This is a genomic window from Phycisphaerae bacterium (genome assembly GCA_017999985.1).
Classification (GTDB): domain Bacteria; phylum Planctomycetota; class Phycisphaerae; order UBA1845; family Fen-1342; genus JAGNKU01.
In genome coordinates, this window is sequence record JAGNKU010000010.1 from 57,291 (window position 1) to 114,961 (window position 57,671).

General features: G+C 68.0%; 41 protein-coding genes and 1 rRNA gene (1 of these 42 only partly in view). 25 read left to right on the forward strand and 17 right to left on the reverse strand.

Annotated features, from left to right (window positions below; genetic code table 11):
- The 3 genes from KA383_14120 to KA383_14130 form a co-directional block, all read right to left on the reverse strand.
- Positions 1-1,276: the 5' portion of a TIGR03960 family B12-binding radical SAM protein gene (locus KA383_14120; protein MBP7747254.1), read on the reverse strand. It extends 512 nt beyond the left edge of the window; only the first 1,276 of its 1,788 coding nucleotides appear in the window; the start codon lies at positions 1,274-1,276; its stop codon lies off the left edge, out of view.
- Between the two features lie 50 nt (positions 1,277-1,326).
- Positions 1,327-2,175 carry an rRNA pseudouridine synthase gene (locus tag KA383_14125; GenBank protein ID MBP7747255.1) on the reverse strand — a complete coding sequence of 283 codons (849 nt, stop codon included), beginning with the start codon at positions 2,173-2,175 and terminating at the stop codon, positions 1,327-1,329.
- A gap of 62 nt (positions 2,176-2,237) precedes the next feature.
- The gene (locus tag KA383_14130) at positions 2,238-4,085 is read right to left on the reverse strand and encodes a flagellar basal body P-ring protein FlgI (GenBank protein ID MBP7747256.1); all 1,848 of its coding nucleotides are present in this window, start codon (positions 4,083-4,085) and stop codon (positions 2,238-2,240) included.
- 222 nt (positions 4,086-4,307) lie between these two features.
- Here KA383_14130 and ispD point away from each other — a divergent pair, with 222 nt between their 5' ends.
- From ispD to KA383_14145, 3 genes are all read left to right on the forward strand, one after another.
- Positions 4,308-5,042: a 2-C-methyl-D-erythritol 4-phosphate cytidylyltransferase gene (gene ispD, locus KA383_14135; protein MBP7747257.1), complete on the forward strand. Its 735-nt coding sequence runs from the start codon at positions 4,308-4,310 to the stop codon at positions 5,040-5,042.
- Positions 5,043-5,212: 170 nt separating this feature from the next.
- A complete protein-coding gene (locus tag KA383_14140) occupies positions 5,213-6,100 on the forward strand; it encodes a hypothetical protein (protein ID MBP7747258.1) in 888 nt (295 codons plus the stop codon).
- Entirely contained in the window at positions 6,081-7,187 is a 1,107-nt protein-coding gene (locus KA383_14145; GenBank protein ID MBP7747259.1) for a PAS domain-containing protein, read from the forward strand. The genes KA383_14140 and KA383_14145 overlap by 20 nt, the downstream gene beginning before the upstream one ends.
- Before the next feature lie 35 nt (positions 7,188-7,222).
- Here the strand turns inward: KA383_14145 and KA383_14150 are convergent, their stop codons facing one another.
- From KA383_14150 to KA383_14160, 3 genes are read right to left on the reverse strand one after another with little or no spacing between them, the layout of a single operon-like run.
- Positions 7,223-7,477: a hypothetical protein gene (locus KA383_14150; GenBank protein ID MBP7747260.1), complete on the reverse strand. Its 255-nt coding sequence runs from the start codon at positions 7,475-7,477 to the stop codon at positions 7,223-7,225.
- Positions 7,474-8,022 carry a hypothetical protein gene (locus KA383_14155; protein ID MBP7747261.1) on the reverse strand — a complete coding sequence of 183 codons (549 nt, stop codon included), beginning with the start codon at positions 8,020-8,022 and terminating at the stop codon, positions 7,474-7,476. Before KA383_14155 ends, KA383_14150 begins: the two co-directional genes overlap by 4 nt.
- Positions 8,023-8,074: 52 nt before the next feature.
- Entirely contained in the window at positions 8,075-8,308 is a 234-nt protein-coding gene (locus KA383_14160) for a zinc ribbon domain-containing protein (GenBank protein MBP7747262.1), read from the reverse strand.
- A 110-nt stretch (positions 8,309-8,418) separates the two neighbouring features.
- Here KA383_14160 and KA383_14165 point away from each other — a divergent pair, with 110 nt between their 5' ends.
- Positions 8,419-10,335 (forward strand): GTPase domain-containing protein, encoded by a 1,917-nt coding sequence (locus KA383_14165; protein MBP7747263.1) that lies wholly within the window; start codon positions 8,419-8,421, stop codon positions 10,333-10,335.
- Positions 10,332-12,062, forward strand: a complete 1,731-nt coding sequence (locus KA383_14170; GenBank protein MBP7747264.1) for a GTPase domain-containing protein — start codon at positions 10,332-10,334, stop codon at positions 12,060-12,062. The genes KA383_14165 and KA383_14170 overlap by 4 nt, the downstream gene beginning before the upstream one ends.
- An 8-nt stretch (positions 12,063-12,070) precedes the next feature.
- Here the strand turns inward: KA383_14170 and KA383_14175 are convergent, their stop codons facing one another.
- Positions 12,071-12,784: an acetyltransferase gene (locus tag KA383_14175; GenBank protein MBP7747265.1), complete on the reverse strand. Its 714-nt coding sequence runs from the start codon at positions 12,782-12,784 to the stop codon at positions 12,071-12,073.
- A gap of 394 nt (positions 12,785-13,178) precedes the next feature.
- Between KA383_14175 and KA383_14180 the strand changes: the two genes are divergently transcribed.
- The 15 genes from KA383_14180 (at position 13,179) to KA383_14250 (ending at position 33,095) form a co-directional block, all read left to right on the forward strand.
- Positions 13,179-14,741 carry a polysaccharide biosynthesis/export family protein gene (locus tag KA383_14180; protein ID MBP7747266.1) on the forward strand — a complete coding sequence of 521 codons (1,563 nt, stop codon included), beginning with the start codon at positions 13,179-13,181 and terminating at the stop codon, positions 14,739-14,741.
- Positions 14,742-14,759: 18 nt separating this feature from the next.
- Positions 14,760-15,704 carry an exosortase/archaeosortase family protein gene (locus tag KA383_14185; protein MBP7747267.1) on the forward strand — a complete coding sequence of 315 codons (945 nt, stop codon included), beginning with the start codon at positions 14,760-14,762 and terminating at the stop codon, positions 15,702-15,704.
- A gap of 117 nt (positions 15,705-15,821) precedes the next feature.
- Positions 15,822-16,595: a hypothetical protein gene (locus KA383_14190; protein MBP7747268.1), complete on the forward strand. Its 774-nt coding sequence runs from the start codon at positions 15,822-15,824 to the stop codon at positions 16,593-16,595.
- A gap of 15 nt (positions 16,596-16,610) precedes the next feature.
- Complete coding sequence (locus KA383_14195) at positions 16,611-21,638, forward strand: hypothetical protein (protein MBP7747269.1); 5,028 nt, start codon at positions 16,611-16,613, stop codon at positions 21,636-21,638.
- Between the two features lie 43 nt (positions 21,639-21,681).
- Positions 21,682-23,976, forward strand: a complete 2,295-nt coding sequence (locus KA383_14200; protein MBP7747270.1) for a polysaccharide biosynthesis tyrosine autokinase — start codon at positions 21,682-21,684, stop codon at positions 23,974-23,976.
- Between the two features lie 94 nt (positions 23,977-24,070).
- Positions 24,071-24,847 carry a tRNA pseudouridine(38-40) synthase TruA gene (gene truA / locus KA383_14205; GenBank protein MBP7747271.1) on the forward strand — a complete coding sequence of 259 codons (777 nt, stop codon included), beginning with the start codon at positions 24,071-24,073 and terminating at the stop codon, positions 24,845-24,847.
- Positions 24,840-25,565 (forward strand): SDR family oxidoreductase, encoded by a 726-nt coding sequence (locus KA383_14210; protein ID MBP7747272.1) that lies wholly within the window; start codon positions 24,840-24,842, stop codon positions 25,563-25,565. Before truA ends, KA383_14210 begins: the two co-directional genes overlap by 8 nt.
- 119 nt (positions 25,566-25,684) lie before the next feature.
- A complete protein-coding gene (locus KA383_14215; GenBank protein MBP7747273.1) occupies positions 25,685-27,436 on the forward strand; it encodes a tetratricopeptide repeat protein in 1,752 nt (583 codons plus the stop codon).
- 126 nt (positions 27,437-27,562) lie between these two features.
- A complete protein-coding gene (locus KA383_14220; GenBank protein MBP7747274.1) occupies positions 27,563-28,192 on the forward strand; it encodes a hypothetical protein in 630 nt (209 codons plus the stop codon).
- Positions 28,193-28,207: 15 nt separating this feature from the next.
- Positions 28,208-29,467, forward strand: coding sequence for a serine hydroxymethyltransferase (locus KA383_14225; protein ID MBP7747275.1), 1,260 nt, complete (start codon positions 28,208-28,210; stop codon positions 29,465-29,467).
- Positions 29,464-30,087, forward strand: coding sequence for a hypothetical protein (locus tag KA383_14230; GenBank protein ID MBP7747276.1), 624 nt, complete (start codon positions 29,464-29,466; stop codon positions 30,085-30,087). Before KA383_14225 ends, KA383_14230 begins: the two co-directional genes overlap by 4 nt.
- Positions 30,088-30,614: 527 nt before the next feature.
- The gene (locus KA383_14235; GenBank protein ID MBP7747277.1) at positions 30,615-31,667 is read left to right on the forward strand and encodes a radical SAM protein; all 1,053 of its coding nucleotides are present in this window, start codon (positions 30,615-30,617) and stop codon (positions 31,665-31,667) included.
- A 9-nt stretch (positions 31,668-31,676) separates the two neighbouring features.
- Positions 31,677-32,258, forward strand: coding sequence for a guanylate kinase (gmk, locus tag KA383_14240; GenBank protein ID MBP7747278.1), 582 nt, complete (start codon positions 31,677-31,679; stop codon positions 32,256-32,258).
- The gene (locus KA383_14245; protein MBP7747279.1) at positions 32,255-32,485 is read left to right on the forward strand and encodes a DNA-directed RNA polymerase subunit omega; all 231 of its coding nucleotides are present in this window, start codon (positions 32,255-32,257) and stop codon (positions 32,483-32,485) included. The genes gmk and KA383_14245 overlap by 4 nt, the downstream gene beginning before the upstream one ends.
- Positions 32,486-32,564: 79 nt before the next feature.
- Positions 32,565-33,095, forward strand: coding sequence for a hypothetical protein (locus KA383_14250; protein MBP7747280.1), 531 nt, complete (start codon positions 32,565-32,567; stop codon positions 33,093-33,095).
- 109 nt (positions 33,096-33,204) lie between these two features.
- Here KA383_14250 and KA383_14255 read toward each other — a convergent pair whose 3' ends face one another.
- Together KA383_14255 and KA383_14260 are read right to left on the reverse strand one after the other, a co-directional pair.
- Positions 33,205-35,289 (reverse strand): methyl-accepting chemotaxis protein, encoded by a 2,085-nt coding sequence (locus tag KA383_14255; GenBank protein ID MBP7747281.1) that lies wholly within the window; start codon positions 35,287-35,289, stop codon positions 33,205-33,207.
- A gap of 582 nt (positions 35,290-35,871) precedes the next feature.
- Positions 35,872-38,091, reverse strand: coding sequence for a methyl-accepting chemotaxis protein (locus tag KA383_14260; protein ID MBP7747282.1), 2,220 nt, complete (start codon positions 38,089-38,091; stop codon positions 35,872-35,874).
- Between the two features lie 335 nt (positions 38,092-38,426).
- Between KA383_14260 and KA383_14265 the strand changes: the two genes are divergently transcribed.
- Positions 38,427-41,999: a DNA polymerase III subunit alpha gene (locus tag KA383_14265; protein MBP7747283.1), complete on the forward strand. Its 3,573-nt coding sequence runs from the start codon at positions 38,427-38,429 to the stop codon at positions 41,997-41,999.
- A gap of 479 nt (positions 42,000-42,478) precedes the next feature.
- Here the strand turns inward: KA383_14265 and KA383_14270 are convergent.
- Positions 42,479-44,057: ribosomal RNA gene (locus tag KA383_14270) — 16S ribosomal RNA — on the reverse strand.
- A 573-nt stretch (positions 44,058-44,630) separates the two neighbouring features.
- Here KA383_14270 and KA383_14275 point away from each other — a divergent pair.
- Positions 44,631-46,742 (forward strand): beta-propeller domain-containing protein, encoded by a 2,112-nt coding sequence (locus KA383_14275; GenBank protein MBP7747284.1) that lies wholly within the window; start codon positions 44,631-44,633, stop codon positions 46,740-46,742.
- Positions 46,743-46,979: 237 nt separating this feature from the next.
- Here the strand turns inward: KA383_14275 and KA383_14280 are convergent, their stop codons facing one another.
- A complete protein-coding gene (locus KA383_14280) occupies positions 46,980-47,288 on the reverse strand; it encodes a hypothetical protein (protein MBP7747285.1) in 309 nt (102 codons plus the stop codon).
- A 129-nt stretch (positions 47,289-47,417) separates the two neighbouring features.
- Here KA383_14280 and KA383_14285 point away from each other — a divergent pair, with 129 nt between their 5' ends.
- Together KA383_14285 and rpiB are read left to right on the forward strand one after the other, a co-directional pair.
- Positions 47,418-48,557 (forward strand): threonylcarbamoyl-AMP synthase, encoded by a 1,140-nt coding sequence (locus tag KA383_14285; GenBank protein MBP7747286.1) that lies wholly within the window; start codon positions 47,418-47,420, stop codon positions 48,555-48,557.
- Positions 48,538-49,002 carry a ribose 5-phosphate isomerase B gene (rpiB, locus tag KA383_14290; GenBank protein MBP7747287.1) on the forward strand — a complete coding sequence of 155 codons (465 nt, stop codon included), beginning with the start codon at positions 48,538-48,540 and terminating at the stop codon, positions 49,000-49,002. Before KA383_14285 ends, rpiB begins: the two co-directional genes overlap by 20 nt.
- Before the next feature lie 30 nt (positions 49,003-49,032).
- Here rpiB and KA383_14295 read toward each other — a convergent pair whose 3' ends face one another.
- The 3 genes from KA383_14295 to KA383_14305 form a co-directional block, all read right to left on the reverse strand.
- The gene (locus KA383_14295) at positions 49,033-49,473 is read right to left on the reverse strand and encodes a DUF2203 domain-containing protein (GenBank protein ID MBP7747288.1); all 441 of its coding nucleotides are present in this window, start codon (positions 49,471-49,473) and stop codon (positions 49,033-49,035) included.
- A gap of 122 nt (positions 49,474-49,595) precedes the next feature.
- A complete protein-coding gene (locus tag KA383_14300; protein ID MBP7747289.1) occupies positions 49,596-50,210 on the reverse strand; it encodes a hypothetical protein in 615 nt (204 codons plus the stop codon).
- Between the two features lie 91 nt (positions 50,211-50,301).
- Positions 50,302-51,474, reverse strand: a complete 1,173-nt coding sequence (locus KA383_14305; GenBank protein ID MBP7747290.1) for a PEP-CTERM sorting domain-containing protein — start codon at positions 51,472-51,474, stop codon at positions 50,302-50,304.
- Between the two features lie 314 nt (positions 51,475-51,788).
- On the opposite strand from KA383_14305, the gene KA383_14310 reads away from it, so the two are divergent.
- Positions 51,789-53,525: an NCS2 family permease gene (locus tag KA383_14310; GenBank protein ID MBP7747291.1), complete on the forward strand. Its 1,737-nt coding sequence runs from the start codon at positions 51,789-51,791 to the stop codon at positions 53,523-53,525.
- 34 nt (positions 53,526-53,559) lie between these two features.
- Here the strand turns inward: KA383_14310 and KA383_14315 are convergent, their stop codons facing one another.
- The 3 genes from KA383_14315 to KA383_14325 form a co-directional block, all read right to left on the reverse strand.
- Positions 53,560-54,786, reverse strand: coding sequence for an ABC transporter permease (locus KA383_14315; GenBank protein MBP7747292.1), 1,227 nt, complete (start codon positions 54,784-54,786; stop codon positions 53,560-53,562).
- 35 nt (positions 54,787-54,821) lie between these two features.
- The gene (locus tag KA383_14320; protein MBP7747293.1) at positions 54,822-55,874 is read right to left on the reverse strand and encodes a hypothetical protein; all 1,053 of its coding nucleotides are present in this window, start codon (positions 55,872-55,874) and stop codon (positions 54,822-54,824) included.
- A 104-nt stretch (positions 55,875-55,978) separates the two neighbouring features.
- Positions 55,979-57,562, reverse strand: a complete 1,584-nt coding sequence (locus KA383_14325; GenBank protein ID MBP7747294.1) for a glycine--tRNA ligase — start codon at positions 57,560-57,562, stop codon at positions 55,979-55,981.
- Positions 57,563-57,671 lie beyond the last annotated feature (109 nt).

Consider the following 57,671-nt stretch of genomic DNA (forward strand, 5'->3'; position numbering starts at 1 on the left):
CGGGCCGCTCGTTGGGAAAGCCGGCCATGAAGTACAGCTTGATGCGGCTCCACCCGGCGGCGTACGCGGCGCGCGCGCCGGCAAGCAGGTCGGCGTCGGTGACGCGCTTGCGGATGGCCCGCCGCAGGTCGTCCGAGGCCGCTTCGACCGCCATCGTCAAGCCGCCCTTGCGGACCGAGCGGGCCATGGACGGGATATCCTGGAGCATCTTGTCGACGCGCAGCGAGGGGAAGCTGATGTTGGTCATGCGGGGCGCGAACCGGGCGTTGAGCTGCTCGGCGAGGGCGTGGAGCTGGGGATAGTCCGCCGTGGAAAGTGAGAGCAGGCCGATCTCCTCGTGACCGGTGGCCCAGTAGGCGGTCTCCGCGAGTTCCAGAATGCGGGCCACGCTGCGCAGGCGGAGCGGACGTTTCGTATACCCCGCGTGACAGAAGCGGCAGAGATTCGGACAGCCGCGCATGATCTCAAGGGCGATGCGGTCATGCACGGTGTTGATCCACGGGACCAGCGGCCGCTCGGGAAACGGCGCCGTCTCGAAGTCCGGCGCATGGCAGCGCTCGATGACGTCAGGCAGCCCCGGCAGCGTGGGCCGCAGCTCGGCCAGCGTGCCGTCGGCGTGGTACGAGGGCTCGTAGAGGTTGGGGGCGTAAACCCATGCAAAGCGGCGCGCCAGCGCGGGAATCATCGCCCGGCGCGGCAGGCCGCCGGCCTTGTATTCGCGAACCGCGGCGAGCAGTTCCGCGAACGCCTGCTCGCCGTCGCCGATCACCACCAAGTCGAGAAACTCGGCCAGCGGCTCCGGGTTGTCCGCCTGCGGGCCGCCGGCGATGACGAGCGGATCATCGTCGCCGCGCTCGGCTGCGCGCAGCGGGATGCCGGCGAGGTCAAGCAGATTCAGCACGCCGGGGAAGCCCAGCTCGTACTGGAGTGAGACCGCGAAGATGTCGGCGGAGCGGGCCGGCTGGCGCGTGTCCCAGGTGAAGAGCGGCAGGTGTTGGCGGCGCATCAGCTCTTCGGCGTCCCACCACGGGCAATAAACGCGTTCGGCACAGACGCCGGGTGTGTGATTGGCGATCCAGTAAAGAATCTGGCAACCCAGGTGGGACATTCCGATGGTGTAGATATCGGGGAAGGCGATGACGACGCGAACTGCGGCCGCCTCCCAGGCGCCGGGCTGAACGAGCTGGTTGACTTCGCCGCCGATGTATTGCGCCGGCTGCCGGACATGCGGCAGAAGCTCGTTGCTGACGCGGTCGGCGAGTGTGGGTTGCTGCATGTGCCGGGTACCTGGGTTGGAAGCGCCGCCGCGCGCGTCTCGCGGGACGGCTACGTGATGAGGCGCCGTGACGGGCCGGCCGGCGGCTCGGGTCGGCGCGGCGTGCCGCGCTGGCCGCGCGCGGCGGACGGGGCCGTCGTCGATTTTGGCTTGCGGCGGCGGGGCGGTCGCTCGGCGGCGGCGGCCGCTTTGGCCGCGGCGGCGCGCAGGGCGGCCAGCTCACCGGCGGTGAGGCGGCGCGCGCTGCCCACCGGCAGCCCGTGCAGCAGCAGCGGCCCGATCTGCGTGCGTTTCAGCTTCCGGACCGGGTGGCCGAGGCGCACGAGCATGCGTCGGATCTGCCGATTGCGGCGCTCGCGCAGCGTGATGCGCAGCATGGAGCGGTCTTGTCCGGCGTGCAGAATCTCGACCTCGTCGGCGAGCGCCTTGCCCTCCGACAGAAAAACGCCGGTCTTCAGGCGGGCCGGCAGATCGGCGGGCGCGCGGCCGCGGATCTCGGCCTCGTACGTCTTGGGCACGCCGTAACGCGGGTGCGTGAGGAGCTGGGCGAGCTCGCCGTCGTTGGTCATGAGGAGCAGGCCGCTGGTTTCCGCATCCAGGCGACCGACGGGAAAGAGCCGCGCGGGGAGGTCCGGCAGCAGGTCGACGGCGCGGGTCCGACCGGCGGGGTCGGTGTTCGTGCACACGACGCCCTTGGGCTTGTGCACCATGAAGTAGTCGGGGCGGCGCGGTCGCACGCGCGTGCCGTTCACGACCACGCGGTCGTGCTCCGGATCGACGAAGGCCGGCAGACTGTCCACTACCTGGTCATTGATCAGCACGCGGCCGTCGAGGATCAGTTCTTCGGCGTGCCGGCGCGAGGCGACGCCGGCGTCGGAAAGGAATTTCTGCAGGCGCACACGGCCGCCGGCGCCGGACTCTGGCGCGGGGGCGCGCGTGTGGCGTTGGCGCGGCGTCCGGGTCACGGCTCGCTCTCCGCGCGCTCGCTTGCGGCGGGCTCATTCGCCGGACGCACGTTCTGCACGGTCTCGCCAATTGGGCGTTCGCCCTCGGGCCGCTCGGGGGTGACCTCGGGGGCCGGGGCCCCGCCGAACTGCTCCATAATGACCGGCGCGGAGATGGCCTGGTCCGCGTTGAGCGCCGCGAGGATCCGCACGACGCCCGAGTAGTGCAGGCCGAGACCCCGCAGCCGGTTCGCGTCGTCGCGCACCGGCAGATCGGCGAGCGACGTGATGAGATCGACCACGCGCGGGGGCAGCACGATCTGTTCGGACATCCGGCCCCGCCGCTTCGCGAAGACCCGCAGATCATCCGCCCCATCCACGGTGTGGATCGTGACGGATTCGTCCGCAGGCACGTAGAACACGGGCGGCGTGACCGGGGCCCGGCTGCCGAAGACCGCGATGCGGGGCAGCCGCGTGCGTCGGACGTAGATCAGCGGCGCACCCGTGGAATCCACGACGTCCAGGATGAAGTTGATCTGGTCCTGGTCGAGGATGTGGCGGAACGTGACGGACTGAATGCTGGGATGGCCGCGCTGCAGCAGGGCCTCGTACGCGGCGATCCGGATGCCTTCGTCCGCGTCGTTGAGCAGGGGCGCGAGATGCGCGCCCACTTGCGGCGAGTTGCAGTCCCCAAGCGCGCGGATGGCCGGCAAACGCAGCTCCGCCCCCCCGGGCGCCGCGAGCGCGGCGAGTACCGGCAGCGCGCCGAGATCGCCGAGCCGCAGGCCGGTGCGCGCGGCGGCGAAGCGCAACGCCGCGTTCTGGTGCGTGTACAGCGGCTGCAGATCGGCGACGATCGTGCGTCCCAGACCCTCCCAGGCGGCCGTGACGCGCTCGAGGTCCGCGCCGGCGAGGGCGGCGGCGTTTAGATCGGCGAGTCGCTTCGCCGTCAGCGCCGGCTGATTGTCGAGGTAGAGGTGGGCCACCAGTTCACGAAAGCGGCTGGGGTCGCGCGCCAGCGCGGGTGGCGTGTGCAGCTCGAGGTAGCCGGCGCTGATGGCCTGCGCCGCCGCGGGCCGGTGCCCGAAAGCCTCGTTCACGCGCCGCTGAATCGTCTGCGCAAGCTGGTAATTCGGGCGCAGCAGCATCAGGCGGATCGGACGTTCCTCGCGCGAACGGCCGCCGCCGAGCACGTAGCCATGCCGCGGGTCCGGCGTCGGGTCGACCGCGTCGGGCAGGGGATTGACGAACACCGGCCCGGCGCCGTCGGCGAGGATCATGCCGGCCACGAGACCCTGGCCGCTTGCCGCGCGATCGAAGAAGCGCATCGCCGTCGGCAGCAGCATCCCGCCCTCCAGGGACTCGGTCGAAGTGCCCGGCAAGGCCCGCACTTCGAGATCGAAACGCGCCCCCTGGCGCGCCCCGATCGGCACGCGTCCGGTGACCTCCACCACCGCCGTGTCGAGCGAGTCGATCATCTCGCTGGCGGAGGGGCGCTGCTTGCGGGCTCCCTGGCCCGACGGCCCCAGCTCCTTCGACAGCAGATCGACGAGATAGTCGCGGATCACGGACGGGCAATCGCGGCTGCCGCGCCCGTTCAGGCCGACCACGAGCCCGAAACCCCGCAGCGGTTGTGCGTCGACGCTGGCCACCACGGTTTCGGCCCCGATCATGCCGGTTCGCAGCGCGTCTTCACCGACGGCCGTTTTGGGGGCCGGGGCCGGCTCGGGCGGCAACGCGCGCGAACCAAACCCCTCGCAGCCCGCCAGCAGCACCAGCGCCCACAGCCACCACGCGGCCCCCGGCCCACGCCGTCGCATCGGGTGCTCGACCAACTCGCGCTCACGCATTGCGAATTCCTTCATCGGGACTGCTGGCCGTCCCACGCCGGCCGCATGGCCGGACCTCGGCTCCGGCCGCACGGCGTCGCGCGGGACCGCCTGCACAGAGGTCCATCGCCACGCCCCGGCGGTAGTATAGCGTCCACGCGGCCCAGGCACATCGCCGGGCGGCTTGACCTTGCGGGCCGCAGTCCCCATCGTACGGCCGTGGCGGCGACGGCCTCAGGCGCGCACAGGGAGCGAGACATGGCAAAGGTGGCAGTGATCATACCGGCGGCGGGGGCGGGGCAGCGGTTCGGCGGGCAGGTGAAGAAGCCGTTTGCCCTGCTCGACAACCGGCCAATATTCATCCGGGCGCTCGAGCTGTTCATCAACCGCGACGACGTGTGTCAAAACATCCTCACCGTCGCGCCCGAGGACTACGACGTCGTGAGGGAGAAGTACGCCGCCAACATCATGATCATGGGGATCAAGCTCGTGAAAGGCGGCGCCGAGCGCTACGAGTCGGTGCGGGCAGCGCTCGCGGCGGTGGATCCGGCCGCCGAGCTGATCTGCGTCCATGACGCCGTCCGGCCCTGCGTCCTGGAGGCGTGGATCGATCAGGTCTTCGCGGAAGCTGGCAAGAGCGGGGCGGCCATCCTCGCAGCCCCGCTGACCGGGACCATCAAGCGGGTGGCCGAATCCGGCGTCGTTGACGCGACGGTGCCGCGCACGGGTCTGTACGAGGCCCAGACGCCGCAGGTGTTCCGCCGGGATCTGCTGGAAAAGGCGTATGCCGATCTGCCGCCCGATTTCCATCCCACGGACGACGCGGAGGCCGTGGAGCGGCTCGGGCACGGCGTCACGATTGTCCCGACGGACCGCCGGAACCTGAAAATCACGCAGCCGGGTGATCTGTCGCTGGCGGCGGTGCTCGTCAAGGAAATGGGGCGCAAGGCCAAGGGGCCGGCCCTGGGGGCGTTTGGCGAAGCCCAGTGGTAATGGTCGGACAAAAACGCTAAACTTATATTGGCCTAACGTTTGGTTGGGGCGGCTGGCCGCCGGTGCTTTTGTTGCGCCGCCGGCGTGAGTCGCGGTAATGGAGTCTGGCAGGCGACATGACGCCACATTGCCGGCCGCAAATGCGAAACACCGGACGGGTGTGGGGGGCGATGTCCCTGCTGAGTGGCGTAGTGCTGATCGCGGTCGGTTGTGACTGGCCGGAGCTGAAGCTCTGGGACCCCAAGCCGGCGCCGGCCGCGGCGCCGGCCCCTCCGCCGCTGGTGTTGGACGGGCCGGCCCCGGGGGCGAACGCGCCCGTGGACCTGGTTCCCGCGGCGCGCGGTGTGGGGGCGACGAGCGCGGAACGCGTGCGGCTGGATGTGGTGCTGACGGTGCTGCGCGTGCAGGTGCCGTCCGGCCAGCGCGCGCAGGCCGAGCCGATCTGGAACCACCTGCGTGAGGACGTGCTCGACGCGCAGTCGGCGCTACGATTGCGGCAGAACGGGATCCGCGCGGGTGTTGGTCACACGCACTGGTGGGACGCGGTGAAGGCCACGCTGGACGCGGTAGAAGGCGTGCATTCCCTGGCGCTCGACCCGATGCGCGTGCCGCCCGACTATCCGGTGGCGTTGGAGCTGGACACGCAGCCGCGCGAGCAGACGCTGTTCTTCGTCGCGGAGGACGGGGTGTTGACCGGTGAGACCTGGCCGCAGAGCCGCAACGTGCTGCGCGTGAGCTACGGCCTGGATCGCGCGCACCCGGAACGCGTGCGGCTGCTGATCGTGCCGGAGGTGCGGCAGCGCCTGGATGGCTGGCGCTGGGTGCGGAGCGAGTCCGGCCTGCTGCCGGCCCCGGAGTACAACGGCCGGGCGTTTGGGGCGGCGGCGATCGCGGCCGACCTGGCGCCGGGCGAATTCCTGCTGGTGGCGCCCGGGGAGCAGGCGGAGCTGTACGGACTGCTCGGGGGCGTGTTTCTGTCGGGGGTCGAGGACGGGGAGCACTACGACTCGTACGTGTTTCTGCGCGCGGATATGAACCATGTCGCCTACCGCAACTAGCCCGGCAGCGCCCGTGGGACGGCTCGACCCGGCCTACCTGGAGAGCATGTTCCTCAGCGCCGGTTTCGCGATCATCGCCTGCCGCGCCGATGGCGAGGTCGTAGCCGGCAATGCGGCGGCGATGAAGCTGTTCCGTTGCGGCGGGCGGCCGCTGGGGGGACCGGTGAGCGCGCTGTTTCCAGAGGCGGATCGCGCCGCGGTCGAACAGATGCTGGAGACCGTGCAGAACACGCTGGAAGCCATCGAGCTGCGGACGCATCTGGGCGGCTCGGAGGCGGACCCGCTCGAATACGCGGTGTGGTTTACACCGGTGCTGGAGGCGGACGGCACGCTGCGCGGCGTGTCGCTGTGGTTCCGGGACATCACGGAGCGCGTGCGCCTGCGCCGGACATTGAAGGAGCGCGAGCGCCTGGCGTCGCTCGGCTCGCTGTCACGGGGGGTGGCTCATCATTACAACAACCTGCTGTGCTGCATCGCGACCAGCGTCGAATACGCCATCAACATGAACACGACGTCGGCGATGCGGCGCGCGTTGCAGCGCACCGCGGACGCCGTGTCGCGGGCGGCGCACATCACGCGGCAACTGCTGGCGTTTGCGCAGGCGGATCATCGCGAGGGTGATCTCGCCGATCTCACCGAGGCGGTGCTGTTCTACTGCGACGAGAACGAGGAGCGGCTCGGGCGGTTGCACATCAAGCTGGTGGTCGACTGGCAGGTGATTCCGACCGTGACGGTGCGGCGCGACCAGGTGCTGCTCATCCTGAACAACATCGTCGAGAACGCGGTCGAGGCAATGCCGAGCGGGGGCACGCTGACAGTGACGCTGGCCCGGCGCGATGACAACAGCGTCTCGCTGAGCCTGGCGGACACGGGGCCGGGGATCGATCCGCGGCATATGGAGCGAGTCTTCGAGCCGTTCTTCACGACCAAGGGCGAGCTCGGGGCGGGCACGGGGCGCAACGCCGGGATGGGACTCGCGGTTGTGCACGGCTTGGTCGGGGAAATGCACGGGACAATCAGCGCATCCAACATCCCCGGCGGCGGCGCGCGGTTCGACATCGTGCTGCCGATTCGCCGGGAAGGGTAGCGCCGCCGGTTGACTCGTCGGGATCGCGGGGGCGTCTACAGAAAATGCCGCACCAGCGTGTGCAGGAGGTAGAAGCCCAGCGCGATCAGGCTCATGCCGACGACGATGTTGATGAACGTGAAGACGGTGGCGCGCGGCAGCTCGCCGGCGTGGCGGGCGCGCGTGGCGCGGTAGACCAGGGCGACGCACGCCACGAGCGGCAGCATCATCCACAGCCGCGCCCCGGACGGCAGATTGATCGGGTTGACGAAGAGCCAACCCAGCAAGTTGGTCAGATCCGCCAGCGTCATGGCCCGGGCTCCGCTTCGGGGGTCGGGGTCATTTCACGCTGAAACGTCGGCAGCCCGCCAGTCTGGGCCCGCGAGATCGCGTCCAGGATGACGAGAATGTTCAGCAGGCCGGCGGTCGCGAGGTAGATCTGGGCGACATCCGACTCCGGGAAGTACGACATGTACCCCATGCGCGTCGCCGTGCGCAGATAAGATTCATACTGCTTGCGCTCATGGTCGTCCGGACTTTGTTGATTGGGCACGCGACTCAGGCCCAGCTCGCCGAGGACGCGGCCCTCGATGGTGTGACTGACGGCGAGCGACGGCAGCGTGTAGCCGCCGACGCACAGCTCGGCGAGAAAGAGCCACCGATTGGTGACCACATTGACCGAGGGCATGATGCCGCCGAAAGCCAGCCCGGTCAGGTACGGAAAAGTAACGGCGATGAAGCAGACGATCCCAAGCCCGCGGTGACCCAGCACGAAATGGCCGGCCCCGGGGATGATCCAGCTCAGCAGGCCGACCAGGATCGATTTCGTCGTCGTGTCAGGCTTCTGCGGTGGCAATGCGCCGGCCTTTCGTGGTCTCGATTGCACGGCGCACCGCGCCGCGCGGGGCTCACTCCGCCATCGGGCAGCCACCGTCGCTGCCACAGCAGTGGCCGCAGCCGCCCGCGGGCAGCCCGGCCGCACATTTCGTCGGGGCGGCGTGCGCGGAGAACACGCTGAGCTGCCGCTCCACGTTCCGTTGGCCGCACTTCGGGCAGGCGACCTTGCGCCCGGCGGCCTCCGAGGGCACCAGCTCCTCGAATGTCGTCCCGCACGCCGGACACTTGTACTCGTACATCGGCACGTCGTCGGCTCCCGTCACATACTCGCCGGGGCAGTATAGGAGGCCCGCGAGGCGCCCGCAACGTCGGTGGCCCCTGTCGAATTGTCGCCGGCTGGGGCAGAATACGACCCATGATGGACGCCGAGCGCGAGCCCCGGCCTGGAACGCAGGCAGCGCCCCCGGATGCGGAGGCCGCGCCCGCGCTGCTGCGTCGCTTCCTCGGCCGCTTGCGCCTGGGATATCAACGCCAGCGCGCGCCGGCGGCGGCCGGGGCCGAAACCGCCGCGCCCGACGACCGGCTGATGACACTGCTGCTGGCCGAGGCGGCCGTCGGCTACGTCGAACTGGCGGCGGTCGCACATCCCCCACAGCTCGTCGTGCTCGGGCCGACGCAGACGGGGAAGAGCACGGTTGTGAACCTGTTGCTGGGCAGGCCGCTGGCGGAGGTGAGCCCCCTGGCCGGCTTCACCGTGCACCCGCAGGGTTTCTGGATCGGGGCCGCGGGCCAGGCGACCGACTGGCTTGCACACCTGTTCACCGGCTGGCGGCGGGTCGCCCCCGCGGAACTGACCCGCGATGACCTCGAAACCTATTCCGTGAGCCTGGTCGACCCACCGGCCGTTTCCGCGTCCGGCTTGCTGTTCGACACGCCGATGGTGTTGCCCCCGTGCGTGATCTGGGATACGCCGGACTTCGATTCATTGGCGGCGCGGCAGTACGCGCGCGGCGTGCTGGAATGCGCCGCGCTGGCGGACCTGTACGTGCTGGTGCTCAGCCGGGAGAAATACTCCGACCTGTCGGTCTGGCGGCTGCTGGAACTGCTCACGCCGCTGGGCCGGCCGTTGGTCATTGTGCTCAACAAGTCGACGCCGGATGCGGAGGTGACCCTGCTGCAGTCCTTGCAGGAGCGGCTGCGCGAGCGCGGGCGCGCGTGGGGCGATGTGCCGGTGATCACGGTGCCGTACGATCCCGCGCTGTCGGGCGGGGATGGGGCGGCGGCCCGGGCCGCAGTACCCCCGCTGCATGGTGCCATCGGTCGGCTCTTGGCGGCGCTGCCGCGGGGCGACGCCGCACGCGGCGCCCGGGGCGTGCGGACGCTGCTGCGGAAGCACTGGGATGGGTGGCTCGGACCGATCCACGCCGAGGAGGCGGCCCGGGCTGAATGGCGGCGCATGGTGGCGGCCGCGGGGGACGGGTTCCTGGCGGCGTACACGCGCGATTACCTGGAGCATCCGGAGCGGTATGACAGCTTTCGGCGGGCGACCGTCGAGCTCCTTGGGCTGCTGGAGCTGCCGCGTGTCGGTGGCGTGATGGCGCGTGTGCGGCAGGCGGTGACGTGGCCGGCGCGGCAGATCCTGTCCGCGGGGCGCGCGTGGTTTGCGGATCGCCGGCCGCGGGCCGGGACGCTGCACAGCCTGGGGGCCGAAGTGGCCGTGCTGCTGGATACGCTGGATGGCCTGCTGACAGGGCTGCGGCGTGATGTGGCGCGGCGCTGCGGGCCGGGTACGCCGGGCTGTGCCGTGTGGCAGGCGCTGGAGCGCAAGCTGGAGCAGGATGAGTCGGCGCTGCGGGCCGGTTTCGAGGCGGCGATCCGGGCACACCACGAGAATGTGACGGGCGAAGTGCGCGCGGCGGCGAATCGTCTGTATGCCGAGCTGCAGAAGAGCCCGGCCCGGCTGGCCGCGCTGCGGACTGCGCGGGCGACGCTCGATGTGGGAGGTCTGGTGCTGGCCATGAAGACCGGCGGACTAACGCCGCTGGACGCGGTCTGGGCACCGGCCACATTCGCGCTCACGTCGCTGTTAATGGAGGGCGTGACCGGGCTGGAGCTGGGGCGCGAAGCGCGCCAGCTCAAGGCGCGGCAACGCGCGGCGGTGGCGGATGGCTTCGTCGCCGGCACACTGGTGTGCACCTTGAGCGGTCTTGTGAATGATCTGGACCCAGCCGAACTCTTCAACGTCCCGGCGGCGGAGATCGAGGCCGCGACCGCGGCGCTGCGGACGTGGGAGCGCGGCGCGGGCGGATCACGTGCCGGAGGGCCGCCATGAACGCGCGGACTGTCACGACGAGCGTTGGGCCCGCGGACTTCACGGCGCTGCTGCAACGCGCGCGGCAATGGGCAACGCAGGCCAGCGCCGCGGGCTTCCTCGACGAGGCGGACCTGGCGCGCTTCGCGGCGGTCGAGGCGGCCACGCCGGCGGACCTCTTCTGCGACCAGCAGGCGCGGCCGCTCGTCGTGGCGTTCTTCGGCGGCACGGGCGTCGGCAAGAGCAGCCTGCTCAACCGGCTGGCCGGCGCGGCGATTGCGCGCACCGGCGTGGAGCGGCCAACGTCGCACGAAGCCACCGTCTATGTCCATGAGTCGGTGGCTCTGGCCGAGTTGCCGCCTGACCTGCCGACCGACACGGTGCAGGTGCGCCGGCACAGTGCGGACGCGCAGCGCGGGGTGCTCTGGCTCGACGCGCCCGACATCGACAGTACAGCCGAGGAGAACCGGCGCGCGGCGCTGGCCTGGTTGCCGCACGTGGACCTGGTCTGCTACGTCGTGAGCCCGGAGCGCTATCGGGACGACGTGGGCTGGCGCGTGCTGCAGCAGCGCGGCCACAAGCACGGCTGGCTCTTCGTGCTGAATCGCTGGGACGAGGGCGATCCGCAGCAGGCGGCCGACTTCGCGCGCATGCTCAACGAGGCTGGGTTCGAGCAGCCGCTGCTGCTGCGCACCTGCTGCCGGCCCGGCCGCGCGTTGCCGTCGCCGGATGAGTTTGACCAGCTTGCACTCACGCTGGCTGCGCTGCTCAAGGCGCATGGAGTCCGCGAGCTGACGCGCCTCGGACACCGGGCGCGGGGGCGGGAGCTGGCCGCGGCGCTGGAGGCGGCGCTGCGCCGCTTGGGCGACGAGGCCGCCTGGGCCGCGCTGATCGCCGCCGCCGGCCAACGCTGGGACATCGACGCGCTGACGATCAGCGAAGGCGCCGAATGGTCGATTCGCGCGCTGGCGGCGCGTTTCGCCGCGTCTGAGGGCGGGTTGCTGGTCGAGCTGCGCCGCGGGCTGACGGCGGCGCGCGGCACAGCCGCGGCCGGTGCGTCCGAGGGCGGCGCGCTGGAGCTTCAGGTGGACCGGGTCGCCGGGCAGCTCTGGGACGATTGGATGCAGGCCAAGCTCGCGGCGTGCTGCGACGCGCTGGAGCTTGCGCACCGGCGGGCCGGACTGTGTGGCGAGCCGCTGCGGCGCCGCCTGGACGAGGTGGGCGGTGCCCTGGGAGCGCAGGTGGCGCAGCATTTGCGCGATCGCCTGCGCACCGCCTTGGCGCGGCCGGGCACGGGTCTGACGCGCCTCGCACGGCGTGCTACCGGGTTCCTGATGGGCTTTCTGCCGCTGCTGGCGCTCGTCTGGGTAGCGTGGGCGGTGGTCGTTGGCTACTACCGGGCCGTGCATGGCACCGCGCCGTATCGTGGCGTGGAGCTGGCAGTGCACAGCCTGCTGGTCGTGGCGATTGCCTGGGCGGTGCCGTTCATTCTCGACCGGTTGCTGCGGCCCTCCATGGAAAGGACCGTGGGGCGGGCGCTGCGCGCGGGCCTGCGCGCGGCGCTGGATGATGCCGGAGCGGCGATCGTGGCGGCGGTGCGCGCGTGCGAGAAGGATGCCGCCAGCCAGCGTGCCGCCGGTCAGGCGCTGCTGACTGCCGCGCGGCAACTGCTGAGCGATTCGGCGTCTGTGCGCGCGCCCGTAACTGCGCGGCTGATTTCGCGGGTGGCGGACGCCTCCCGCAAATAGGCGCGGGCTCAGACCTGGGCGGGCAGGAGCATCGCCGCAATGTCCTCGGACGTCGCCGCGAGCTTGATGTTCCTGGCGGGCACGCCGACGACGGTCGCCAGGGCTGGCACGTCTTCGATGACGACCGAGCCGGCGCCGATGATCGACTCGTAGCCCAGCGTGACCTTGGGGATGATCGTGGCGCCGATGCCGATAAAGGTGCCCGGCTCGACCTTCACGCGGCCGGCGATGCGCACGCCCGGACAGATATGACTGCCCTCGCCGATCATCGTCTGGTAGTCGATGATGCAGCCCGTATTGAGGATCGTGGAATCGCCGATCTGGCAGTGCGCACAGACCACCACGCCGGCCGCGACGACGACGTTCCGCCCGAAGGTTGCGTTACGGGCGATCGCGGCGGACGGGTGAATCGCGTTGATGAGCTCGATCCCGGCGGCATCCACTTCACGGGCCAGGCCCCGGCGTACGCCGTTGTCGCCGATCGCGATGATGACGCCGGCGATGTCCAGCTCGCCGGCCAGGCGGGGCAGGTCGTCGATGGTTCCGAGGACCGGAAGGCCGTCAACGCGGCGGCCGCGGATGTTCGGGTTATTGTCGAGGAACCCGGCGACCTGGTGCCGGCCGGTCTGCAGCAGGATATCCAGGACGACGCGGCCGTGGCCGCCGGCGCCAAGGATGAGGACACGTTTCGGCGGACCGGGATGACGTTGGACGGTCAGCATGCTGCTCCTGGCCCCGGGGTCCGGTGGCTGTCGTATCTATCGGGTCGGCATGGCGTTGGGCGAAGGCGACGCGCGAAGTTCGCCGCCCGGACGGGGGCAAAACCCGCAAGCCGGACCGTCTGATCAGCCGATAACTTCTGCGAAGTTTCGCAGCCCCGCGCCCGGGAGCGAACCGCACGGCCCGTCGGGCCGTAAGCCCGGTGGCGGGTACTGCTTGGGCGCGGCGCCCGAAGTGTCGCGTTTGACAGATGTTTACGCAGGGGATTAGAGTGCCCGACCTGCGGGTATCCGTGCCTCCGTGCGGTCCGAGGCGCGGGTGCGCGCCACGTTCAGGTCCCTCCTCGGCGAGGGCGGATGGTTGTAGCGCGGATTCGGAGCAGCAGAGGAGTAGCCCATGCGGAACCGGCGAACGCTTGCAGTAGCTGTATACAAGCGCTGGTCACCTGGCCTGCTACTGGCGGCGCTTTGCGGCTGTGCGTTGGTCCCGCCAAACAGCTTCCTCGATCAGACCAAGGTCGGTCGGTTCCCGATTGACACCTACGAGGGCGGGATTCGGCGCGTCCTGAGCCCGCGCGAGACGCCTCCGGGCATCGCGGACGCCACGGATCCGACGCCGGATGATCTGGTCGCGGTGTACTCCGATTACCGGCTCGGGCCGGGTGACGCGGTCAACATTACGATTCAGGATTTGCTCACGAGCGGGCAGCCCTACGCGGCCGTGGTCGAAGTGAGCCCCCTGGGCGAGATTCGCATTCCGGACCTCGGGTCCATCAAGGTTGCCGGGCTGACGGAGCAGGAAGTCGAGCAGGAAATCACGGCCCGCCTGAAAGAGGGCGGGCTGCTGCCGCGTCCGGTCGTCGTGGTCATCACGCAGTTGAAACGTGGCCGGCTGTTCCACATTGTCGGCGCGATCCGCTCGTCGGGCGTGTATCCGATCAGTGAACCCGATCTGCGGCTGCTCGAGGCGATCGGCATGGCGGGGGACTCCGACGCCACCGCGCGACGTGCGTACGTGATTCGCCGTGCCGCGTCACCCGAGCCCCAGACGGCGCCGCCGACCGGTCCGGTCGACGAGGGTCTGGTGATTCCTCCGCCGGATGAGGAGGGTCTGCGGCCGGCACAGTTCATGACTCAGATCAGCAGCCCGCCGGAAGAGCCCGCGGTCGAAACGCAACCCACGAAGGACGAGCTGGTCGAAGTGCTGGCCCCCACGGAAGCGCCGGCGCAGCCCGCGACGGGCCAGCGACGGGAGCCGCAGTTCGAGCCGCTGGTGATCTTCGACCCCCAGACGGGGGCGGTGCTGCCGGCGGAGCCGGAGAAGGCGCCTGCCCCGGAGCCGCCCCCCGGGCCCGCCGCGGCGCCCGTGGCGGTGGAGGACGAGCCGCTGGATGAGCCGTTCGATTGGGACAAGACGGCGAGCCTGGGCCTCGAGCAGCGCGTGATCTCGATCGACCTGACGGCGCTGAAGGCGGGCAACCCGCGCTACAATATCGTGGTCCGGGACCGCGATGTGATCAACATCCCGGTGGACACCGGCGTGTTCTACCTGATGGGGGAAGTGAACCGGCCGGGCGTGTACGGGTTTGGCGGGCGTGATATCACGATCAAGCAGGCCCTGGCGATCTGCGGCGGGTTCTCGCCGATGGCGTGGCCGCAGCGCTGCGAGCTGATCCGGCGTGAGCCGGGCACGGACAAGCAGGTGATCCGGACCGTGAATCTCGACGCGATTTTTGCCGGACTGGAGGACGACTTCTTCTTGCGCGACGAGGACGTGTTGAACGTCGGCACGCACATTGTGGCGCCCTTCCTGTTTGTGATCCGGAACTCTTTCCGGTTCACCTACGGGTTTGGGTTCGTGTACGACCGCAACTTCGCCGACAAGGACGCGTACAGCAACCGGATCAACCCGGAAATCGTGGAGCAACAGCGGCGCGCCTCGCGCGGTTTGTCGTTCTGATGGTCAGGACCAGGCTGCATGGCGACTAACCCCGTAGCCCTCGCGTCGGAAACGCCGCGGATCCGCTTTGACCGCGGCGCGCAGCTCCGTGGCGCGCTGATCACGGTGGCCTTCTTCGCGGTCTTCTGGGACCAGCTCGACTTCATCCCGCCGGGCTACGGCGCGCTGGTGCATGCCTGGGTGTTTCAGCCGGACTGGAACCACGGCCCGCTCATTCCACTGTTCAGTGCCTACCTGGTCTATGAGCGCTGGCAGTGGATTCGCCGCAGCCCGGTGCGCTACGCCTGGTCGGGCATCGTGGTGCTGCTGGCCGGGTTGGGCATGTACCTGTGGTCCCTGTCCGGCAAGCTGTTGTTCGCGTACGCCGAGCCGCTCTCGATGATGATCACGCTGCTCGGGATCATCGTGCTGCTGTGCGGGTGGCCGGTGCTGCGGCACGCCTGGCTGCCCTGGATGTACCTGTTCTTCGCGATCCCGATCCCGCAGCGCATCTACTTCGCGCTGACCGACCCGCTGCGGCGCATGGCCGCGACCGTGGCCGCGACCGTCCTGGACGTACTGCCGGGCGTGGCGCTCGAGGTGCACCGCGTCGGCTCGAATCTGGAGTACAACTACCGCGGGAGTACCGGCGTGATCGGCGTCGCCGACGCGTGCAGCGGGATGCGGAGCACGGTGACGCTGTGCGCGCTGGGCGTGGCGGTTGCGTTCATGTCGGACCGGCCGCGCTGGCAGCGCATCGTGCTCGTGCTGTCCTGTGTGCCGATCGCGACATTCTGCAACTTCATCCGCGTGACGGTGACCTGCTGGTTGCACGTGTTCGTGGATCCCAAGTACGCATCCGGCCAATACCACATGATGCTGGGGCTGATCGTGATCCTGCTGGCGTTCGGGATCTTCAGCGGCCTGGGCTGGGTGCTGAATCAGTTGGTCGTGGAGGAGCCGGACACGGACGAAGCCGCCTGACGCCTGGAGGCGGCGGGACCGTGCCGGCCTTGCTCGAAAGTGATGGCCAGTTTGCCGGCGAAACAGACTGTCCCTGCGACATGGGCCGTGGTGCTGGCCGCCGGACGGACCGCGAGCGTGCGGTTCTGGGTCTGCCTGGCGCTGCTGGTCGTGGCGGCGGTGGGGCTGCAGACGGCCGCCACGCGACTGGGCATCTTCCTCCGCAAGGAGGCGGTGCCGCTGCGGACCTCGCTGCACGCGTTCGACGCGCGCAAACTGGGCCCGGAGTATGCGCTCAACGAGCCGATGATGGCGCAGCGCCAGCCGATGACGGAAGACATGGTGGACAGCCTCGGCACCGACGAGTACCTGCAGGTCTACCTGACGGACACGCGCAAGTCCGGCGGCGACCCGACCGCCATCGCCCAGCTCTTCGTGACGTATTACACCGGCAAGCCGGACCTGGTGCCGCACGTCCCGGACGAGTGCTGGCTTGCGGGGGGGTATGAACACGAATCCGAGGCGACGATCACGCTGCGCGTGCCGGGCGTGGGGGCGCCGGACGACGCGCTGCCGGTTCGCGTGCTGGAGTTCCGCGCGCGGCGCGCGGACCGGTTCCTCAGCGCGGGGCCCGACGTGGCGACCGTCGCGTACCTGTTTCACGCGAACGGCCACTACGCCACGACGCGCAACGGTGTGCGGGCGCTGTTGTCCAACCCGTTCGCGCGGTACGCGTACTACTCGAAGGTGGAAGTCACGTTTCTCAGCCAGTCCGGTGCGCGGGCGGACAAGCAGGCGGCGATCGACGCGCTGCCTGCGCTGCTCGGCAAAGCGCTGCCGGTGCTGCTGCGGGACCATTTTGATTTGCGTAAGTTCCCCGACGCGGCCCCGGCCGGCAGCGCGGGGCCATAAGCGAGGGCAGGCCCGATGGCCAAGCAAAAGCGTCTGAACAAGAACCTGGTCGCCTTCCTGACGGTGATGGGGGTCATCATCATCATTGCGGTCTTCACGCTGGTTGTCTACCAGGGGTCGCGGCGCGATCCGGAAGTGCTGGCGGAGAGCGCGCGGGCGAGCCGCGCTGCCAACGATCTGGACGAGGCGCGGCGCCGCTTCTTGCGCGCCTACGAAGCCAGCGAGCAGCGCGGCAAGCCGAACACGCAATACGTGATCGATGCCGCCGGCTGTCTGTTCGAGATGGGCGAGCTGCCGAGCTGGTACGGTTTGCTGGAAAAGATCAGTGCCAAGGTGCCGAATGATCCGTCGTTGATCATCGCGCAGCTCGAAGGACATTGGCACATTCGCGGGATCGTGGGCTTCGTCCTGAATCCGTCACTTTGGCGCGACGCGAGCGAGAAACTGCTCAAGCTGGATAAGGAGTCGCTGCTGGCCAAGACCAGCCTGGCCCAGGGGCTGTGGCAACTGGGGGGGCCGGAAAACGAGCAGCCCGCCGATGAACTGGCCCAGCAGGCCTTCGCGCAGGCGCCCACGGACCCGCGCGTGGTGCTGACGTATATCATCTACCTGCAGCGCCAGATGTCGGCTGACATCAGCGCGGCCCAAACCGCCGGCCGGCCGATCTCCGAGAGGCAGGCCATTAGCAAGAAGATCCTCGCGGACGCCATTGCCGTGCTGGAAGCCGCGCTGGCCGAGCACCCCGGCGATGTCCCGCTGGTCGTGGCGTATCGCGACGTGGTCTTGAACGCCGCGAACGCGCTGGCGCAGCTCGGTGAGGCAAACCAGGCGGCGGAATTGCGCGAGCGCGTCGGCGCGTGCATCGCACGGGCCGTGGAGCTGAATGCGACCCAACCCAGCCCCGAGTTGCTGCTCGCCCGGGCGCGCTACGAGCTGGAACGCTTCGACCTGGCGCATCCCAACCTGACACCCGCCGACATTCCGGCCCTGCGCGGCGAACTCGACGTGATCGAGCAGCATGCTCGCGAAGCCACCGCGCTGGACCCGGCCCTCTTCGACGGGTACACGCTGCAGGCCGAGCTCAAGCGTTTTGCCCTCGGCCCGAACGGCGAGGAGCTGTCGGTGTCCGAACGGCTAGACAAGACGCTGGCGATCTACGAAGCCGCCCGGGAACGCACGCTGACGCTGCGTAACCTGCGGGCCCAGCTACGGCAGGAAGACCGGCTGTTCATGCTGCGGCGGGCCTTCGATCTGGCGATGGCGCTGGAGACGCTGGACGCCAGCGGGCGCGGCACGCCGGCCACCTATGCGCGCGCGGACGTCCTCCTGCAGGACGCGCGCGTCAAGTGGCCCGAGCACGCGGTCACGTATTACATGCAGGGGCAGATGTTGATCGGGAAGGGCGACCTGATCGGAGCCACCACTGCCCTGGAACGGGCCTATGAGAAGGCCGAGCAGGATCCACGCGTGATGAAGGCCAACCAAGCCGCTTTCTGGCTCCGATTCGTCCGCGTGAATCGCCTGCCGGTTGACCAGTTGGCGGTGCTCTATGCCCGCCGGGACCAGTTCGGCGAGGCGGCGAAATACGCCCAGTTGGCCATGGACCAGTTCCGCGCCGCCGACCTCGTGCCGTCCTCGCAGCTCGTCGGGCTGCACGCCGAGATGCTCCGGCAGACCGGCGAAGCGCCGAAAGCCCTCGCCGTGCTCAATGATTACAGCACCGTCTATCCCGATGACCAGGCGCTGGCCGCCGTCCGCGTGAAGGTGCTCACCGACCTGGGCCGCGCTGAAGAAGCCAAGGCCTTGATGGGCAAGATGTCCGATACGGGCGTGAGCGCGCGCCTGTGGCGCGCCCAGCAGGCTGCCGAACAGGGCGACGTGGCGGAAGCTGAGCGCGTCCTCCGGGAGGTGCTGGCCGATGACGCGGCCACGGACGAGCAGGTTCGCGACGCCCTGCAGTCGCTTATTACGCTGCTTGATGACCATGGTCGTCGGCCGGAAGCTCGCCAGCTCGTCGACGAGTTGATCAAGGACCCGCCCCGCGGCGGCATGCAGCGCCAGCTCCAGGCGTACAAAATTGAACTCGAGCCGGACGATCCCCGGGCCTTGACGCCGCAGCAGCAGGCGGAGCTGGACCAGAAGCGCCTGGCGCTGATCGACGACATGCCCGAGGGTCTGCCACGCATCCAGGTCCACTACCAGTTCTACCGGGCGCGCGGCGAATGGGAGAAGGCCCTGGAGTACCTGGTGCAGCTCCGCGAGCAGTTGCCGGGCGAAGTCCGGATCGTCCAGGAGGAATTCGCCGTGCGGCTGCAACTGCGGCAGTTCGACCAGCTTGGGCCGCTGGTGACGCTGCTGTCGCAGTACAACGACGGCCAGGGCTTCGACGGCGCGGGCGGGGCGACGTACCGTGGCGACGTGGCGCTGGCCAAGGGCGATGCCGCGCTCGCGGTGCGGGAATATCGGCAGGCCATACAAGTGCTGCCCAAGACGGGCGAGCTGCAGATCAAGCTGGCCAAGGCCTATCTGACGCCCGCGCGCCCCGGCGAGGACCCGCGCGTCGACGAGGGCCTGGAAGCGCTGCGGAAGGCCGTCGAGATCAACCCGCGCAGTTTTGAGGGTTACGGCCTTTTGGCTGATGTATACAACCAGCTCGCGGAAAAGAGTTTTGGCGCTGAGAAGGCCGAGAACGAGCGGCGCTTCGAGGAAGCCCGTCAAAAGGCGGCCGCGCTCAATCCGAATCACCCGGTGGTCAAGGCCTGGGAGCAGGAAGCAGCCGAGGAACGTGACCCGCTGGCGGCCATTGCCACGCGCGAAGCGCGGCGGGCCGCCAGCCCGGACGACCCCGCGAACCTGCTCCGCATGGCCGAGCTGTACGTGCGCGCGTGGCGCCAGAGCGCGGACACGGATGAAGCCGCCCGCCAGCAACTGGCGGAGCGCGGCGCGGCGTTCTTTGCGGCCGTCGTGCCCGCGGCGAGCGGGGACGTGCAGGCGGGTCTGGCGCGGCAGGCGGCCGAGTTCTACCAACTGACCAAGCGCACCGACGAGGGTGCGGCGCTCTTGCGGGGCGTCGTGGAGACCAGCAGCGGCGCGCGGAAGGTCCACGCCCAGTTGCTTGTGGGCATGTTCTACGAGTCCTTGGGCAACGCCGACGCCGCGGAGCGCGAGTACCTGGTCGCGCAGCGGATGGTGCGCGAGGTGACCGAGGATGTGGAGACGCGGCGCAACCTGGACCTGAGCGTCGGCTTGGGCATGGCGCGCTTCTACGATCGCTTGCGACGCCTGGACAAGGTCGTGGAGACCTGCCGCTGGCTGCTGGACCGCATCGGGGGCGAGGCGGCGCAGGCGGCCGTGGCCCGGCAGGTGCGGCTGACTTTGCTGCAGACCTTGTTCAACGCGGGACAATTGGGCGACGCGGAGGCCGAGATCGCGGAGTTTCTGCGGCTGTACCCGGACGACCTGGAGGCGCTGAGCATTCGCGCGCAGGTGCATCTGCGCAACCACAAGCGGTCGGCGGCGCTGGAGGACCTGAACGAGATTCTGAAGCGCGCGCCGGACGACGTGCGGGCGCTGCACAGTCGCGGGCGCCTGTCGCTCGACCAGGGTCGCTACGACAAGGCGCAGGAGGACCTGGTCCGGGCGGCCGAGCACGTCGCGCGCAAGCCGCAGATGGAGTACGACGTCCGTGTGCACCTGGCGTCGCTCTACGTCCGCACGCAGCAGTATGACCGCGCGGCCGAGCAACTGCGCATGCTGCTCGAGTCGCTGGGGGCCCAGGGCGGTCGCGCCGAGCAGAAGCAGGCGGTGGTGGGGCAGCTTGCCCGCCTGCTCTACGGGGCGATGGATCAGTTCGACCGCGCGGCGCGCCTGATCAGCGAGTACATGGAGCGCTACCCGCAGGAGCCGCTGTGGCCGTTCGAGCTCGGCCGGCTCTACGAGACGCAGGGTGACAAGGCCGAGCGCGAAGCCAAAACGGCCGCCGCCCGAAACGAGTCGTCCCGCGAACGCGAGCGCCGCGATGCCGCCCGACAGAGCTATGTCACCGCCGCCGGTTACTATCGCCGGGCGGCGGAGCGGGCCGCCGCGGTCCAGGTGGGCGAGCGCGCCGGGGCCACGATCGCGCAGATCGGGGCGCTGACCAAGGCCGGCCGGGGTGCCGAGGGCGTCAAGTTGTACGAGCAGTTCCGTTTTGACGAGCTGCCGCCGGCGGCGCAGATGGTGGCGCGGGCGCGGATGGCGAGTCAGGCCGCCCGCGCGCTGGTCGCCATCAACCCCGATAAGGCGCGTCAGGAATGGCTTGCCGCGCTGCGCGACGCCGGCCAGCAGGACATCGCGCTCGCCGGCGATCTGGCCAACAGCCTGCGCGACACGTACGCGGCCCAGCCGGGAGCGAGCGAGGCGATCCTGCGGGAGGCGGTCGAGCAGAACGCCGCCGACCCCGTGATTTCCGAGCGATTGCGGATCGTGCTGGCGACGTACCTCTGCCTGAACGGCAATCCGGCGGGCGCGTTGCCGCTGCTGGCGGATGCGCTGACCCGGGTGCAGCCGGGATCGCCCGAGCACCTCAGCGCGCTGCTCACCCAGGCGCAGGCGCAGGAAACGTCCGGCGACACGTCGGCGGCCGTGGCGACCTACCGGCAGGTGCTGGAGCGGTATGCGGAGAACATCACGGCCCTGAACAACCTGGCGTATCTGCTGGTGACGGCCGAGCCGCCGAACTTCGCACCGGCCGAGGCGAAAAAGTACGCCGAGCGCCTGAAGGATCTCGTGGCGGGCAACGCGAACGCGGCCACGATGCTGGACACCATCGGCTGGGTGTATTTCAAGAACAACGACTTGGAGGCGGCGATCGCAGCGCTGCAAGACGGGATCGAATCGGGAGGTGGCGGCCCGGCGATCTACTTCCACCTGGCCGAGGCGTATGGCCAGGCGAAGCGCGACGCCGACCGGCGGGAGATCCTGCGGCGGGGCCTGGAAGAGGCCCGCGAGCGGGACGACACGGAAGAAGTCCGGAAGTTTGAAGCGGAGCTTGAGAAGAATTAGCGCGGCGGACCGCGCGCGGCCCTGGCCGAATACGAGGTGAACCATGAGTGCAACCGGCGGTTCCCAGCAGATTGTCCCGATGGCGGGGGCGCCCGTGCTGGCGCCGCAGATGGCCGGTGCGCCGGCCGCCGTGGGCGCCGCTGAGGAGGCGGCGGGCATCAGCGCGCGGGACGTGTGGCGCATCATCAAGCAGCGCAAGCTGCTGATCATCGTGACGATGTGCATCGCGTACCTGCTGGTGGGCATCGGCACGGTCCTCACATACCGTTTCTGGCCGGCCTACTCCAACGAGGCCTACGTGGAGCTTGTGCCGCCGCCGACCGGCTTCCGCGGCGTGCTCGAAGAGTCGATACTGCCGAAGGACTACATTGCGCTGCGCCTGGCGACGCACGCGGCGGAGATCAAGAACCTCACGCTGCTCCAGGAGGTGCTCGAGCAACCCGAGATCAGGGCCACGAAGTTCTACCAGTCGTACGGTGACAACTTCGACAAGTGCCTGTACAAGTTCCAGGACAAGTTGATCGTGGCCCCGGTGCGCGACACCTACCTCGTGCGGGTCGCGATCGCGGTGCGCGACCGCCAGGAGGCCCGCACGATCGTCAACACGGTCGTGCAGCGCTACGTGTCGCGCTCCACGAACCTCTTCATCGACGCCAGCCGCAACAAGATGCAGTCCCTGCAGGACACCCAGGCTGCGGTCTCGAACGAACTGACGCAGATTCGCCAGCGCATCCGCAACCTGCGCGAGCAGCGTGACATGCCCGCCCTGGAGTCCGAGCGCGAGGTCATGGTGCAGTCGATCGGCGTGTTGAACAACACGGTGTCGGAGCTGAAGGCCCGCATGTCGGACGTTGAAGCGCAACTGGCGACGCGCCACGGCACCGACCCCCGTAACCTCCCGGTCTCCGCGGAGATGCGCGTCGTCATCGAGGCCGACCCCGTGCTGCGCTACTATCGCCAGCAGGTCGAGGCGCTGGACATCCAGATGGAAGCTCTGGCCACCATCATGGGCCTGGAGCACCGGCAGATGGTGGTGATGCGCCAGCAGCGTCAAGGCTACTTCGAGAAGGAAGCGGCCCGCCGCGAGGAATTGACCGACGATCTGCGCAACCGCCAGGTCGAGTCCTTGGAACAGGAGCGGGCCCGCATCCGCAGCGTGATGATCGACGTCCAGGAGCAGCTCATCGAGAAACAGAACACGCAGCGCGACCTGGACGGGGCTATCCAGTCGTTCAACAACCTGACCTCGGATGAGGAGCGGCTGTCCCGCCAGCTTGAAGAGATCGAGACGGCCGTGCGCGAGGCGAAGAACACGCTGGAGATCCAGAGCCGTGAGGCCCGCCTGCAGGCCCGCCCTGCGGTCCGCGATCCTTACTGGCCGAGCCGGCCGAACTTCGTGCTCTACCTGGGCGGCGGACTGGTCGTCGCGGTGCTCATCGGCCTGGGCCTGGCGTTCCTCCGGGAACTGACCGACCAGGCGGTGCGGACGCCGATCGACGTGGCGCGCTACGGGCGCCTCTCCGTGCTCGGCAGCGTGCCGCAGCTCGCCGACGAAGAGGCCGACGTGGAGGAGATCGAGCTGGCGACGCGCCGCGCCCCGCAGTCGCTCGTGGCGGAGAACTTCCGCCAGATCCGCGCCCACCTGACCTTCAGCGGGCCGCTGGGTTCGCAGCAGGCCCTGCTGATCACGAGCCCGCGCCCCGAGGATGGCAAGACCGCCACGGCGATCAACCTGGCGGTCACCTTCGCGCAGGGCAATCAGCGCGTCCTGCTCATCGACTGCAATTTCCGGCGGCCGCGGATCCGCGCGGCCTTTCCCCAGACGCGCGCCGACGGCCTCAGCAACGTCCTCGTCGGCCAGCGCACACTCGACCAGGTCATCACCCACACCGAGCTGGCGAATCTCGATGTCATCGCCAGCGGTCCCATGCCACCCAACCCCGCCGAGCTCCTCGGCTCGGCGCAGATGCGCAGCCTGATCGCCGAGGCCAAGCAGCGCTATGACCGCGTCCTCCTGGACGGCCCGCCGTGCCTGCTCATCAGCGACGCCCTCGTCATCGCGACGCAGGTCGACGCCACCGTGATGGTGGTCCGCGCCGCCAACAGCTCGAAGGGCGCCCTGCGCCGGGCGCGCGAGCAGTTCCAGCGCATCGGGGCCCGCCTGATCGGTGCCATCCTCAACGGCGTGCAGGCGCGGCCGGGCGGCTACTTCCGCCAGCAGTACCGCGAGTTCTACGAATACACCAGCGAGGAAGTCATCCCGCAGGAACTCCCGGGTGGCCCGCCGGAGATCGACGCCGGCCCCGCGGCGCGACCGGATAACCGCGACGCAACCTAGGCGCGCCGCGCGCGGCAGTTGAGCTCACGGTGCGTGGTGCGGCGTGCGGGTCGTCCGTGTGCGCCGCGCCGCCGCACGGGTACGATCCGCCTTCATGGAACGGCACTTCAAGATCGTGCTTGCCTACGACGGCACCGACTTCCACGGCTGGCAGCGGCAGGCCGGCGTCCGCACGGTCCAGGAAGACGTCGAGGGCGTCCTGCAACGCGTGCTACGGCACCCGCTGCATGTGGACGGTGCCAGCCGGACGGATGCCGGCGTCCACGCGCGCGGCCAAGTCGCATGCTTCCTGACCACGGCGCCGCTCCCGGACGCGAACCTGGCCCGGGCGATCGCGCATCACCTGCCCGCGGATGTGGCCCTCCTGCATCTCGCCGCCGTACCGGCGGAATTCCATCCGTCCCGCGACGCGCGGAGCAAGCTGTACCGCTATCGCATCTACCAGACGCCGCAGCGGCCGGTCGCGGAGCTGGTCAGCCGCTACGCCTGGCACGTGTGGTGTCCGCTGGATCTGGACCGGCTGCGCGCTGCGGCGGCGACCCTGGTCGGCACGCACGACTTCGCGGCCTTCGCGAGCCAGGGCAGCCCGCGGGCGTCGACCGTCCGCCGCGTGCGCCGGATCGAGATCGCGCGTCGTTTCCACGAGGTGTGGATCGACGTCGAGGGTGACGGATTCCTCTACAATCAGGTGCGCAACATGGTTGGCACGCTAGTGGAAGTCGGGCGTGGGCACTGGCCGCCGGAGCGCGTGCCGGAAATCCTCGCCGGTCGTGAGCGGAGTGCCGCCGGCCCGACGGCGCCGCCGCACGGCCTCTGCCTGCAATGGGTCCGCTACGGGCCGCCGGGAGCTACACCGGATGGAATTGACTGAGCGCGTGGTGTTGGTGACGGGTGCGGCGCGCCGGATTGGCCACGCGATCGCCGAGTGCCTAGCCCGGGACGGAGCCCACCTGGCCGTGCACTACCACACGTCGGCCGCGGCGGCGGAGGAGACCGTGGCCGTGTGTCGCGCCGCGGGTGGTGCGGCGGAGGCGTTCGCGGCGGACCTTGCGGACCCGGACGCGGCGCGTGACCTCGTGCGACGGGTGCTGGATTGGCAGGGGCGGCTCGACGTCCTGGTGAACAACGCCTCCGTCTTTGAGCCGCAGACACTCGCGGATTTTGACGTCGCCGCCTGGGAGCGCACCCTGCGTGTAAATGTCACTGCTCCGCTGGTCCTCGCGCACGCGGCACACGCTGCCCTCCGCACCGCCCGCGGTCGCATCGTGAACCTGTGCGATGTCGCCACAGGGCAGTTCTGGCCGGACTACCTGGCCTACATCGTGTCCAAGAGCGCGCTCGAGACCTTGACGCGCGTCCTGGCGCGGGCGCTCGCGCCGGACGTCAACGTGGTCGGCGTCGCGCCGGGAGTCGCCGCCTGGCCGGAACACTACGACGCGGACACGCGCGCCCGTCTGACCGCCCGCATACCCCTGCAGCGGGCCGGCACGCCGGAAGATATCGCCGCCGCCGTGCGTTTCATGATCCGCGACGGCGACTACATCACGGGCGTCATCCTGCCCGTGGATGGCGGGCGTCATCTGGCATGAGGCCCAGCGAGCACTCCCGGCCCGGACGGAAGGCGGAATCGGCGGCCGGAATTCGCCGGGGCTGCGGGACGGCCGGGAGCGTATTACAATCTATAGTGACTGAAATCCTCGGAGGTGGCATGATGTTGAGATCATCAGCAGCCCACGGACGGTGCTTTCGCTTCCAGCACGCTTTGACCGCGACGCTGGCCGCCGCAATGCTCGCGGCGGGGGCTCCGATGGTGCGCGGACAAGCCCCGGTGGACACGCGCCTCGATCTGCGCCTGGATCGCGGCGTGTCGATGGGCCGCGGGTTCGACGCCAATCCGATGCTTGGCGGGGGCGGCTTCAACTATGCGCGTCCGGCGTCGCCGCTGGTCGGTGGCAACTTCTATGCGTCCGGCCTGGTCGGACGCGGGTTGTCGCTGCGCAGCTACTCACCAATTTCCGACCCCACCGCGTTCCAGGGCCCCCTCGGCAGCACATCGTTGTCGTCGTTCCAGCGCGACTCCGTTAGCGTGCTCAGCGCGCCGCTGGGGTCCGGCTCGTTTGGTCAGCCATACTATGACTCCGCGCGCACCGCGCCGTCCGCAGGGTTCCTGCAGGGGTTGGCCGGTTTCAGCAGCGTGACGGCCAGCTCGACGGACACTCGGCTTGCCCCCCGCATTGCCCCCCCGAGCGGGCTCACGGCGGCGATCGTGGGCATGCGGCCGCCTGCCGCGGCGCCGGCTGCCCAGACGCCGCCGTCCGCGCTGGCGACCTCCAGCAGCATCTTCGGACCGGAGATCCTGCCCCGGATTCTGCTTCCGACGCAGCCCGAGCAACCCTCCTGGGAGCGTGGCACGGCGGAGACCGACGTCGAACGGGGACTGGCCGCGCGCTTCTTCTCGCCCGCTGAAACGTCCCCGGGCTTCGGGTCGCCGGCGATCACGGACGCGCTGGCCACGCCGTTGAGCGGGCTGCTGCGGGCCGACTTGTACCCGCAGTTGGGCGTGCGGACTCCCGCCGACGCGGAGACACTGGCACCGGTGGCGCCGAGCCTGATCATTCCGGCCGCGGAAACGCCGGTCGCCGCGGCGACTCCGGTGACTCCGGTGACGGCGCCGCCGGTGGATCCGCGGGTGCTGCCGGGCTACGAAGTGTTCACGGACCTGCAGCTCGCGGCGGCCCTGCTATCCGATCCGAACCCGACTTGGTTTGACGAAATGCGCCGTGCCCTGCGCGAACGGCCGGAGCTGGCGCAGCAGGCCAGCCAGCAGATTGCCGCGGACGCCGCCCAGTTCCTGGACGACATGTTGCGTACGCCGCTGCGCAGCCTGACGGGCGGCGGCGAATCCGCGCTGAACGAGCAGATGCTGAAGGCTGAGGCGCTGATGCAGATCGGCCATTATTCGGAGGCCGCCGACCGCTACGACGCGGCGCGGCTGGCGGATCCGACGAATCCGCTGCCGCTGATTGGCAAAGCGCATGCGCTGCTCGCGCAGGGCAGCTATTCGTCGGCCGCAACCACCCTGGTGCAGGGCGTGGAGCTGGCGGATCGGATTCCGGGGCTGGCGGGGCTGCTCTTCAGCCGGCTCGATCTGACGGCGCTCCTGGGTGGCGGCGAGATCATCGACATCCGCCGCGCCGACATCATGCGGCAACTCGAGCGGCGTGAAGACGTGCGGTTGCGCTTCCTGCTGGGGTACCTGGAGTACCACTCGGGCGACCAGCAGCACGGACTGGAAAACCTCGCGCGTGCCGCGCGTGATCCCAAGGCCGACGCGGTCATCGGCCGCTACCCGACGCTCGTGCAGCCGCAGTCAGGCGCCCGCCCGCGTTCGGCCGCGCCCACGGAGGGGCCGCCGGCCCGCGCGACCGAAGAGCTGATCGTGCCGCCACGGCCGGAGTAAGTCGCGGGTGCGACGCCGCGCCGCGCGAGCGGCGCGGCCGGGGGTATTGGACGGCGAAGTCGGTTATGATATTCGTTTCGGCCGACGGGGCGCCGGCCGCGACACGAGCTTGGAAAGGGTAAGCCCATGAGACGCAAGGTTGCCTTCTCCGTCCTGCCGGCCTTGTGGCTGCTGACCGGCTGCGCGGATACCGGTACGGTGCAGGCCCTGCAGCAGCGCGTGATCGACGATGCCGACCCGGATGAGGTTCTCGTGGCGGCCACGACGATCCTGCAGCGCGAGTTCGGACGCTGCCGCGTGGACGCGTCCAGCCGCCGAATCACCACGACCCCGATCGAGTTCACAACGGAGCGCGAAAGCGGCACGGCCCGCGACCTCTACCGCGGCCGCTCCACGATGCGCCGCTCCGCGCAGCTCTACGTCGCGCGCACTGGCGGCCAGACCGTGGCGCGCATCCGCGTGGACGTCGAGCGCCGCGACACCGAGCGCCAGACCATCATGCAGCCCCAGGGGCATCGCCTCAGCGACAACCCCGGACAGGAAACGCCGATCGAAACCGACGCCGCCACGACCGCCCAGCAGAACACGGTCTGGACCTACGTCCGGCGTGATCGTACGCTGGAACGGGCGATCCTGGATGAGCTGCGCGAGCAGTTCGCGCGCCTCGCGGCGCCCGAGGAAGGCGCGTCGACCGAGCCGTCGCCGTCCGACCGCGTTATGCCCGCCGCGCCCGAGGGCGAACCCGTCCCTGAATAGGAAAGAGGAAGCACCATGGTGAATTTCTTGTCCCGCCCGCTGACGGAAACCGACCCCGAGGTCGGGGAGATCATCCGCCGTGAGGAGGACCGGCAGCAGAACACGCTCGAGCTGATCGCGTCGGAGAACCACGTCTCGGTTGCGGTCCGCACCGCCGCCGGCTCGGTATTCACAAACAAGTACGCCGAGGGCTACCCGGGCAAGCGCTACTACGGCGGCTGCGTCAACATGGACTCGATCGAGGACTTGGCGCGCGAGCGGGTCAAGCGGCTCTTCAACGCCGAGCACGCCAACGTGCAGCCGCACTCCGGCGCCCAAGCCAACACCGCGGTGTACATGGCTGTGCTCAAGCCGGGTGATACAGTGCTGTCGCTGGACCTGGCGCACGGCGGGCACCTCTCGCACGGGCTGAAGGTCAACTTCAGCGGCGCCATGTACAACATCGTGCCCTACGGCGTTGAGCGCGACACCGAGCAGGTCAGCCTCGCGACCGTCCGCCGGCTCGCACTGGAGCACAAGCCCAAGCTGATCATCTGCGGCGCGTCGGCGTATCCGCGGACGATCGACTTCGCCGGTTTTGCCGAGATCGCCCGCGAGTGCGGGGCGCGGTTGATGGCCGACATCGCCCATATCGCCGGCCTGGTCGCAACCGGGCTGCACCCGACGTCGATTCCGCATGCGGACTTCACCACGTCGACGACGCACAAGACCCTGCGCGGGCCGCGCGGCGGGATCATCCTGTGCAAGGCGGCCGATGCGGCCCTGGTCGACAAGTGGGTCTTCCCCGGCACGCAGGGCGGCCCGCTCATGCACACCATCACGGCGAAGGCGGTCGCGTTCGGCGAGGCCTTGCGGCCCGAGTTCAAGCAATATCAACAGCAGATCCTGGCCAACGCGCAGGCTCTGGCCGAGTCGCTGCGTGCGCGCGGCTATCGCCTCGTGTCCGGCGGCACGGATACGCACCTGATGCTCGTCGATCTGCGCGCCGTCCACCCGGACCTGACCGGCAAGCAGGCGGAAGCGTGGCTCGAATCCGCCGGCATCATCTGCAACAAGAACATGATCCCGTTTGACGAGCGCAAGCCAACGCAGACCAGCGGCCTGCGCCTGGGCTCGCCCGCCCTGACGACCCGCGGGTTCAAGGAAAAGGAAATGGGGATCGTGGCGGACCTGCTGCACCGGGCGCTGTCCGCCGGCGACGACGAGGCCGCGCGCACCAAGGTTCGCGGCGAGGTACGCGAGCTGTGCACGCAGTTCCCGTTGCCGCACGCATGAGCTGGCCGGCGCGGCTAATCCGCTGTAGCTCACCCGCGCTCCTGGGTGTCGCGCTGCTGGCGCTGGTCGGTTGCGCGGGTACGGGACGCGTGTACCTGGCGGCGCTCGACTTCCAGGCAATCGACCCGCCGGCGGGGGCCCCCCCGCGCTTCCTCGAAATCAACATGAACCACTGCTATTGGTGGACCGACGAGGCCGGCCGGGTGTGCGTGGCGATGGATTCCGAGCGGGCTCTGCTACTCGGCTCCGACTGGCGAATGCGCTTTCAGTTGTCGCTGACCTTGGATGAGCCGCCGGCGGGGCGGGCCCGCGATTACCGCGTGACGAACCGGCAGTGCCGCGCGGTGGCGCGGTTCGGGCCGGCGCAAAGCCGGTGGGTGTCGCGCTCGGGGGTGGTGGCGTTGTATCGCGAGGGGCCGGACCGGTTTCGCGGCAGCTTCCGGATGGACGTGGCCCGCGAGGTGCAGCAGTTGCTCGGCGGGTGGGGCCGCGCAAGCCGGTTCCTGATGATGGGCACGTTCACTGCGGTGCCCAACGAAGCGCAGGGCCGCCGGATCGCCGCCGCGGCCACCGCCCTGGATGAGCCGGCCGAGCCGCCGGAGAGCCAGCCGGCACCGTGACGAATACCGGGACACGGTCCGACACGTCGGCGTGTCCGCGTCCCGCGCGCCTCTCTGGGAGGCCAGCTCCGCTTGTGCGCGGCGTCCCGCACATTGGTTATGACGCCCCGGTGGGCGGACAACGACTGTAGAGCCGGGAGCACTTCCGATATCTGCCCAAAAAACTCCCGGGGCCTGCGGGGAGCGGGCCCCGGAATGTGAGAGAGTAAGGAGGGGTATTGCGCATCCCTCGTATCGGCCATGCCGGTTGCGGTCTTGAATTGGCGGCCGTGCCAAGTGGCATTTCCTGCCGGCCACGCACGGCGTGGCTGCGCCGGTCGATGCCGATTCGCGCGGCAATGCGGACCGCGCAAAAATACTGTTCAGCCGCCAACGTCGCCGGTATCTTACCGGTCCAAGTGAGAGTGGGCCGACGTGCAGCGCGAGTACCGGGTGGTCCGCGGACCGTGACGGTTGGGCCGCACGGACGCCGCCGGTCCACAGGTTGCTGACGCCGGCGAGACGAGGCCTCAGCGGAAGGATGCGGTTTGGCGCGGTCGCCGTTCCAGAAGAAGGCTCATCTGGCCCGGGCGTGGCTGTCGCGGCACCCGGTCTGGTGCGCGTGGCAGGTGAACTATCGCTGCAATTTCCGGTGCGCATTCTGCCGGTACTGGGTGGATCCCATGGGCGACGCACCCGAGCTGAGCGTCGCCGATTTCCGCGCCGGCTCGGAAAAGCTCAGCCAGCTCGGAGCGCTGCTGGTGAGCCTGGCCGGCGGCGAGCCGCTGATTCGGCCGGACATCGTGGACATCGTGGCCGCCATCGGGGAGTGGCACTTCCCGTTCCTCACGTCCAACGGCTGGTTCTCGACGCCGGAGCTGGCGCGCGACATCTTCGACGCGGGGGCGTGGGGCGTGTCGATCAGCCTGGATTACGCGGAGGCGGAGCCGCACGATCGGCGGCGCGGGATGCCGGGGGCGTTCGCACGGGCGCTGCGGGCGGTCGAGCACTTCAGCGCGGCCCGGCGCTACCAGTGGCAGCGCGTGAACTGGATGGCCGTGCTCATGGAGGACAACCTCGAGCACATCGAGCCCATGATCAAGCTGGCGGCCGAGCGGGGTGCGTATTTCATGGTACAGCCGTACGGCGCGCGCAAAACCGGGGCGACGCGCTTCATTCACGCGAACGACGGCACGGTGAGCGCATACCTGCTGGAGCTGCGACGGAAGTACACGAATTTCCTGAGCAATCCGTATTTCCTGGCGCGGTTTGACGCGGCGCTCAATGGCGGCGTGGGCGGGTGCCGGGCGGGGCGCGGCTTCTTCAGCATCGATTCGACCGGTGATGTCGCGGTCTGCGTCGAGGAGCGGGCGCGGCCGGTGGCCAACCTGTACCGCGATTCGGCCCAGGAGATCGTACGGCGGATGCGGGCCGACACGATGGCACGCAATTGCACGGCCTGCTGGTACAACTGCCGGGGCGAGATCGAGAGCCTCTACGATCCGTGGGGCCTCGTGCAGAGCCTGCCGACGCTGCTGTTCGATCGGGGCCGGCCGCCGATGGCGCCGCGCACTGGCGCGGCGGTGGGCGAGCGCGTATAATTTTCACCCATGACGACCCGAAAGCGTGGAGCGCTGGTGGTGATCAGCGGCCCTTCGGGGGCCGGCAAGACCTCGATCTGCGACGAGCTGCTGCGGCGCATTCCGAATAGCCGGTGGTCCGTCTCGGTGACGACGCGGCCACGGCGGGGGCGCGAGGTGGACGGACAGCACTATCGCTTTGTGACGCCGGCGGAGTTCCAGCGGATGGTTGCTCAGGACGAGCTGCTGGAGCACGCGGAGTATCTCGGGCACCGTTACGGCACGCCGCGGCAGCCGGTGATGGAGGCCCTGGCCGCCGGGCAGGTGATCGTGCTGGAGATCGACGTGCAGGGCGGGGCCCAGGTGGCGCAGCGGCTGCCGGAATCGATCCGGATTTTCGTGCTGCCGCCGACGATGGAAACGCTGCGGGCGCGCCTGGAAGGGCGGCGGACGGAGACGGAGGCGCTGCAGGCCAAGCGGCTGGCGGAGGCGGACGGGGAAATCGCGTTTGCCCGGACGAGCGGGTACTACCCCCATATCATCACCAATGATATACTAGAAGATTCGGTAGCGCGGGTGCTGCAGATTATCGAGGACGAGACGCACGGATGATCGAACTACTGAAGAATGACGACATCATCGAGAAGGTCGGCGGGCGGTTCAAGCTGACCAGCCTGATCCAGAAACGCTGGCTGGAGCTGATGCGCGGCGCGCGCCCGATGGTAGAGCCGGGCGGCAAGACCGAGATGGAAATCGTCATGGAAGAGATCCTGCAGGGGAAGATCGCCATCGACTATGAGAAATCCGGACTTGCCGCGCCGCAAGCCAAAGAGCGCTAAGCCCGGGGCGCGTCCCACCGGGGCTGATCGGTCCGCGCCGGCGGACGAGCCCCTGCGTGGCTATGAAGTACTGGTCTGTGTGAGCGGGGGGATCGCCGCCTACAAGACGGCCGCGCTGGTTTCAAAGCTGGTCCAGGCGGGGTGCGGGGTGACCGTGGCGATGACGCGCAGCGCGCGGCGCTTCGTCGGCCCGACCACGTTTCGCGCGCTCACCGGGCGGCCGGTCCTGACCAGCCTGTGGCACGGGGACGAGCCGGGGGCGATGGAGCACCTCCGGCCGACGGAGCTCGCGGACCTCATCGTCGTCGCACCCGCGACGGCCAATGTCATCGGCAAGCTCGCCGGCGGCATCGCGGACGATCTCGTCAGCACGCTGCTGCTGGCGGCGGACAGCCCGGTCCTCGTGGCGCCCGCGATGAACACGCGGATGTGGCAGCACCCGGCGGTGCAGCGAAACGTCGCGTTCCTGCGCAAGCATGGGATCGAGCTGGTGGGGCCGGAAGACGGCTGGCTGGCGTGTGGCGTGGCGGGCCCAGGGCGGATGAGCGAGCCGGAGACGCTGCTGGCTGCGGTGAGCGCACGTCTCCGCACGCGGCAGCCACGGGCATAAATGGCGCCGGCGCCGTTGCCTGGGCAACGACGCCGACGCGGATGCGGGCACCAGACGGGGCTGTGGCGAATGGGTCAGACGTGGGCAGGGCCCCGTCCATGTGCAGCCGTTATGTGCAGTTGCCCGCGCGCGACCGGTGATGATTGCCGGCGAGCGCAGCCAATTCTCTCACCAGACCACGTAGTGCGTTCGACTGCGCGTTGAGCTGCTCAGCGGCGGAGGCGGATTCCTCGGCGCTGGCGGCGTTGTGCTGCGTGACCTTGTCTACCTGTGACACGGCGGCGTTGATTTGCTCGACGCCCTGGGCCTGTTCATCCGAGGCGCGCCGGATGCCGTTGAGCAGATCGGCGACCTCGGTCACGTCGGCGACGATGGCCTGAAGCGCCTTGCCGGCGGCGTCGGCCACCGAGGTGCCTTCCTTGGCGCGCGTGACCGACCCTTCGATGAGATTGGTCGTGTCGCGGGCGGCTTGTGCGCTGCGCTGCGCCAGGTTGCGCACTTCCTCGGCGACCACGGCGAAGCCCTTGCCGTGCTCGCCGGCGCGGGCGGCCTCGACGGCGGCGTTCAGCGCGAGGAGGTTCGTCTGGAAGGCGATCTCCTCGATGACCTTGATGATCTTGCTGATCTGGGACGAGGACTCGTTGATCGCGCCCATGGCGGTGTTGAGCTGCTGCATGGTCTTGTCGCCGTTGGCCGCATTGGTCCGCGCCTGGGCGGCAAGCTCGTTGGCCTGCTTGGCGTTCTCGGCGTTGGTGCGGGTCATGGCGGCCATCTGCTCGAGGGCGCTGGAGGTCTCTTCGAGAGAGGAAGCCTGCTCGCTATTGCCGGCGGCGAGCGTCTGCGCGGCATTGGCGACCTGGGCTGCGGCGTCGTTGACCTGGTCGGCGCCTTCGGTCAGACCGATGATGATGCGATTCACCGGCCGCGTAATCGAGCGGGTGACGAAGATGCCGATCAGCGCGGCGATGACAAGGGCGGCGACACCGGTGCCGATGCACCAGGCGACGACGCCGGACTGGGCGTGCCGCTTGGTCTGTTCGACCTCGCTGAGGGCGGCCGCGGCGCGGACATCCATCTCGGCCGCGCGCGTGGCGGCGTCCAGTTCATCGATATAGGCACCCACGCCGATCACCCAGTCCCACGGCTGGAAGTAGCTGACCTTGACGATCTTCTCGCGCGGGGCGGGGTCGTCGGCGTTCTTCCACGGGTAACGCATTTCGGCGATCTGCCCCGGCTTGAGCTGGACGGCGGTCTCGCACAGCGTGCGGATGAAGAACTGGCCGTTCGCGTCCTGGGCGTCCCAGATGTTCTCGCCGTCACGTTTGCCCCCCTGCGAAATCACGTAGTGTCCGCGGGTGTTGCCGGTGCCGTTCAACACGAAGATATAGCCCGACTTGCCGACCTTGGTGGCCATGATCGCCTTGCGCAGCGACGTGGCACTCTCCTGCGGAATGCCGACGTACAGGGCGCCGATCACTTCACCGTCGGCGTCCTGGATAGGCTCGTACGCGGTGATGTACCAGCGGTCCACGACGAAGGCGCGGCCGATATAGGTCTCGCCTCTGAGCAGGGTTGCCACGACCGGATTCAGGTTGCCGTCCGCGCCGCGCGCCGGGATGAAAGTGCCGATGGCGCGCTGCCCGTCCTTCTTCAATACATTCGTGCAGACGCGCAGCATGTCGCCGGCGGAGTTCATGCGCTGGAAGATCGTGCAGGTGCTCTTCACGAGTTCACGCACCGTGTCGACCACCGGGGACTTCGTCTGTGGGTCGGCGTTCTGCGCCAGGGGCGTGTCGCCGATACGCAGCACGGGCAGCGCCACGCTGCCGGCCTCATTGGTCACCTGGTTTACCGCGTTCCACGTGACCGTCTCGCTGGCCAGCGCGACAGCCCCACCGGAGCGGAGCACGTCGCGTGCAACGTTCAGGTCCGACTTCAGTTTCTGCTCGAGAACCTCCTGCATCGCGACGCACATGTCGTAGGTCGCGGTTGCCTGATGCTCGAGGTCGGCGACGCTGCCCGCCTCGAGCGACTGCTTCACGGCGTCAGTGGCGGACTGAAACGCGGTGCGGGCCTGCTCCTGGGCCCGGTCAAAACCGCGTGTGGATTGATACACGGCGATGAACGTCAGCAGCGCAATCGGCACGGCGACGAGCGTCAGCTTGGAGGTGACGATCTTCTTGCCCAGGGTCATGTTAGCCACTCCCTTCTCCGCGGTCTTCCGCGGCCAGTACGGTGCGCCTGCCGGCGCGTGGCGTGGCGTTGGGGCAAACGGGACACATGCGCCCGGAACCCCGCGTACGTCGGCGTGGCAGACACGGCGGACTTCCCGCAAACGGCTGGCCGGCAGTGCGGCGCGCGTGAGGCAATGCGGGGACCCCGTCGTCCACCACTGTTGGCTATCGACGAATGCCAGCCGGGCGCTCAAGTCATGGGGGAAAGAGTGTAGAGCGACCGGCGTAGCTGTTGCTCCGTTGTAGCGCGCGCACCGTGGCGATGTGCACGGCGTTGACGAAATTGTCATCGTTTACGATTTGAGATGCGGGGATTGCTTGCAAATGTGAAACATTGGCGGCCGCATGTCCGGGTGACGGGATCCCGATGCGCTTCGCTGAAGTGCCGGGGAGTCTGGCTGGCGGAGCGCCGCGGGCTTCTGCGCGTGGTGCGGCCTCGAGTCCGGTCGCGTGGGGGCGCGCGGCGCGACGCCCAAATGAGACCGGCGGCGCCAGGCAGTGCCTGGCGCCGCCGGAGGCGGGAGTTACCGAACTGGGCGCGACTAGAAGTCGCCGAGCGCGTGGTCGTCGCCGGTGGCGCTCGCGTGCGGTTGGTTCTTGGAGCTCCTGGGGGCGGCCGCATGCGCGGTTGGATGAGCCGCACTCTGCGCAGCGGCGGCGAAGTGTTCCGCTGGCTGAGCCTGTGACTGCCGCTTGCGGGCTGAGCTCTCGACGTGGCAGCCAATGATGGCGCTCAATTGTCGGATCATCGTCTTGAGCGTCTCGGACTGCGCGTTGAGCTGCTCGGCGGCGGAGGCGGATTCTTCGGCACCGGCGGCATTCTGCTGCGTGACCTTGTCCATCTGCGACACGGCGCCGTTGATCTGCTCAACCCCTTCGGCCTGCTCGCCGGACGCCTGCGTGATGCCATTCAGCAGGTCGGCGACCTTGGTGACGTCTGTGACAATGGCCTGGAGGGCCTTGCCAGCGGCGTCGGCCACCGAGGTGCCTTCCTTGGCGCGCGTGACCGACCCTTCGATGAGATTGGTCGTGTCGCGGGCGGCTTGTGCGCTGCGTTGCGCCAGATTGCGCACTTCCTCGGCGACCACGGCGAAGCCCTTGCCGTGCTCGCCAGCGCGGGCGGCCTCGACGGCGGCGTTCAGCGCGAGGAGGTTCGTCTGGAAGGCGATCTCCTCGATGACCTTGATGATCTTGCTGATCTGGGACGAGGACTCGTTGATCGCGCCCATGGCGGTGTTGAGCTGCTGCATGGTCTTGTCGCCGTTGGCCGCATTGGTCCGCGCCTGGGCGGCAAGCTCGTTGGCCTGCTTGGCGTTCTCGGCGTTGGTGCGAGTCATGGCGGCCATCTGCTCGAGGGCGCTGGAGGTCTCTTCGAGAGAGGAAGCCTGCTCGCTGTTGCCGGCGGCGAGCGTCTGCGAGGCATTGGCCACCTGGGTCGCCGCGTCGTTGACCTGGTCGGCGCCTTCGGTCAGACCGATGACGATGCGGTTCACCGGCCGGGTGATCGAGCGGGTGACGAAGATGCCGATCAGCACGGCCATGACGAGGGCGGCGGCGCCGGTGCCGACGCACCAGGCCATGACGGTTGCCTGGGCGCTGTTCTTGGTTTTCTCGACTTCAGCGATAGCAGCGGTGGCCCGAGTGTCCATCTCCTTGACGGCGTCGTCGAAGTCCTCAACGTACGCGCCGACACCGATGACCCAGTCCCACGGCTGGAAGTACGCGAGTTTGACGACTTTCTCGCGCGGGGCCGGGTCATCGGCGTTCTTCCAAGGATAGCGGATCTCACCGATCTGGCCGGGCTTCAACGCGAGAGCCGCGTTGCAGATGTCCTGGATCACGAAGTTGCCGTTAGCATCCTTGGTTTCCCAGACGTTCTCACCGTCGCGCTTGCCGTTCAGGGAGATCACGTAGTGGCCGCGCGTGCTGCCTGTGCCGTTCAGCACGTAAACGTAGCCGGTCTTGCCGACCTTGGTGGCCATGATGGCCTTGCGAAGCGAGGCCGCGCTCTCCTGGGGAATGCCGACGTACAGGGCCGCCACCACTTCGCCGGCGGCGTCCTTGATGGGCTCGTAGGCGGTGATGTACCAGCGGTCGACGACGAAGGCGCGACCGACGTACGTCTCGCCCTTCAGCAACGCGGTCACGACCGGGTTGGCGGCGCCGTCAGCGCCGCGCGCGGGGATGAACGTGCCAATCGCCCGCTGCCCGTCCTTCTTCTGTACGTTCGTGCACACCCGCAGCATGTCGCCCGCCGGGTTCATCCGCTGGAAGATCGTGCAGGTGCTGCCGACCAGGTCACGGACGCGGTCGACGACCGGCGACGCCACCTGCGGGTCCGTGTTCTGCTCGAAGCGCGTGTCGCCGGCGCTGAGGGCGGGCAGCTCCACCGTGGCCGTCTCGTTGGTAATCTGGTTTACGGCGTTCCAGGTGAACGTCTCGCCCACGGCATGGACTTCGCCGGTCTGGCGCAGAATATCGCGGGCGACCGTCAGGTCGGACTGCAACTTCTGCTCCAGCACTTCCTGCATCGCGACGCACATGTCGTAGACGGACGTGGCCTGGTGCTCCAGGTCGGTCATGCCGCCGGCCTGCAGCGCCTGCTTGCTGGCGTCGTTGTTGGACTCGAACGCCGTGCGGGCCTGCGCGAGGGCGCGGTCGAAGCCACGCGCGGACTGATAGACCGCGATGAATGTCAGCAGCGCGATCGGTACGGCGACCAACACCAGCTTGGAAAAGACGATCTTCTTGCCGAGCGACATGACGGCTACTCCCTTCTCCGCGGACCTGCGCGGAAATACCTTGTGCAGTGGCGCACCCTGTCTGCGCGGGGGCGAATTCGTTGCATCGAGTGACCCGCGCGTACATTGACGTGGTCGCGCTCGTCTGACCGGAGTATCAAATCGGCTGGATCGCACGCTCTACGCAGTAAGCTCTGCATGTCGATTTTCTGAAACACAGAACCGGCGGCGATCGTGCGGCCGTGATTATCGGACAGTCCGCTGCTTCGCTGGTGCCAAGGGTGGATTTGCCAACACCCGCTGCCGGTCGTAGCATCCGGCGCGAGCGAGTTCGTGTTCTTCGGGAGAGCCGCGGGATGACGTCGGATACTGCCGCCGGGCCGCAGTTCGTGCATCTGCATGTGCACAGCGAGTATTCCCTGCTGGACGGAGCTTGCCGGGTGAAAGACCTGGTGCAGACTTGCCGGCAACTGGGCATGCCGGCGGTGGCGGTCACGGACCACGGGAACCTGTTCGGGGCGATCGAGTTCTACACGGCGGCCCGTGCAGTGGGGGTGAAGCCGATCATCGGGTGCGAGGTCTACATGGCGCCGGGGGACCGGCGCGACCGCGAGACGCGCGGGCTCGGCGAGGCCAGCTATCACCTGCTGCTGCTGGCGCAGAACCTGACGGGCTACCGCAACCTGATCAAGCTGACGAGCATCGGATTCCTGGAGGGCTTCTACTACAAGCCGCGGATCGACAAGGCGGTGCTGCGCGAATTGTCCGAGGGCCTGATCTGCACGAGCACCTGCCTGGGCGGCGAGATCCCGCAAGCGCTGTGCCGACACAACGCGGCGGTGGCGAAGGAGATCGCGGAGGAATACCTGCGCATCTTCGGGCCGGACCGTTTTTTCATCGAGCTGCAGGACCACGGGCTGCGCGAGCAGCGCGAGATCAACCCGGAACTGGCGGCGCTGGCCCGGCGGCTGGGCGTGGGGACGATCGCGACGAACGACGTACACTATCTCACGCATGACGACGTCGAGGCCCACGACGTGCTGTGCTGCATCTCGACGCGGGCGCGGGTCAGCGATCCGAACCGGTTCAAGTTCGACGCGGACCAGTTCTACCTGAAAACGCCGGCCGAGATGGCGGCGACGCTGGCGGCCTACCCGGAAGCGCTGGCGAACACGCTGCGCGTCGCGGGAATGTGCAACCTGGAGTTCGATTTCTCCCAGCGGTTCGCGCCGAAGTTCTCGCCGCCGGCCCAGAAATCGGCCGACGAGTACCTGCGCGAGCTGGTGTATGCGGGGGCGCAGCGGCGTTACGGCGAGGTGAACGCGGAGCTGCGCGAGCGGATCGACTACGAGCTGGACGTCATCAAGAGCAAGGGGTTCAGCGGCTACTTCCTGATCGTGTGGGACTTCGTGGAGTTCGCGCGCCGCAACGGGATCCCGGCGGTGGCACGCGGCAGCGGCTGCAGCACGGTGGTGGGGTACTGCCTCGGGATCAGCGCGGCCGAGCCGCTGCGCTACGGGCTGTATTTCGAGCGCTTCATGGACCCCGAGCGCGACGAGATGCCCGACATCGACATCGACATCTGCCAGGACCGCCGGCAGGACGTGATCAACTACGTGCGCGAGAAGTACGGGCACGTGGCGCAAATCATCACGTTCGGGCGGCTGAAGGCACGGGCCGCGATCCGGGACATCTGCCGCGCGCTGGAGGTGCCGCTGACGGACGCCGATCGCGTGGCCAAGCTCGTGCCCGAAGAGCTGAAGATGACAATCGACAAGGCCCTGGCACGTGAGCCGGAGCTCAAGCGCCTGTACGAGAGCGACGCGACGATCCACAAAGTGCTCGACGTCGGCCGGCGGCTGGAGGGACTGGCCCGACATTCCTCGATCCACGCGGCGGGGGTGGTCATCGCCGACGTGCCGCTGGACACGCTCATTCCGCTCTACAAGCCGGCGGACGCGAAGGACGTCACGACGCAGTTCGAGGGGCCGACCGTCGAGAAAGTCGGCCTGCTGAAAATGGACTTCCTCGGGCTGCGAACGCTGTCGCAGATCGACCTGACCTGTCGGCTGATCAAGAAGCACCACGGCGTCACGATCGACCTGGAGAAGCTCGACCTGGCGGACCTGCGGGTGTACGAGCTGCTGGCACGCGGCGAGACGCGCGGCGTGTTCCAGTTCGAGTCCGGCGGGATGCGCGACGTGCTCATGAAGATGAAGCCGAACCGCATCGAGGACCTGATCGCCGCGAACGCGCTGTTCCGCCCCGGTCCGATGGAGTACATCGACGAATACGTGGCGCGCAAGCACGGCCGCCAGGCCTGGGGCACGCCGCACCCGATCATGACGGAGGTGCTCAACGAGACCTACGGCATCATGGTCTACCAGGAGCAGGTCTCGCGGCTCGTGAATCGGCTGGGCAATGTGCCGCTGCGGCGGGCGTTCCGGCTGGCGAAGGCGATCTCGAAGAAAAAGGAGGCCATGATCGAGGCGGAGCACCAGCCGTTCCTCGATGGCGCGCTGGCGAATGGCGTGTCGCGCGACGTGGCCGAGCAGATCTTCGAGGACATCCTGAAATTCGGCGGGTACGCGTTCAACAAGGCCCACTCGACGGGCTACGCGCTGATCGCGTTTCAGACGGCATACCTGAAGACGTACTACCCGGTCGAGTTCATGGCGGCGCTGCTGACCTATGAAAGCGGCAGCACCGACAAGGTCGCGGAGTACATCGAAGAATGCCGGCGAATGGGCATCCAGATTCTGCCGCCGGATGTGAATGTGAGCGAAGAGGCGTTTACCGTCGTCTACGACGGCCAAGGGATCAAGGGATCAAGGGATCGAGGGATCAAGGATAGTGCGGCGCGGAGCCTTGATCCCTCGATCCCTCGATCCTTCGATCCCTCCTCCGGGCACATCTGCTTCGGACTGGCGGCCATCAGCGGGGTGGGGCACAAGGCCGTGCAAGCTATTCTGACGGCCCGCCGCGAGGGAGGGCGTTTCCGCGATCTGTACGAGTTCTGCGAGCGCGTGGACCTGACCTGCGTGAACAAGGGCGTGCTCGAGGCGCTGATCAAGGCCGGGGCCTTCGACTGCACCGGGGCGATGCGGCGGGCGCTGATGGGCGTCGTTGAAAAGGCGATGGAATTGGGGCAGGAGGTACAGCGCGACCGCCGGGCGGGCCAGCTCAGCATGTTCGGGGGGTTGGCCGGGGGGGAAGTGCCGCCGCCGCCGATCGGCACGGAGGAGTGGACCGATTCGGAGATGCTGGCGTACGAGAAGGCGACACTGGGCTTCTATATCACGAAGCATCCGCTGGCCCAGTATGAAGAGCTTGTGCGGCGGTTCAGTACGGCGGATACATCGGACCTGGTGCGGCTCTCGGATGGGCAGCAGATCGTGCTCGGCGGGCTCGTGTCACGCGTGCGGAGCGTGCCGATCAAGACGGGGCGGTCGCTGGGGAAGAAGTTGGTGGTCGCGACGATCGAGGACTTCGCGGGTGCGACGGAGATCATCGTTTTCCCGGGGCAGCAGGAGGACGCGCTGCCGGCGCTGAAGCCGGACGCCGTGGTCTTTGTGACCGGCGCCGTGGACCGCCGGCGCGAGGAGCCAAGCATTCGGACGGAGCGGGTGATCCCGATCGAGCAGGCGCGGCGCGAGTTCGCGCGCGAGACGATCGTGCGGCTGCGGAGCGGCCCGGAGGCGGCGGCGACATTGCCGCGCATCCAGCAACTCTGCCGGACCCACCGCGGAAATTGTCCCCTCTACATTGAAGTCACGTCCCCGGAGGGCTGGACGGCGCTGGTGAAGGGGCGGCAGGCCGCAACGATCGACCCCTCGGAGGATTTCATCGGGCGCGTGCAGTGCCTCGATGGCGTGCAGGGCGTGGTGTGCTACGGGGCGCGCGGTGCCGTGGGTGCTGCGCATATATAACCGCCGGCCCGCGACAGCCCGTGCCGCGTCGCCGCGTCGCGTCACACCCGCGCCTCGGGAGTCGGTGTCCGGACTACGTGAAGAGCATGCCCAGCAGGCCCAGGAAGCCCATGATCAGGGCGGGGATGCTGCTGAAGAACGTGCCGATGGCATTGAAGAACCAGTTCATGGCTTCCATTCCTTGAAATAGACCGCGAAAAGAAGTTGACACCGGTCATCATTATCGGAAGGAACGGGGGTCGGTCAAGAGGGCGGCGGGGGGCAACCCGTGCGCGGGTTCGGTGCTGGGTGCGGGCGGGCCGGGACTGCCGGGCGCAAAAAAGAAGCGCCCATCACGCGTGACGGGCGCCTCGCAGATCAGTAAACAGTGGACGAAGACGGCCGGCGGATCGCTCCACCGGGCGGGCCGCGCAAGGCGGCCGAAAAGTGCGCTGACCTTAGTCCGAGCAGCCGAAGCTGCCGGTCCAGGTATCCCCTAGAAAGGAGGTGATCCAGCCGCAGGTTCCCCTACGGCTACCTTGTTACGACTTAGTCCCAGTTACCGGTCTTACCGTCGGCCGCCGCCTCCTTGCGGTTGGCTAAGCGGACTTCGGGTACTACCGGCTTCCATGACTTGACGGGCGGTGTGTACAAGGCTCAGGAACACATTCACCGCGCCGTGGCTGATGCGCGATTACTAGCGATTCCAACTTCATGGAGTCGAATTGCAGACTCCAATCCGAACTGGGGCGTGTTTTTTGCGATTTGCTCCACCTCGCGGTCTCGCATCGCTCTGTGCACGCCATTGTAGCACGTGTGCATCCCCGGGCATAAAGGCCATGATGACTTGACGTCGTCCCCACCTTCCTCCGGCTTAACGCCGGCAGTCTCGCTAGAGTCCCCGCCATAACGCGCTGGCAACTAGCGACAGGGGTTTCGCTCGTTAAGGGACTTAACCCGACACTTCACAGCACGAGCTGACGACAGCCATGCAACACCTGTGCAAGTTTCACCCCGAAGGGCAGCCCATCTGAGTTATCCCCAAAGGGCATCCAAGCATGTCAAACCCGGGTAAGGTTCTTCGCGTTGCTTCGAATTAAGCCACATGCTCCACCGCTTGTGTGAGCCCCCGTCAATTCCTTTGAGTTTTAGCCTTGCGGCCGTACTCCCCAGGCGGCACACTTAGCACTTTTGCTACGACGCCGGTTCCGTCAGAGGCCCCAACGTCTAGTGTGCATCGTTTACGGCGTGGACTACCAGGGTATCTAATCCTGTTTGCTCCCCACGCTTTCGCGTCTCAGCGTCAGAATCGGCCCAGTGCCCCGCTTTCGCTTCTGGCGTTCCTCTAGATATCTACGCATTTCACCGCTCCACCTAGAGTTCCAGGCACCTCTACCGACCTCAAGCTAGGTAGTTTGCCGTGCAGTTCCATGGTTGAGCCATGGGATTTCACACGACACTTACCAAGCCGCCTACACGCGCTTTAAGCCCAGTGATTCCGAACAACGCTTGCCTCCTCTGTCTTACCGCGACTGCTGGCACAGAGTTAGTCGAGGCTTCCTCTGGGGCGACTCAACGCCAGGACGTATTAGGTCCCTTTGCTTGTTGACCCCTGACAGCAGTTTACATCCCGAAGGACTTCCTCCTGCACGCGGCATTGCTGGGTCAGGCTTGCGCCCATTGCCCAATATTCGTTACTGCAGCCACCCGTAGGTGTCCGGGCAGTGTCTCAGTCCCGATGTGGCGGGCCAACCTCTCAGTCCCGCTACCCGTCGCTGCCTTGGTAGGCCGTTACCCTGCCAACTAGCTGATAGGACATGGGCCGCTCCCAAACCGATAGGCCTTGCGGTCCCCATCTTTGATCACCAGGCCATGCGACCCGGTGACTTCATCGGGTATTAGCAGCACTTTCGCTAAAGGGATTGCTCCCGCTGTTATCCCCGAGTTCGAGGTACGTTACCCATGCATTACTCACCCTTTCGCCACTAACCGCAATATTGCTACTGCGGTCCGTTCGACTTGCATGTCTTAGCCATGCCGCCAGCGTTCGTTCTGAGCCAGGATCAAACTCTTCAGAAATATCCGGTCTATCCGGCCCGAGGGCCGGAATCGTGCCGAATCGGCCCCAGCCGCCCGCTGCGGGCGAGTGGCTGAGGTTGCCCGACGGAACAGTGTCACACCGTAACTTCCGCCGGGACGTGTTGTGGATCCGACGCGGGCACCCCGGTTCCGCAGGGGGGCCGCGCCGTCACACTTTTGCGGCTTCGTCCACTGTTCACTTGTCACAGATCAGCCCGCCATTGCTGGCGGGGCCCCGTATAGTAGCACGTCCACCGCTCTTTGCAAGCCCCGGACCCGCCAAAAATCGGGCTAAATCGCGCCCGGCTCCCTACAAATCCGCCCCCCCACCCGCCGTGCGCACGGAACCGCCCCGTCGGAAACGAGTTATGGATGACCGTCGCCCACGCGCAACCCGCGCCGCTGGACTGGACACTCCGCCGCGACGTAGCATTCACCCGGTGGCAGGACAGTCCGATAGGCGTCCCGGGGCGCAGCGGACGCCGGGAATGTCCCGGTTTCGGAGAGGCAGGGCCGCACGGCCGGGCCGGAGCCCGGCTGCCCGGCTCGACCGTGGGCAACAGGAGAAAATCGATGTCGAAATTCGCTTCTCGGCGCGGGGTTCTCGTTCTGGCCGCACTGGCCGCGGTGGCCCTGATGGGCGGGTGTCCGTGGACCACGATCCCGGACGGCGATGGTTCGAACACCAAGGCGGCGCTCAAGCGCTTCAACAGCACGGATGAGCTGGTCACGTTCTTCCGGCAGCGCGCCCTCGCGCGCCACACACGCGGGTTCGGCCTGTTCGGGGCCGGCGACGCGCTGCCGACGGCGGACATGGCCGCGGACGGCCAGGAAAACGGTGGTGGCGACGACAGTGACGACACGTCGTACTCGACGACGAACATCCAGGAAGAGGGCGTCGACGAGAGCGACAAGTTCAAGTCCAACGGGGCCCAGTTCTTCATCGCGAAAGGCCCCACGCTGCGGATCATCGACGCCGTCCCGTTCACGGACATGGCCGAGCTGGCCAGCGTGGATTTCGGCGGCTACATGCTGGATTCGCTCTACCTGGTCGGCACGAAGGTGCTTGTGCTGGGGCAGACCTGGGGCTTGGGCGATCCGAGGGGCGGGCCCGAAATCATGATCTGGCCGCCGTACTACCAGAACGCGACGACGCTCGTCGCCGAGGTGGACGTAAGCGACCCGGCGAACCCGGTGATCACGCAGCAGAACGAGCTGGACGGCTCGCTCGTCACGTCACGGTTGACGAACGGGCGCCTGATCGTGGTCCTCACGATCGCGCCGCCGGTGCCTGAGAACTTGAACGTCTTCACCGCGGGAGCGATCGGCGTGGACGACGTGCTGCCGCGGATGCGCGCGCGCAACGGCAGCGAGAGCGTTATGGTCCCGGCTGAGAACTGGTACCACCCGGAGACGCCGGACGGCTATTACTCCACCGCGGTGCTGACGTTCGACGCGGCGGACGTGACAGCGCCGCTCGGCACGGTGGCGGTGCTCGCGAACGCGGGGACGATCTACGCATCGACCGAGGCGCTGTACATCACGGACACGGAGTACACGGAGGACAACAACTACCGCTCGACGACCGCGCTCCACAAGCTGGCCTTCAACGACGAGGGCATCGCGGAGTACGTGGCCAGCGGGTCGGTGCCGGGGCGGCTGCTGAACCAGTTCTCGCTGGGTGAGTACGAGGGCTATCTCCGCGTCGCGACCCACATTGATCCGGACTGGCTTTGGGGTGCCGAGGGGGTGGATGTAGCCGTGGCGGTGGCAGACACCGGCGCTCGTGAGCAGGACGCGGACGACGCGACGGACGCGGACCCCGACACCGACGGGCCGCGCGCGAACAGCGAGAACAACGCGGTCTATGTGCTCGACGAGGTCGATGGGGTGCTGGAAATCGTCGGCGCGGTCGAGGACATCGCCCCGACGGAGCAGCTTTACGCGGCGCGGTTCCTGGGCACGCGTGGCTTCCTGGTCACGTTCCTGCGGATCGACCCGTTGTTCGTGCTCGACCTGACCGAGCCGACGAATCCGCAACTGCTGGGCGAGCTGGAGATCCCCGGCTATAGCGACTACCTGCACCCGTTCGGTGACGACCTGCTGATCGGGGTGGGCCGCTCGACGCGCGAGTCCCCGTGGGGTGGGGTCGTGCCCGACGCGGTGCAGCTCTCGCTGTTCGACGTGAGCGACCTGGCGAACCCGACGCTACTGCACCAGCTCGAGCTGGGCGGCTACGGCAGCACCTGCGACGCAAGCTGGACGCACAAGGCGTTCACGTTTATGCCGGATCGGGCGCTGTTGGCGATCCCGCTGCAGCTCATGCCGGAGCAGAGCGACCCATACAACGATTGGGAGTACTACTACGGACCAGTGTTCGACGGCGTAGCCTGTTTCACCGTCGATGCGGAGAACGGCTTCACCGAGCTGGGCCGGGTCGAGTCGGTGGTGTACGAGAACTGGTACTACTGGTCCGAGTGGCGGCGGGCGGCGGTGATCGACGACGTGCTCTACGCGGTCACGCCGGCGGGCGTCCGGGCGGCCAGCATGGATGATTTCGAGAACCCGGATGACCTGGTGCTGACGCCCAATGACGGGGAGATCGGCGGCGACGAGCCGGTCTACGACGGCGACGACGGTGAAGCGGAACCAGGCAATCCCGGCGAAGGGCCACGGGCGGCCTAGGTCCTCGTGAACGAAGCGGCCTGAGGGTGGCCGCACGAGGGAGAGGTTGGGAACACGCAGGCGGGTGGCGGCGTCGCGCGGTTGCGGCGTCCGTCACCCGCCTCGCTCAAGTCCACCTGAGATCCAGCGGCGCAGCGAGACCAGCGGGGTCGGCGCAAAAGGCGGCCCCGGCGGGACGCTGAAGCCGTCTGGCCAGGGCCGTCTGCGATTCGCGCGGTTGGGTCGCGCGGTTTTGGATCAGCCAGCGGTTACCTTGACGCACTGCGCCAGGCTCTCGATGTCGCGGATCGTGTCCACGGTCGCCAGGAGCGAGAGGCGCCGGCCGGGAAGCAGCTTGACGGGCGGTTCCGATTTCATCTGGTGATGCCACATGCGTCCACCGCGGCGCCAAGTCTGCCAGGAAGGCCGATGGCGCTTCTGCTGGCGGTGAACGCGAGCCAACTCGGGATCCCGGCGGAACAGGCGGGTGAGCGTCTTGCGGGCCGCCTCGGTGCGCGGCAGCGCGGTAATCTCGATGGAAACGATCTTGCCGGGCGTGATGGTCATCGGTACCACTCCAGTGGATCGAAAGTACGGAGCACAGTAATATAGTGGCGAGTGACGTCGACTGCAAGCGGCGAGCCCGCGGGTCGGGTGCGGCAACGCGTTAAACGAGCTGCCGCGTGCGAGAGTGCCTTGAGCGCGCAGATTATAAACGCTTCTGACATAAACGCTTACGCGTCCGCGCTGGGCGACGCCGTGCAGGCACTGCGGGCCGGCCGCCTTGTTGTGTTTCCCACGGAGACCGTCTACGGCGTGGCGGCCAGTGCCGCGCGCCCGGATGCAGTGGCCCGACTGCGAACGGCGAAGGGCCGGGCTGACTACCAGCCATTTACCGTCCACATCGGCCAGCGGCGCCACGCCCGCCGTTTCCTCACGGACCCGTCGCCGGTAGCGCGCCGGCTGATGCGAAAGGGCTGGCCCGGCCCGCTGACGCTGGTGTGCGAAGAGCCGGCGCCGGAGCGCACGGAAATCGCCACGCTGTGTGATTCCGCGCAGTTGGCGGGGATGTATCATGAGGGCCTGGTTGGGCTGCGCTGCCCGGACCACGCCGCCGCGACCCGCTTTCTGAACGAAGCGGAAGTGCCGGTGGTGGCCAGCAGCGCGAACCGGCAGGGCCAGCCGGCGCCGCTGGATTTGCAGCAGGCGCTGCGGGACCTGCACGGGCTGGTTGACTATGCGATCGACGCCGGCCCGACGCGGCACAGCGCGGCATCGACGATCGTGGAGGTGCGTGGCAATGGCTGGCGGATCCTGCGGGCCGGTGCGGTGGATGAGCGGGTAGTGCAGCGGATGGCGCGGAGCGAGATTCTCTTCGTGTGTACTGGCAACTCGTGCCGGTCGCCGATGGCCGAGTACCTGTTCCGGCGGGCACTGGCCGAGCGGCTGGAGTGCCGCGAGGATGAACTGGCGGCCGCGGGCTATGTGGTGTCGTCGGCCGGAACGATGTCGCTGCGCGGTGGCGTGGCCTCGCCCGGGGCGATGGAGGAACTGGCTCGGCGGGGGGTGGATGGCGGCGGCCACCGGTCGCAGCCGGTGACCGTGGAGCTGATCCATCGCGCGGAGCGTATCTACGTGATGTCGCCAGAGCATCGCGCGGCTATCCTGGAACTGGTGCCGGCGGCGGCCGGACGAGTGTGGCTGCTGGATGAGACTGGACCAGTGGCGGACCCGATGGGCGGATCGGCGGATCAGTATCGTCGCTGCGCCGAACAGATTGAGCGTGCGGTGACCGCGCGAGTGGAGGAATTCCTGGATGAAGATCGCGATTGGTAGCGACCACCGGGGTTTCGAGGCCAAGGAACGCATCAAGGCGTTGCTACAGGGCATGGGCGTCGAGATCAATGACGTCGGCACACACGACAGCCGGCCCTGCGACTATCCCGAGCCGGCGCTGACCGTCGCGGAGGCGGTGGCACATGGCGCGGTCGACGGCGGCGTCCTGTTCTGCGGCAGCGGCATCGGTATGTCGATCACCGCGAACAAGGTCCACGGCGTGCGGGCGGCCCTGTGCCACGACGAGCTGACGGCGCAGATGGCGCGGCGGCACAACGACGCGAACGTGCTCTGCCTGCCGGCGGACCTGGTCGGCGACGCGCTGATGCAGAGCATCGTGCGGATGTGGCTGAAGACGGAGTTTGAAGGGGGCCGGCATGCACGGCGTGTCGAGAAGATTCGCGAGTACGAGCGCACCCACGACTCGGCGGGTCACTCCACCTGACGCGGCGGACGCGAGGGGCGGCAGCGGCGCCTAGCTGAAGGTTTCGTCGATCGGCAGCCGACCGGCATAGCCGACGTCCAACTCATGCCAGTGCGAGATGCACGGCTCGCCGAGTTGCCAGCAGAGCCAGACCTGCCGGCCACGGTGCAGGGCGGGGAAGTCCACGAGTCCGGTTCGCCAGTCCTTCAGCACGCAGCCGACGGCGGACAGTTCGCGGTTCAGTTCGTTGAGTTCGGCTACGCAGTCGTCGATGCGCGTCGCGAGTTCCTGCACGCGTTCCAGGCCGGTGGCGTGCTCGGGATACTCGGCGCGTTCGCGGCGCAGCTCGGCCAGGTCGTCATAACGGCTGACGATCGCCGCCGCGATCCTGCGCACCAGAACTAGGGCGCGGTTGGCGCGTTCGAGAGTGAACAACGGTGCTTCGGCGACAGCGTTGGCGGCGTTGGACGCGGGCGCCTGGTTGGCGGCCATGCGGGCTCCTTGGCCTGCGGTCCAGTGTCTCGGCTCGTCTCTGGACGGTAGCCCGTCGATGGGGCTGCGTCAACACAGCCAAGCGCAACCTATTCAAGCGGAATACGTTAGGAACATCCAGCTCATCCGGCGCTTCCGAACCCCATTACTGCGGACAGCACAGTGCCTGAGCAGATGCACAAGAAGAACAGCCCGCACAGGACGGTCGCCAGAATGCCCTGCCAGTTGCCTTGGCGCGATTGTGTGAGGCTGATGATCCCGAGCGTCAGGCCCGCCAGAGCGAAGAATGCTCCGCCGATCTGTGGGCCGATCACCCATGGGTCCGGCGCGATCTTCATCTGGATTTGCATCAGGTCCTGCGGCGAAGGCTGCGACGTGGGCTGAAAGACACCCGCCGCCGCCAGCAACTGAAAGCCGCGCGCCACCCCCACGCAGAACAACAGCGCGCCGAGTGCGGTGCAGAGCAAGGCGTAGCTGCCGAACGTGCGCGCCACGCGCTGGCGGTGTGGCGGGGTCGGCGGACGGTGCCCCGCGGCGTAGGGCGACGGCATGGTGGTGTCCGGTACGGCGGGACCGTCGGCGGGGCGGGCCATCACCGCGGACTCCGGGTTGTATGTCGATTGAAGCGGCACGCTGAGCGTCAGGCGGCAATAGGGGCAGGCCGCGGTCTTGCCGGCGTGCTCGTCATCGACCTCGATCGGCTGGCCACACTGCGTGCAACAGAATTGAATCGGCATTGCGTCGTTCCGTGTGCGGGCAATTCGCCCCGGGGGCCAGCTGCGACCGGCCGCCGGGATCGCCGATGATACTCGGAGGACGGACTGGTTGTCATCGGGCCAGCCGACGCGGCACCGCAGCGGCTCGTGTTCGCCTGCGCCAAGCGAGTAGCGCGGCGGCCCAGAGTCCGAGGGCGCCAGTGCCCGGCTCGGGCAGGCGCGCAATCCACGCCTCAGTCTCACCGCCGGGGTTCTTGCCGTAGCCGGCGATGATCAGACCGTCGGGAGAGATGCACTTCGCCGATTCGAGTTGCCACCCTGCCAGATCAAGGCCGCATTCCTGCGTGAGGACGTCCGCGAGGCTACGCATGCCGTGCACGATGTCCCAAATGAAAGCCGCCCGTCCCGAGTCTGTCGTGCCGCGTCCGACGATGACGCTGCCGTTGCCAGATGCAGCAAAGGCCTCGCTTTCCGTCGTACCACCAGGCAGATCGCCGAGAGACAGTGGACCGCCTGTGCCCATCCAGCGTACCGCCTCCTGTCCGCTTTCAGAGCAACCGCGCCCGACGATCACGAGCCCGTCAGCCGACACCGCGTTCGCGACACTTGAGAAACAGCCATCTGGCAGGTCGCCCAGGCCGGTCATGCCACTTCCAGGTACCCAACGAAACGCCTCCCCCCCGGCCGCGGAGTAACTCCAGCCCACGATCACGTTGCCGTCGTCGCTGACATCAAATGCATGACTCTGGAAGATACCGCCCGCCAGGTCGCCGAGGCCGATGATGCCGGCGGAATCCCAACGAAACGCCTCGGTCCCGTTGGAAGCCGAGTCGGCCCCAACGATCACGGCTCCGTCGGCCGAGATACCGAAGGCGCTGGCTCCGCCATACCCACCTCCGGGAAGCTCTGGCAGTTGGACCATTCCGTTGTCGGTCCAGCATGCGGCGTAGTCGGCGCCGTACATGCCCTTGGCTTTACCCACGATGGCCGAGCCATCGGCGCACACGGCGTAGGCAACACTCTCGGCACTCGACGGGAGCGCGACCATGCCGCTGGTGGGCGTCCAGCGGAACGCACGGGCGTTGCCGTTGTCGATCGTGTGCACGCCCACGACCACAGTGCCGTCGGCCGACACGCCGTTGGCGACACTCGCGTGCGGTGCGCCGGTCAGGTGGCCCAGGCCCTGGAAGCTCGGCAGGTATTCGGCGCGCGCCGTGGCTTGCAGAGCAGCGAGAAGGGTGACTGCGATAATGACCTTGGCGCACGCCTGCCGTGTTCCCGCCATCGATCAACCTCCTTGTGCCGAATTGCCGTGCGTGACCCACGGATGGGCGTCAGGACACCGTAGTGACGGAACTGATGTGCGATTTCCCGTCTATCGACGCTTCACCACATAGTCTATGCACGCGGCGTAACCGACTTCAAGCGAAGGCAGCCGCCTTGCAGCGAAACGGCCCCGTTCGCCTGCTTGGCAGAGGTAGACCCGTCCGGACGCTCGTGATTCGGCGCATCCGGCCGGTCGCGCGGGCTTGAGCGGCCGTAACCGGCGTCATACGATGCGCGCTGGCACGGTCGATTGGGGACGTGACGGAGCCAGACATGTCCGACACGGCGACAATTCGCTATCCGGTGTGGGTTCGCGGTGATCTCGACGGCTTCTTCGGCCTGATGGTTGACAACCTGGTGCAGGTGCTGCTGATCGTGGCGCTGTGCACGGCGATCGCCGGCCTGCCGGTGGAGTTCATTTTCACCCGTATGCTGCCGGGCGTGGCGATCAGCCTCATTGTCGGGAACCTGTTCTACGGTGCACAGGCCCACTGGGTCGCGCGGCGCCACAACAACCCGACGTGCACGGCGCTGCCGTACGGCATCAACACACCCTCGGTCATCGCCTATGCGTACTTCATCATGGGTCCGGTGTATCGCGCGACCGGCAGCTACGACCTGGCATGGAAAGCCGGCCTGCTGGCCTGCCTGGTCAGCGGCATCATCGAGCTCACCGGGGCGTTCTACGGCGAGCACCTCCGGCGCGTGACGCCGCGCGCCGCGCTGCTTGGCGTGCTGGCGGGCATCGGGATCACGTTCATCGCCGGCGACTTCGCGTTTCGCATCTACACGCGGCCGCTGGTGGGACTGCTGCCGCTGGTGGTGCTTCTGTTGGCGTACTTCGCCCGCTATCGCTTCCCGGGGCGCTTTCCCGGCGGGTTCCTCGCGGTGTTGCTGGGGACGGCGATCGCGTGGGGTACGACGCTGCTGGGGCCGCACTGGAACTTCGACGCCGGCAGCTACGGCTTCGGCAGCGTGGCGATGTCCGCGCTGGGGCTCCGCGACGCGCTGCACGGCTTCGGCTGGATTGCGCCGGTGTTCTGCGGACGGGAGCTGCTGGACGCGCTGGGCCAGCCTGAGCTGGTGGTCAGCTTCCTCGCCGTCTCAATCCCCATGGGCGTGATGAACGTCATCGGCTCGCTGCAGAACATCGAGTCGGCGGAGGCGGGCGGTGATCGCTTCGCGACCGGCCCGTCGCTGGCGGTCAACGGGCTGGGCAGTATCTGCGCCGGGCTGTTCGGCTCGTGCTTTCCGACGACGATCTACATCGGCCACCCGGGCTGGAAGGCGCTCGGGGCCAGGGCAGGCTACTCGCTGCTGAACGGCGTCTTCTTCGCGGCGGTTTTCCTGCTGGGGCTGGGGCCGTTCATCGCTCAGCTCATCCCGATTGAGGCGGGCGCTGCGATCGTCATGTACATCGGCATCATCATCACCGCCCAGGCGTTCCAGGCGACGCCCCGCGCCCACGCGCCCGCCGTCGCGATCGCGCTCTTCCCGGCCCTCGCCTCGTTCGTCATCACCTACGCCGGGATGTACTTCGGCATCGCCGGCGGGCAGACGCTGGCCGACCTCGTCAACGGCGCGCAGCACGGCATGCCGACCGAATGGCTGCCGGGGCTGTTGACGCTGAACGGCGCGAATTCCGCGTGGATCATCGTCACGTTGATTCTGGCGGCGATCGGGGCGGCGCTCGTCGACCGGCGTTACGCCGCCGCCGCCGTCTGGTGCGGGGCCGCGGCGGTGCTCACGGCGCTGGGGTTCGTGCACGCGTTCCGGCTGGAAGGCAACGTCATTCGTGAGCTGTTCGTCTGGCAGAGCACGGCGCCAACGGCGTCCGCACCGACGGGCGCGACCTTCACATACCGGGCCTATCCGATCGCCGTGGGCTACGCGCTGGGTACGGTGGTGCTGGCGTTGGCGGCGCTGCGGGCCCGGCGCGCGGCGCCGGGGGCCGCACCTTCGGACGAAGCCGCGCCGCCGGACGACGCCGAGGTGCCGGATTCGACGTAGGAGCGCATGGCCGCGGTGACCGGGCCGGCGGGGGCTACTCGTGTCGCAGCGCGTCCACGGGGTCGAGGCGCGCGGCCTTGAAGGCCGGGTAGATGCCGCTGATCACGCCGACGATCGTCGCCGTCGCGATGGACGTGATGATGATGGTGGCGTTGATCTCGGTCTTGAAGTTCATGTGCTTCAGCACGTTTTCCATGACGTCGGCGAACATCGCGCCGAGCAGGAGCCCGAGTGAGCCGCCGAGCAGGCTGATCACCAGCGCTTCCACGAGGAATTGCACGAGGATGTCGCTGCGGCGAGCGCCGACCGCCATGCGCACGCCGATCTCGCGGGTGCGCTCGGTGACGGAGACGAGCATGATGTTCATGATGCCGATGCCGCCGACGACGAGGCTGATGCCGGCGATGCTGTAGAAGACGATTTTGAAGACCAGCATGGCCTGGTTGATATTCTGCAGGGCCTCTTCCTGGTTGAAGATGCCGAAGTCGTCGGGCTGGCCGGGGCGGATCTTGTGGGCCTTGCGCAGTTCGCGCTTGACCTGGTTCTGCAGGTCCTCGAGCTGGTCGGGATTCTTCACTGAGATGGTCAGGCGGTTCAGCCACTTGCGGTTGAAGAAGCGTTTCAGGCCGGCCTCGATCGGGATGTACACGGTCTGGTCGGCGTTGATGAAACCGAGGCTGCCGCGTTTTTCGAGCACGCCGATGATGCGATACGTCGCCCCGCCGAGCTTGACGGTCTGGCCGACGGGGTCGGCGCCGGCAAAGAGCTTCTCCGCGACCTGGGCGCCGAGCAGGGCGAGCGCCGAGTCGGGGCTGTCGGATTCGGATTTCGCGAAGAGCCGCCCGCCGCGCTCGGTCTTGAACTCGTGGATTTCGAAGTACTCGCTCGACGTGGCGACGATGGTCACGTCCATGCTCTTCTGGAAGCGTTTGACGGTCGAGCCGCCGATCGCCTCGGGGGCAATGCGCTCCAGCTCGTTGGGCAGGGCGCGCATCAGAAAGCCCATGTCCTCGAGCGTCAGTGTCTGGGCTGACCCGACGATGCGGCCCTCGATGCGCGCGGATTCGGGGAACACGAAGAGCACGTTCGCGCCCAGGGACTTGAAGCGCTTAAAGATGTCGTTCGAGGCGCCCTCGAGGATCGACATGCACGCCACGACGGACGACACGCCGATCAGCACTCCCAGCGTGGCCAGCAGCGAACGCAGAAAGTGCGAGTCCAGGCTGCGGAGCGAGGTAATGATGAGCCGGAGGTAGAACATCCTTGGTCAGCGACGCGCCGCCGCGGCCCGCGCGGTCAATGCGTCACGAATCTCCTTCGTAGGGCAAGCAGCCCAAGCGGCCCCAGCAGGCTTTCCAAGCCGAACAGGCCGCACGCGGGCAGCAGCGCCGGCGTGGGCGCGAAGGCCGGCTCACCGGTCGGCTCCGCCCATTCCGCCGCGATCGCACTATGCATCGCGCTCGCCGCCGCCGCGCTGCGCGTCAGTGTGACAACTTCGGCGAAGGTCTCCAGCGGCGTGCCGAGCATCACGGAGACGCCGACGCCATCGGGCACGTTGGCGGCGTCAGCCTGGATCTTGGCACGCAGGGTGAATGGCGAACCGACCGTGACGTTGTAGGGGTAGCTGAGCACGAGGTTGGGCAGCACAAATACGCGGAACACGCCCAGCTCCGCGTCGAAGTCCGACAGATCCGCGTCGAGGATGCCACGCGTGGGCATGTCCCCGTCGGCCGCGATCGACACCTGACGCTCAGCCCCGCCGGTGATGGTCAGCGTGCCGGCAAACACTTCGAGCGGCTCGGCGTCCGCACGCTCCTGCGTCACGGTGACCTGCACCGTCAGCGTGACGCCGCTGAGGTCGCGGGCGTCATTCACCGCGAACACGGCCAGCACGCCGTCCAGATAGACGCGCCCCAGGTAACGCTGGGTCGTGCCCACGGGCACCCCGGCCTCGGCCGCGGAGAACACGACCTCGCGCACCTCTTCGGTGACCGCGTGTGCCGTGTAGTAGAGCTCGGGCGAAAGGCTGTTGAGCGTCAGGTTGATGGCGAACTCTTCCGGGTTGTCGCCGGACGCCGTCAGCGGATCGGCGAACTGCGCTGCCACCGAGCCCGCGGCCTGGCTGTCGACGGCGCCGAGCCGCGCCACAACCTGCAGGGGTAGCGCCGTGTTGGGATCCGGGTAGCTGGCCTCGGCGGCGTCGGTCCCGCTGGTGCTGGTGGCGCGAAATTCACTGATCTCGACGGCCACCGTGCCGGCGATGGACTTGATCTCACCCCGCGCCACGCCTGCCAGGCAGACCACGGACGCAATGGTGACAACGCCGAACACCCGCCTGTGCGCGTACATCGCTGCTCTCCTCAGAGGCTGCGGTGGCCGGGCAGACGCCGGACCGGACCACGGCCCCATAAAGGATAGGCCCGAAGCGGTCACAGGACAACGGGGCAGACAGGTCAGTGGCCGAGCTTCTCCCGCAGCCAGGCGCGGACGCCGTCCTTGCTGACACGCACCTGCGCGAGGCTGTCGCGGTCGCGGATCGTGACCGTGCCGTCCTTCAGCGTGTCGCCGTCAACCGTGACGCAGAAGGGGGTGCCGACCTCGTCCTGGCGGCGGTAGCGCCGGCCGATGGCGCCCTTGTCGTCATAGAACGCCGTCATGTGGCGTTTCACGTCGCGGTAGATCGCCTCGGCGATCTCGGGCATTCCTTCCTTGTTGACGAGGGGGAACACCGCGACCTTGGTCGGCGCGAGCTTGGGATGGAAGCGCATGAGCACGCGCGTCTCCATCTGGCCCTTGTCGTTGGGAGCCTGGTCCTCGGTGTAGGCCTCGCACAGGAACGCGAGCGTCGCGCGGTCGGCGCCGGCAGACGGCTCGATGACCGTCGGCAGGAAGCGGTAGGGCTCCTTGTTCTTCACGTCCTTCTGCTGGTCGGTGGGGAAGTTGGCCTTGTCGCGCTCCCAGGCGTCGTTGTCGAAGTACGTCAGGTCCTTGCCGCTGTGCTGCTGGTGCTGCGTGAGGTCGAAGCAGCCGCGGTGGGCGACGCCCTCCAGCTCCTGGAACTCCTCCGAGAATGGGAACATGTACTCGATGTCGGCGCAGGCTTTCGAGTAGTGGGCCAGCTCCTCCGGCCCCTGGTCACGCAGGCGGAGCTTCTCGCTCTTCAGCCCGAGGTTCACGTACCAGTTGTAGCGCACGTTGCGCCAGAATTCGTACCACTGCATCGAGTCGGCGGCGTGGCAGAAGAACTCGATTTCCATCTGCTCGAACTCGCGCGAGCGGAACGTGTAGTTGCGCGGGTTGATCTCGTTGCGGAACGACTTGCCGACCTGCGCGATGCCGAACGGGACCTTCACCCGCGTCGTGTCGAGGACGTTCTTGAAGTTGGCGAAGATGCCCTGGGCGGTTTCGGGCCGCAGAAAAGCCTTGGCGGAGGCGTCCTGCACCGCGCCGACGAACGTCTCGAACATCAGGTTGAACGCGCGCGGCTCGGTAAGGCTGCCCTGCGCATCACACGCTGGACATTTCAGCGTGGCGAGCTGCGCGTCAATTACGTCCTTGAACGGGATGGCCTCGACGACCACCTCGCCGCCGCCATGCTTCTTCGCGAGTTTCTTGGCCTGCGTCTGAGCTGCGTCCCGTGCGCCTGCCGCGGAATCCGCCTCGACCGAGAAGTGCGCGAGTTCCGTAGCGCCGGCAGCGCGGCTGACGACAACATGAAACACCTTGTCGAGCCGGAAGCGCGCTTTGCAGCTCTTGCAGTCTACCATCGGGTCGGCGAAGCCGGTGGCGTGGCCGCTGGCCTCCCAGACCTTCGGGTTCATGATGATCGAGCAGTCGACGCCGACCATCTCGACCTCGTGCCCGTCCGGGCCGATCGGCGGGTTGGTGACCATGTCGTGCCACCAGAGGTCCTTGATGTTGCGCTTGAGTTCGACGCCGAGCGGCCCGTAGTCCCAGAAGCCGCCGATGCCGCCGTAAATTTCGCTGGATTGGTAAATGAACCCGCGGCGCTTGCAGAGCGCGGTGAGCTTGTCCATAAACGCGGTGTCGGCGGGCATCGTGTTCCTTTCTGCGGGCGACGCGCTGGCCGTCAGGTGCCGAATCTCAGCCACTCGTAGATCGGCTGTTGGCGACGAATCATAGAGG

Excerpts from the sequence above, each read along its gene's own strand:
- KA383_14130 (MBP7747256.1), bottom strand. The coding sequence starts at position 4,085 with ATGAAGGAATTCGCAATGCGTGAGCGCGAGTTGGTCGAGCACCCGATG.
- ispD (MBP7747257.1), top strand. The coding sequence starts at position 4,308 with ATGGCAAAGGTGGCAGTGATCATACCGGCGGCGGGGGCGGGGCAGCGG.
- KA383_14140 (MBP7747258.1), top strand. The coding sequence starts at position 5,213 with ATGTCCCTGCTGAGTGGCGTAGTGCTGATCGCGGTCGGTTGTGACTGG.
- KA383_14145 (MBP7747259.1), top strand. The coding sequence starts at position 6,081 with ATGTCGCCTACCGCAACTAGCCCGGCAGCGCCCGTGGGACGGCTCGAC.
- KA383_14150 (MBP7747260.1), bottom strand. The coding sequence starts at position 7,477 with ATGACGCTGGCGGATCTGACCAACTTGCTGGGTTGGCTCTTCGTCAAC.
- KA383_14165 (MBP7747263.1), top strand. The coding sequence starts at position 8,419 with ATGATGGACGCCGAGCGCGAGCCCCGGCCTGGAACGCAGGCAGCGCCC.
- KA383_14170 (MBP7747264.1), top strand. The coding sequence starts at position 10,332 with ATGAACGCGCGGACTGTCACGACGAGCGTTGGGCCCGCGGACTTCACG.
- KA383_14175 (MBP7747265.1), bottom strand. The coding sequence starts at position 12,784 with ATGCTGACCGTCCAACGTCATCCCGGTCCGCCGAAACGTGTCCTCATC.
- KA383_14180 (MBP7747266.1), top strand. The coding sequence starts at position 13,179 with ATGCGGAACCGGCGAACGCTTGCAGTAGCTGTATACAAGCGCTGGTCA.
- KA383_14185 (MBP7747267.1), top strand. The coding sequence starts at position 14,760 with ATGGCGACTAACCCCGTAGCCCTCGCGTCGGAAACGCCGCGGATCCGC.
- KA383_14195 (MBP7747269.1), top strand. The coding sequence starts at position 16,611 with ATGGCCAAGCAAAAGCGTCTGAACAAGAACCTGGTCGCCTTCCTGACG.
- KA383_14200 (MBP7747270.1), top strand. The coding sequence starts at position 21,682 with ATGAGTGCAACCGGCGGTTCCCAGCAGATTGTCCCGATGGCGGGGGCG.
- truA (MBP7747271.1), top strand. The coding sequence starts at position 24,071 with ATGGAACGGCACTTCAAGATCGTGCTTGCCTACGACGGCACCGACTTC.
- KA383_14215 (MBP7747273.1), top strand. The coding sequence starts at position 25,685 with ATGATGTTGAGATCATCAGCAGCCCACGGACGGTGCTTTCGCTTCCAG.
- KA383_14220 (MBP7747274.1), top strand. The coding sequence starts at position 27,563 with ATGAGACGCAAGGTTGCCTTCTCCGTCCTGCCGGCCTTGTGGCTGCTG.
- KA383_14225 (MBP7747275.1), top strand. The coding sequence starts at position 28,208 with ATGGTGAATTTCTTGTCCCGCCCGCTGACGGAAACCGACCCCGAGGTC.
- KA383_14230 (MBP7747276.1), top strand. The coding sequence starts at position 29,464 with ATGAGCTGGCCGGCGCGGCTAATCCGCTGTAGCTCACCCGCGCTCCTG.
- gmk (MBP7747278.1), top strand. The coding sequence starts at position 31,677 with ATGACGACCCGAAAGCGTGGAGCGCTGGTGGTGATCAGCGGCCCTTCG.
- KA383_14245 (MBP7747279.1), top strand. The coding sequence starts at position 32,255 with ATGATCGAACTACTGAAGAATGACGACATCATCGAGAAGGTCGGCGGG.
- KA383_14255 (MBP7747281.1), bottom strand. The coding sequence starts at position 35,289 with ATGACCCTGGGCAAGAAGATCGTCACCTCCAAGCTGACGCTCGTCGCC.
- KA383_14260 (MBP7747282.1), bottom strand. The coding sequence starts at position 38,091 with ATGTCGCTCGGCAAGAAGATCGTCTTTTCCAAGCTGGTGTTGGTCGCC.
- KA383_14265 (MBP7747283.1), top strand. The coding sequence starts at position 38,427 with ATGACGTCGGATACTGCCGCCGGGCCGCAGTTCGTGCATCTGCATGTG.
- KA383_14275 (MBP7747284.1), top strand. The coding sequence starts at position 44,631 with ATGTCGAAATTCGCTTCTCGGCGCGGGGTTCTCGTTCTGGCCGCACTG.
- KA383_14280 (MBP7747285.1), bottom strand. The coding sequence starts at position 47,288 with ATGACCATCACGCCCGGCAAGATCGTTTCCATCGAGATTACCGCGCTG.
- rpiB (MBP7747287.1), top strand. The coding sequence starts at position 48,538 with ATGAAGATCGCGATTGGTAGCGACCACCGGGGTTTCGAGGCCAAGGAA.
- KA383_14295 (MBP7747288.1), bottom strand. The coding sequence starts at position 49,473 with ATGGCCGCCAACCAGGCGCCCGCGTCCAACGCCGCCAACGCTGTCGCC.
- KA383_14300 (MBP7747289.1), bottom strand. The coding sequence starts at position 50,210 with ATGCCGATTCAATTCTGTTGCACGCAGTGTGGCCAGCCGATCGAGGTC.
- KA383_14305 (MBP7747290.1), bottom strand. The coding sequence starts at position 51,474 with ATGGCGGGAACACGGCAGGCGTGCGCCAAGGTCATTATCGCAGTCACC.
- KA383_14310 (MBP7747291.1), top strand. The coding sequence starts at position 51,789 with ATGTCCGACACGGCGACAATTCGCTATCCGGTGTGGGTTCGCGGTGAT.
- KA383_14315 (MBP7747292.1), bottom strand. The coding sequence starts at position 54,786 with ATGTTCTACCTCCGGCTCATCATTACCTCGCTCCGCAGCCTGGACTCG.
- KA383_14320 (MBP7747293.1), bottom strand. The coding sequence starts at position 55,874 with ATGTACGCGCACAGGCGGGTGTTCGGCGTTGTCACCATTGCGTCCGTG.
- KA383_14325 (MBP7747294.1), bottom strand. The coding sequence starts at position 57,562 with ATGGACAAGCTCACCGCGCTCTGCAAGCGCCGCGGGTTCATTTACCAA.